Below are 57,671 nucleotides of genomic sequence, written 5' to 3' on the forward strand. Positions count from 1 at the left end.
CACATCCCCCGCGTTCTGCAGGATCTCAAACGTCGTACTCGCCGGCGTCACCGCACCATCAAGAACCCGCGACGGATAATTCAACCGCCCCACAGCATTCTTCGACTTACTGACAACCCACACACCACCATCGTTCAACTCCACCTCAGTGGTCTTGAACCCCGGATACAACACAGCACCCGTCACCAACACCACCACCGCAACACCCAACGCCCCACCAGACACCAGCCGTCGCGAACGGGTCCGTTGTCCGGTTGTTTTTGTGCCTTGTGCGCGCGCAAGTCTGCGAAGCTTCACGGTTTTGTTCCCCCAGGTAAGACTCCGGCAGGGCCGGTTTCCGGCCAGCTAACGCCGGGCATTCACGACTATATCGGCATTCGCTATCAAATGGATAAAGTCGTTGCGTTCAGTGGCGGTCAGTCCAGGATTAGGCCCTTGCCCAAGCCGCGGGAAAGGCGGACGGGGTGGATTTCCCCAAAGCCGCGGACATTTTCGGCCGGCTGTGGGAGCAGGACAAAGCGTTCGTCCTGGTCCAGGGCGGAAGCCGTCATGGAATCCACCAGCACGGTGCCCGGATCCGCCAGCGTGGTAAGCCGTGCGGCGAGATTGACCGTGGGCCCATAGATGTCTCCGAGCCGCGACAGGATCCGGCCCCAGACCATCGCCACGCGGGCCTCCGGCAGGATCTCGTCCTCGGTGAAAGCCTGTGCCAGGGCGAGCGAGATTTCTGCTCCGGCAGCGGGTGTCTCGGCAATATAGAGGACTTCGTCACCGACTGTCTTGACGAGGCGGCCGCCGCCCACGGAGATGATCTCGGCGCATTTGTTTTCGAAGCGCTGGACCAGGCGCGCGAGGGTCTTTTCGTTCATCCGCCGCGACAGGCTGGTGTAGGAGACAAGGTCAGCGAATCCGACCGCGCGCGCCAACGGCAGCGGAGCGTCGTCCTCGTCGCCTTCGCGGCCCTCTTCGCTGGCCTGCAGGCCGGCCTCGGCACGGACGGCGAGTCGCTGGACGCCGGCGTTGAGCTGCCGTCGCCAGCTGTAGACCAGCATCTCCTCAAGGGCGTCCACCAGGGCCGGGAGTTCGTTCACCAGTCTTTTGCGGGCCAGTGCGTCAGTGACGCCCTGCTCGTGGACCATGTCCTCAACGAGGGCCTCGATCTGCCAGACCACCATGCGGTCCGTCATCTGGCCGATGGCCCGGGTCACGGAGATCGCCGCCTCTTCGGTCAGCTTTCCGGTCCGGACAAGGTCCACCACCGTGGACAGGGCGGCCTGGTCCCGTTCCGTGAACGCGACGTCCTCGTCGCCGAAATTCGGAAATCCGAGGGCGCGCCACAGCTTCCGCGCCGAGAGCAGCGAGAGCCCGGCTCCGGCGGCGACTTCGCGGCGCCGGAGTTTGCGTTCTCCGCCCAGGAGCCGGGCTTCGAGGGCTTTGGCGGCAAGCCGCTCCGCGGAGAGCGTTCCGGTGGGAGGGGGTGCGGTGGCAGGGTCCGAGGCGGGCACGGGGGCCGGCTGCTCCTGCTGCTCGTCATCGTTCATCTCTTCCACCTTCTCTCAGCTCCCATGGCAGCGTCCCGTGTTCATCATCCGCAGTCTCGCCTGCCCCGAATGCCACGTCCCCGGGCAACTCGTCGATCGCGTCCAGGATGAAGTCCCGGAACCGAACGGCTTCCGGTACATCAACAAATGTGACCGTCCCCTGGTACCCGGTTTCCAAGGATATATTCCCTGACCGCAATATGCGCTGCCCCATGGACTGGGTCAGCATCAGGTTGCGGACCGCTGCCAGGTTCACTTGCTGGTCCCGCCGCTTCAACATGCCGTATCTGGCAACTATCCTGCGGCTGGTCAGCGTGTAACGGGTACCCTGCCATTTCAGCAGGCGGGGGAGGCAGTACGCCAACCATATCCATGCGACGCCGAGGATGCATCCTGTGACCAGCCAGGGAGACCATTCCGATGAGAGGACGGGGAGCAGGCGCTCTGCTTCCCCGCGGAGGATCCACGCGCTGGCGAACGCCGCTGCCGCAGGGGCGGCGACAAAAGCTGCGGCTGGGGCGGTCAGCTTCCTCGGCTGAGGGCGTGTGGTGACAATCACCTGCTCGCCCGGCACGAGGTCTCTACGCATATCCGCTTTCGGCCCCGGCCTCCGTGTCCTGCCCGGGCGGGGTCCAGGGACGGAGGTGAACGACGTCGCCGGCGGTCACCACGTGTTCGCGTGCGGCACCGTCAACAACCAGCAGGGAACCGTATTCGTCCAGGCGGGTGGCGTGCCCGATGATTTCGTGGTCACCCGGCAACTGCGCCTTGACCTGCTTGCCAAGGGTCACCATGACGGCTTCCACCCGCTTGTGCAATGACGGCCCGCCGGCCATGCCGGCGGCGGGATCGCCGTCGGCATTGCAGAAACTGCGGTACAGCACGGCGAAATGGGAGAGATAACTCTTGAGCAGGACCGTCCGGTCCACCGTCCGGGGCTGTTCCAGCGCAACCGATGTGGCTGTGGGGACGGGAAGTTCGGCGGAACTAAGGCTGACGTTCAAACCGGTCCCGAGGATGACGGCTGGTACAGCACCCTCACCCATGGGGCCAAGCTGGGCGAGGATCCCGGCGATTTTCCGGCCGCGGACCAGGACATCGTTGGGCCACTTGAGCTCGGCAGGGATGCCCGCAGTCTCCAGCAGGGTCTCCCGCAGCGCGACGGCGGCCAGCAAGGACAGCCAGGAGTAGCTCTGGGTCGGAAGCGGGCGGCCCTCGGCGTTGGCCGGCTTCAGCACGATCGAGACAGACACCGAACTCAAGGGAGGAGCCTCCCACCGCCGGTCAAGGCGGCCGCGCGCAGCCGTCTGGTACTCGGCCGTCAGAACGGAAAGATCCGGCCAGGACTTTGGCTCGTCAGTGACCGAGCGCAGGAGGTCGGCGTTGGTGGAGCCGGTGGAGTCCACCACCACGAGCTTGGCGATGCCAGTGGCGGACAGGAAATCCTGGTCGGCCAGTGCTCCGCGGTTCAACGGGGTGCCCGGGGCGTGTGCGTCATCCATGCTTGAATCCTATCGACTTGACCACCCACGGGCTCCCGCGGACGTCAGGTTCAGAGGAAGATGTCAGGAACCAGTTCGCCTTCCGCCGCACCCAGGCTGTAGGGCCGGAAGTCGGTGACACCCGCCGCCGCAAGTACCTGCTCGTCCGTGTAGAAGTTGCCGGTGGACGGCCCGCCGGCTGCCAGGTGGCTGCCCGTCAGCACGGCGTGGGCGGCGTCGGCCATGATCGCGGGGCCGCGGGCGGCCTGGACCATGGTGGTGCCGCCGGGCATGTTGCGGATGGCCGCGGTGTCAATCAGGGTGCACGGCCACAGCGAGTTGACGCTGATGCCGTCCGCCTTGAGTTCTTCGGCCAGCCCCAGGGTGGTCAGGCTCATGCCGTACTTTGCCATGGTGTAGGCAAGGTGTTTCCCGGCCCATTTCGGGTCCAGGTTCAGGGGCGGGGAAAGGGTCAGGATCTGGCCCGCAGCAGATTTCCGCAGTGCCGGCAGTGCGAGCTTGGACAGCAGGAAGGTGCCCCGGACGTTGATGTCCTGCATGAGGTCGTAGCGTTTCATGTCCACGTCGTCGGTTCTGGACAGGTCAATGGCTGACGCGTTGTTGATGACGGCGTCGATACCGCCGAAGTGTTCCACCGCAGCGGCGACGGCGCCGGCGACGTCGTCGTCATTCCGCACGTCGCCCACCAGCGGCAGCGCGTGGCCGCCGGCGGCCTCGATCTGTTCCGCCGCGGTGTAGACGGTCCCGGCCAGCTTCGCATGGGGCTCCCCGGTCTTGGCCATAAGCACAATATTGGCGCCGTCACGCGCGGCCCGGGTGGCGATGGCCAGCCCGATCCCGCGGCTTCCGCCGGAGATCAGCAGGGTGCGGCCCTGCAGGGAACCGGCGGCCTGGTACGGCACTGCAGCGGCACCCGAAGCATCATTGCTCGAAGTCATGGCTCCACTGTAACCCAAGTATGCTACCGGTGAGTAACATACGAGTCGGCGTCACCCGACGGCAGAAAATTGTAGGTTTTCTACAGCGGCCCCGGCGAATAGCGTCACTAGACTAGCCTGCAGGGTCCTGATTTTGTGCGGAAGCTACTTAAAGCGCCGCCGCAGAACAGGGCCAGCCACCATCAGCTACAGAGCCGGAGACACTTCATGAGCCACGATCTGACAACGACAGCGGGAAAGATCGCCGATTTCCGCGACCGCCAGGCCCGTGCAGAACAGCCCTCCGGCCCCGAAGCCATCGAAAAGCAGCATGCCCGCGGCAAGAACACCGCCCGCGAACGGATCGAACTGCTCGTCGACGAGGGATCCTTCGTCGAGTTCGACGCACTGGCCGTGCACCGCTCAACCGCCTTTGGCATGGAAAAGAAGAAGCCGCTGGGCGACGGCCTGGTCTCCGGCTACGGCACCGTGGACGGCCGCCCCGTGGCCGTCTATAGCCAGGACTTCTCCGTCTACGGCGGGTCGCTCAGCCAGGTCAACGGCGAGAAGATCGTCAAGGTCCAGGAGTTCGCGCTGCGCAACGGCTGCCCGGTCGTAGGAATCCTCGACGGCGGCGGCGCCCGCATCCAGGAAGGCGTCGCTTCGCTGGCCATGTTCGCGGACATCTTCCGCAACAACGTCCACGCTTCCGGTGTCGTCCCGCAGATCTCCCTCATCATGGGCCCGTCGGCCGGCGGTGCGGCCTACTCCCCTGCCCTGACCGACTATGTGGTCATGGTCGACAAGACGTCGCACATGTTCATCACCGGCCCGGACGTCATCAAGACGGTTACCGGCGAGGACGTTGACATGGAGACCCTGGGCGGCGCCCGCCAGCACAACGCCACCACGGGCACATCCACTTACCTGGCCTCCGACGAAGCCGATGCCATCGAATTCGTCCGCGAACTCCTGGACTTCCTCCCCTCCAACAACCTCTCGGAAGCTCCCGTGCTGGAACACCAGCAGGAGCTGGACATCGACGAAGACGACCTCGCCCTGGACGCGCTCATCCCCGATTCCGCGAACCAGCCCTACGACATGCGCACCGTGATCGAACAGATCGTGGACGACGCACACTTCCTCGAGATGCAGGCGCTTTACGCACCCAACGTGATGATCGGCTACGGCAGGGTGGAAGGGCACACCGTGGGGATCGTGGCCAACCAGCCGTTGCAGTTCGCCGGCACGCTGGACATCGCGGCCTCTGAGAAGGCCGCCCGCTTTGTCCGCCACTGCGACGCCTTCAACATCCCCATCATCACCCTCGTCGACGTTCCGGGCTTCCTGCCCGGTAAAGACCAGGAATTCCAGGGCATCATCCGCCGCGGCGCCAAGCTCCTGTACGCCTACGCCGAAGCCACCGTCCCGAAGCTGACCGTCATTACCCGCAAGGCATATGGCGGCGCCTACATCGTGATGGGTTCCAAGAAGCTCGGGGCGGACCTGAACCTGGCATGGCCCACAGCCCAGATCGGCGTCATGGGCGCCCAGGGAGCCGTCAATATCCTTTACCGCCGCGACCTCGCGTCCGTGGCGGAGTCCGGCGGGGATGTTGAGGCCCGGAGGGCCGAAGTCATCAAGCAGTACGAGGAAGAACTCCTCAACCCCTACCAGGCAGCAGAACTTGGGTATGTGGACGCGGTCATCGCACCGTCCGAAACCCGGCCGCAGATCATCAGGGGCCTGCGGGCGCTCCGCGACAAACGCGCCAGCCTGCCCACCAAGAAGCACGGGAACATCCCGCTGTGATCCCCAACCGCCCCCTAACCTCGCAGGCTCGGCCAGGGAACCCTGCGGTCGTGGGCCCAGACGAACTGATTGACGCCCCCGAGCCCCTGCTCTCCGTGGTCAAGGGCCAACCGTCGGCTGAGGAGCTGGCCGCGCTGACCGCCGTCGTGCTTTCCCTCGGAGGCCAGGAGGCCGCCGAAGACCGGAAGCCTACCGTCCGGCACTGGGTGCGCCGCCAGCAGCTGCGGATGGCACCCACCCCCGGCCCGGGAGCCTGGAAGCGCAGCCGCGGCTAACATTCCATAACCGGAAATGCCCGGTTAGTCTCGTGGGGTGACTACCGAAACTGCTCCCGCCGCCCGTCCGCGCACCGCCATCGACGCTGTGGCGGACGAATACACCGACACGCTCATCCGGCTCAACCCGTCCTTCGCCACCACGCTCGGCCTGCCGGGCCACGAGACGGAATACCAGGACTACTCCCCCGCCGGCATCGCAGAGTTCGCCGCCGAAGCGGGGAAAACGCTCGAGGCCCTGGAGGGACTGGAACCCCAGGACGACGTGGACGCCGTCACCCTGGACGCGATGCGCGAGCGGCTGGGCCTGCAGCTGGAAATCCACGAGTCCGGCTGGGACGAAGCCGACCTGAACAACATCGCCTCCCCGGCACAGGACATCCGTGCCATCTTCGACCTGATGCCCACCGCCACCGGCCAGGACTGGGAACACATAGCAGGCCGGGCCCTGAACGTTCCTGGTGCCGTCGACGGCTACATTGCTTCCCTCCGCCAGGCCCGTGGCGCCGGGCGGGTTTCGGCGCGCCGCCAGGTCAGCATCGTTATTGAGCAGGCCACCAAGTACGCCGCGGAGGACGGTTTCTTCGCCAAGTTGGCCGCCGGCGCCAGGACCGCTGACGGTCCGCTGGAGGGGGCCGTGCAGGAAAAGCTCGACGCCGGTGCTGCCGCCGCCCGGTCGGCCTACACCCGCCTCGCCGACTTCCTCCGAACGGAACTACTGCCTGCGGCCCCGGAGAAGGACGCAGTGGGAAGGGAACGCTACGCGCTCGCCTCGCGCTCGTTCCTCGGCGCTACCGTTGACCTGGAAGAGACCTACGCCTGGGGCGTGCAGGAACTGGACCGCCTGATTGCCGAGCAGGAAAAGGTGGCAGAAACCATCAAGGCCGGCGCCGGCATCGCAGAAGCCAAAGAGATCCTCAACAACGATCCCGCGCGGCAGATCAAAGGCACCGACGCCCTCAAAGCCTGGATGCAGGAACTCTCGGACAAGGCCATTGCCGACCTCGCCGGCGTGCACTTCGACATCCCTGACGTGATGAAAAAACTCGAGTGCCTGATCGCCCCGACCGACGAGGGCGGCATCTACTACACGGGACCGTCCGATGACTTCAGCCGCCCCGGCCGGATGTGGTGGTCGGTCCCGGCCGGTGAGGACACCTTCACCACCTGGGCCGAAACCACCACCGTTTTCCACGAAGGCGTCCCCGGACACCACCTTCAGGTGGCCACGGCCACGTACCGCCGGGAACTCCTGAACAACTGGCGCCGCAACGTCTGCTGGACCTCAGGCCACGGGGAAGGCTGGGCACTCTACGCGGAGAAGCTCATGCAGGAACTCGGCTACCTCTCCGATCCCGGCGACCACATGGGCATGCTGGACATGCAGCGGATGCGCGCCGCCCGGGTGGTCTTCGATATCGGCGTCCACCTGGAACTCGCTATCCCGGAACGGTGGGGCACCGGGACCTGGACCCCGGAGAAGGGCTACGACTTCCTAAAGGAAAACCTGCCCATCAGCGAGGGACAGCTCAAGTTCGAGTTCACCCGCTACCTCGGCTGGCCCGGCCAGGCACCCTCCTACAAGGTGGGGCAGCGGCTCTGGGAGCAGATCCGGGCCGAGCTGGAAGCCCGTCCGGACTTTGACCTGAAGGCCTTCCACACGAAGGCCCTCAACGTCGGATCCGTTGGCCTCGATACCCTCAGGCGCGCGCTGCTTTCGTAGCTCCGTGCCTTGCGGCCCGGAGGGCCACATCCTCGGCGTGCTGCTCCGCGGTGCACCGAATGGGCCCACGCCGGCAGGGTTCCCTGGCCGAGCTTGCGAGGTTAGGGAGCCGGTGGGGAGCACGCTGCCGGATGTCCCCCTCCGGGCCGGTGATTGAGCCTGTCGAAATCCCGGTCTCGACAGGCTTGACCACCGTACGGGCGAGACTTTCACCACACGCGGGGCGGGAATAACTTCACAATTACCTGAGGTGACGCCGGATTTCAGGGCATTCTTCGATACCCGGGAACATGTTGCGCGTAACATTTCTCAACATCCGTTCGCCGTGATATGTGCATGCCGCCTAGCGTGTTCGGGTGAGCACTCAAACCCGCACCCCCGAATCCGCAGGAAAGACCGGCTTCCAGCTGCCCAAATGGGCTGGCTCGTTCGGCTTCCAGATCATCGCCGCCCTCATCGTGGGCCTGGGCCTCGGCCTGCTGGCCAAGTACACCGGCAGCACGAAGGCCGCCCCCAATGGCCTGGGCGCCACGCTGCAGACCATCGGTTCCAGCTATGTCTCCCTCCTGCAGACCGCGGTGGTGCCGCTGATCTTCACCGCCGTGGTGAGCTCGATCTCCAACCTCCGCCAGGTCTCCAACGCCGCCAAGCTGGCGTGGAACACGCTGCTGTGGTTCGCCATCACGTCCCTGGTGGCAGTGCTGATCGGCATCGGACTGGGTGTCCTGCTTCAGCCGGGCGCAAACACGGGCATCACCGAGGAAGCCAAGTACAGCGGAAAATCCGGTGACTGGTGGTCCTTCCTGGTAGGCCTCTTCCCCAAGAACTTCCTGGGCCTGGGCGCCAGCTCCACGGTGACTGAAAGCGCCAACGCTGCCACGACCGTCAGCACCTCGGTCAGCTTCAACGTGCTGCAGATCCTGGTGATCGCCATCGCCGTCGGCGTTGCCGCCCTGAAGGTCGGCAAAGCAGCCGAGCCGTTCCTGAACCTCAACGCCTCAGCCCTCGCCGTCATCCAGAAGGTGCTGTGGTGGATCATCCGCATCGCCCCGCTGGGCACCGTGGGCCTCATCGGCAACGCTGTGGCCGTCTACGGCTGGGACACCATCGGCTCGCTCGGCAAGTTCACCTTCGCCATCTACGTTGGCCTGGCCCTTGTCCTCTTTGTGGTCTACCCGGTGCTGGTCCGCACGCACGGCCTGTCCGTCAAGCAGTATTTCTCCGGAGTATGGCCCGCCGTGCAGCTGGCCTTTGTGTCCCGTTCCTCGGTTGGTACGCTGCCGCTGACCCAGCGGGTAACCGAACGCAGCCTGGGCGTACCCCGCGCCTACGCCTCCTTCGCCGTGCCCCTGGGCGCCACCACCAAGATGGACGGCTGCGCCGCCATCTACCCGGCCATCTCCGCCATCTTCGTGGCCCAGTTCTTCGGCATCCAGCTGGACTTCAGCCAGTACCTGCTGATCGCCCTGGTCTCCGTGCTTGGTTCGGCCGCGACCGCCGGCACCACCGGCGCCGTGGTGATGCTCACGCTGACGCTCTCCACGCTGGGACTGCCGCTGGCCGGCGTCGGACTCCTCCTCGCCATCGACCCGATCCTGGACATGGGCCGCACCGCGGTCAACGTCGCGGGCCAGGCCCTGGTCCCCACTATCGTCGCCAAGCGGCAGGGCATCCTGGACGAAGCCCTGTACAACGCGCCGCGCAACGGGACCCCGTTCGTGGATGACGACGCCGAGGCCACCGCAGATCCGTCCGCGTCCGACGCCAAAGCTGCTTCCGGTGCAAACGACCGCGAACTGGCCGACGCCAAGGCATAGGGCCTCGCCCGCCAACGGCTGAAGTGGAGATCCCCGGGTGAATCCCGGGGACCTCCACTCGTTAAGGCAGGATGCGCGACCGAAGTGCTGCTGTGCCGGCCTTAGCGGCCGCCTCCTCCGATCACACCGTTCTCGACGGCCTTGGTCACGGCGTCTGCCTCTGCCTGCGTCAGTTTGCCGTCGGTAACGGCTTTGTCCAGCCTGGTCTTGAGCGAAGCAGCCCGCTCCGCCTGGGCCTCACTGCGGAGTTCCTCAAGGGCTGCCGTGACCTTTGACTCCTCGATCCCGAGGGATTCCGCCAGGGCCTTGGCGAGTGCGGCGTCCCGGGCTGCCGGGTCGGGCCTGGTACCGTCGGCCGGCGGCGAGGCGGGCTTGTTGGCTTCGCGGAACGCCTTGAGTGCCTCGGTTACCTTGGCTTCCTCGACGCCGAGTTTTTCCGCGAGCGCCGAGGCCTGCGCTACGCCGCGCTCACCCCCGTGTCCGCCGTGCCTGCCTTTGCCTTCCGTGGCAGCGGTGCCGTCCGTCGAGGCACTGGAGCTGGCACCCGGCGTGGGGGTGGGCGTCGTGGTTGCCGACGCCATACCGGCGACACCTATCCCGGCGCCAACGGCCAGGGCCGTGGCCGAAAGGCCAAGGGCTATTCTCTTCCTGCGTGACATCTTCTGTCTCCTGGGTCTGCCGTCCGGTGACGGCGGCTGATGGTGTGTCTCTGTCGAGATACTCCAAGTGTCCGGCGCCAGGTTCTGGCTCAGCTGTCGGAAACCTTTCAATCTCCTGTGAAAGATCCCCGCCGCCTGTGCGCAATTGAGTAGGCTCGGCAGCATGCTGATTGTGACAACCAATGACATTCCGGGCCACCGGATCGATGCCGTGTTCGGCGAGGTGATGGGCCTGACGGTCCGCTCCCGGGACATCGGCTCACAGATGCTGGCCGGCTTCCGGTCCCTCGGCGGAGGGGAACTGCCCGAAATGACCCGGGCCCTGTACGAAAGCCGCCAGGAGGTCATGGCGCGGATGGTGGCCGAGGCCCAGCAGCGCGGAGCCAACGCCATCGTGGCCATGCGCTTTGACACCTCCGAGATGGGCACCAACTGGACCGAAGTCTGCGCGTACGGAACCGCCGTCTTTGCCATTCCGCTCGCCGAAGGCCAGCCGGGCGCCACCGGACAGTCCATCCAGCTCACTAAGGCCGGATAGCCCGCAACGGAGAACATTCAGTAGAACTTGCGCAGAGTGCAAACTTGCACTTAGTGTAATCATGTGAGCATTCCCCACGTGACCGATGATTCGACGGCGGCCGCGCCCTCCCGCCGTGAACTGAACAAGGCGGCCACCCGGCAGGCTATTTCCGACGCCGCGCTGAAACTGCTCCGAGGCAAGGGGCCGGGCAACTTCACCGTTGAGGACATCGCGGCCGCTGCCGGAATATCGCGCCGCACCTTCTTCAACTACTTCAGCAGCACGGAGGCGGCCCTGGCCTCCGTGACCAACGGCTTCCTGGACCATGCGCTCCAGCAATTCCGGCTACGTCCCGCCGAGGAGCCCATTCTCGAGTCCGCCCGTGCTGCCCTCATGGAACTGGCCGACCCCATGACGGTTGCCCCGATGGCGGAGCTGTTTACCCTGACACAGCAGAACTCATCGCTGGTCCGCTCCGAGCTTGAGGCCTGGGACCACTGCACCGAGCAGATCATCTTGGCAGCGAAGGAACGGGTCGCCAAAACGCCCGGGGCGGCCATCGACGAGCTCTACCTCCGGGCCCTCGCCGGCTCCGTCATTTCCTGCGGCAAGGCCGCCATGGACGTGTGGTTCGCCCAATGCGGCGCCGATCTGTCCCCTGCCTCCCTTTCCGTTCTCCGACAACTCCTCATCGATGCCATCGGCCACCTTGGCGCCGGCTTCGACAGCCCTGCACGTCCGTCTTCCCCCACCCTCCTCAAAGATCGGTTCTGACATGGCCCTGTTGCTCTACCGGCTCGGCAAGTTTTCCTACCGTCACCGCTGGCTGGTCATCTCGCTGTGGCTCGCGGTCCTGGTGGCCGTCGGCGGGTCCGCCGCCGCCTTCCACGGCACTCTGTCCAATAACTTCCAGATCCCGGGCACCGAGACCCAGCGGATCGCCGACAAGCTGCGGCAGGACCTGCCGTCCGCATCAGGCGGCTCGGCCAGCATTGTGTTCGAGGCACCCGCGGGCGGCTTCACGGCGGAGAGCCGCGCAGCGGTGACGGATGCGCTGAAGAAGCTGGAAGCCCTGCCGGATGTGAAGGCCACGGTGGACCCCTTCGCTACCCAGGACCAGGTGGACCAGGCAGCGGACGCGATCGCCGACGGTGAGCAGCAGATCGCAGCGGGCCATGCCAAGCTGGACTCTTCCCGCAGCCAGCTGGAAGCAGGGAAGGCCCAACTCGCCGCCGCGGAACAGCAGCTCACCGCGGCCGGGGCGCCTGCCGCCGTGATCGAGGCCCAGCTGGGACAGCAGAAGGCAGCCATGGCACAGGGCCAGGCCCAGCTCGACGCCGGCACCCAGGAACTTGAGGCCGCCAAGGCCAAGCTGGACCTTGGCAAACGCCAGGCGGAGGCATCCGGGGGGCTCCGCTTTGTTTCCTCTGACGGCCGGGCCGCAGTGGCCCAGGTACAGTTCAACACCTCCATCAACGGCCTCACCCCGGACGTGCGACAGCAAGTCCAGGACATCGCCCACGGAACCTCCGCCGCCGGCGTCACGGCACTGGCCAGCAAGGAAATCACCGAGGACATCTCGGAACTCTTCGGCGCATCCGAAATCATCGGCGTCGGTGTCGCCGCGTTGGTCCTAATCCTGATGCTGGGCACGCTCATCGCCGCCGGACTTCCGCTGCTGATGGCCATCATCGGCGTCGGTGTCGGCGTCGGCATCACGTTTGCCCTGTCCGGACTGTTTGAGATGAGCTCCATCTCACCCATGCTCGCGCTGATGCTGGGCCTGGCCGTCGGCATCGACTACTCCCTGTTCATCGTCAACCGCCACCGGACCCAGCTCCGCTCCGGAATGGATCCCGAAGAATCAGTGGCACGCGCCACCGGAACGTCCGGCAATGCAGTCCTCTTCGCCGGCCTTACGGTGATCATCGCCCTGGCCGCCCTGGTGGTTCCCGGGCTTCCCTTCCTGAGCGTGATGGGCCTCGCAGCGGCAGGAACCGTTGCCGTGGCTGTCCTGGTGGCGCTCACCCTGACCCCGGCCATGCTGTCCCTGATCGGCCGCCGCATCATCTCCAAGCGGGCCTGGGCAAAAGTTCAGGCCCACAACGCCGAGGCCGGCCACGAACTTGCCGACAAGGCCAGGGACGAAGAAAAGAGCACCCGCGGCTGGGGCGGCCTGGTCACCAGGCACCCGGTCGTCGCCCTCGCGGCCGGGGTGCTCCTGCTGGGGACCCTTGCGCTGCCCGCCACGCAGCTGCAGCTGGCACTGCCGGACGGCGGCTCCGAGCCGGTCGACTCCGAGGCCTACCAGGCCTACGACCTGACGGCACGCAGCTTCGGCGAAGGTGTCACCGGACCCATCGTGGTGGTCGGCGAATTCCCGGCGGGCCTGGACGAATCCGAAGCCCGGTCGCTGCAGTACGACGTCGCTGACCTGATCCGCGGCGTGGACAACGTCGTGGCCGCCGTCCCGGTGGCGCTCAGCGAGGACCGCCGGACAGCCGTCTTCCAGGTCATTCCGGAAGAGGGTCCTGCCAAGGCCGGCACCGTTCAGGTTGTCAGCGAACTGAGGGAACGCGGCGCGGAGATCAAGTCCGAAACCGGCGTCACCATCGGCCTCACGGGGCAGACCGCCGGCAACATCGACGTCTCCACCAAACTCGGCGAAGCCCTGCCGCCATACCTGGCGATCGTCGTCGGTCTTTCCCTGATGCTCCTGCTGCTGGTATTCCGCTCCATCGTGGTTCCGCTGCTGGCGACCGGCGGCTTCCTGCTCTCCCTGGCCGCCGCCTTCGGCCTGGTGGTGGCGGTGTACCAGTGGGGCTGGCTGGGAAGCGTGTTCGACGTCGCGAATCCGGGTGCGGTGCTCAGCTTCCTGCCGATCATCCTTATTGGCGTGCTCTTCGGCCTGGCCATGGACTACCAGGTGTTCATCGCCTCCGGCATGCGCGAGGCCTACATGCATGGCTCCTCAGCCAAGCATGCCGTCCGGATCGGTTTCAGCCACGCCGCTGCCGTCGTGACCGCCGCCGCCATCATCATGGTCAGCGTCTTCGCCGGCTTCATCTTCAGCCACCTGACCATGGTCCGGCCGCTGGGTTTCGCGATGGCCTTCGGTGTGCTGCTGGACGCCTTTGTGGTCCGCATGACCATCGTGCCCGCCGTGATGTACCTGCTCGGTGAGAAAACCTGGTGGCTGCCCCGGTGGCTGGACAGGATCCTGCCGGACGTGGATGTGGAAGGGGCCAAACTCGAACGGCTGCCGAGCGGCCGGGACAGGGTCGGCGAGCCCGTCCACTAGGCTGAAACGGTGACCAGCCTCATCCTTGCCTCCCAGTCCCCCGCCCGCACCAAACTCCTGGCCGAGGCCGGCATCCGGCATACGGTGCTGGTGTCCGACGTGGATGAGGACGCGGTCCAGGCCCGCTACGGGGTCACGGATCCGCACGATACCGCCCTGCTGCTGGCGCGGGCCAAGGCCGAGGCCGTGGCGGCGCTGCCGGAAGCCGAAGGGACGCTGGTCCTGGGCTGCGACTCCGTCTTTGAGTTCGACGGCGAGGCGCACGGCAAGCCGTACACGGCCGGCGTCGCCCGCGAACGGATGCTTCGGATGAGCGGGAACAGCGGCGTCCTGCACACCGGGCACTGGCTGGTGGACTGCCGGGACACCACTCCCGACGACGGGGCAACAGTTCCCGGCTCGGGCGCCACCCTCGGCGCGGTCGCCTCAGCCGAAGTCCATTTTATGGAGATGGAACCGGAGGAGATCGACGCCTACATCGCCACCGGGGAGCCGCTGCACTGTGCCGGATCGTTCACCATCGACGGGCTCGGCGGGGCGTTCATCCGGAAGGTGGACGGGGACCCGCACGCCGTCGTGGGACTGTCCGTGTCCACCCTGCGGGGACTCCTGGCGCAGGCCAACGTGCGCATCACCGAGCTGTGGCCGACAGACTAAAGGGAACCAATTTGGCGGGCATTTGTAGCATCCCTACAAAGCTATGCCGGTTTACACGCGGATTCCGCAAGTAATATCGGCGGAACCCTCAAAATCGCGCTAGGCTCCCTGAAGGAAAGAAGGAGACGCCTTGTCAGCAAATTTGGAGCAGTCCGCAAGTCCCGTGCAGTCGAACCTCACCAAGGTGCTGATCGCCAACCGTGGCGAAATCGCCGTGCGGATCATCCGCGCCGCACGTGATGAAGGCATCGGCTCCGTGGCTGTTTACGCCGATCCGGACCGTGACGCGCTGCACGTGCGGCTCGCCGACGAGGCCTACTCCCTCGGTGGAAACACCGCCGCCGAGTCCTACCTGGTCATGGACAAGATCCTCGACGCCGCCCGCCAGTCCGGTGCCGACGCCATCCACCCCGGCTACGGCTTCCTGGCCGAAAACGCCGAGTTCGCGGCCAAGGTCATCGCCGCCGGCATCACCTGGATTGGCCCGTCCCCCGAGGCAATCTCCGCCCTGGGCGACAAGGTCCAGGCCCGCCACATCGCGGAAAAGGTCGGCGCTCCCCAGGTGCCCGGCACCGCAGATCCGGTGGAGTCCGCCGAGGAGATCCTCGATTTCGTGGACAAGTTTGGCCTTCCCGTTGCAATCAAGGCCGCTTTCGGCGGCGGCGGACGCGGCATCAAGGTGGCCCGCACCCGGGAAGAAATCCCCGAGCTGTTTGAATCCGCCGTGCGTGAGGCCGTCGCCGCCTTCGGCCGCGGCGAGTGCTTCATCGAGCGGTTCCTGGACGCCCCGCGCCACGTGGAGACCCAGTGCCTGGCCGACGCCCACGGCAACGTTGTGGTGGTGTCCACGCGCGACTGCTCGTTGCAGCGCCGCAACCAGAAACTCGTTGAAGAGGCGCCCGCGCCGTTCCTCACCGAGGAGCAGAACCGCCAGCTCTACGAATCATCCAAGGCGATCCTGAAGGAAGCCGGCTACCTCGGCGCCGGGACCTGCGAGTTCCTGGTCGGCCAGGACGGCACCATCTCCTTCCTTGAGGTCAACACCCGCCTCCAGGTGGAGCACTGCGTCTCCGAGGAAGTCACCGGAATCGACCTCGTCCGCGAACAGTTCCGGCTGGCCCGCGGCGAGGAATTGGGCTACGGCGACCCCGAGGTCCGCGGCCACTCCATCGAATTCCGGATCACCGGCGAGGACCCGGGCCGCAACTTCATGCCGGCGCCTGGCACCATCACCACCCTGAAGAACCCCACGGGACCGGGCGTCCGGGTTGACTCCGGCGTGGAGCAGGGCGACATCATCAGCGGCAACTTCGACTCGATGCTCTCCAAGCTGATCGTCACCGGAGCCACCCGCGCCCAGGCCCTGCAGCGCTCCCGCCGGGCCCTGGAGGAAATGGTGGTGGAGGGCATCCCCACCGTTATCCCCTTCGACCTCGCAGTGGTCAGCAACCCGGACTTCGCTCCGGCGGAAGGCCCGTTCAAGGTCCACACCCGCTGGATCGAAACGGACTTCGTCAGCGACATCCCGGCCTGGACTCCCACCGGCGCCGAAGCCCAGGCTGACGACGCCGGCGAACGCCAGCGCGTGGTGGTTGAAGTAGGTGGCAAGCGCCTCGAAGTGGTGCTCCCTGCGTCCCTGGGCTCCTTGGGGTCCGGATCAGGTTCCGCCGCCGCGAAGCCGGCGAAGTCCAAGAAGCGTTCCCGTTCAGGCGGTGCCGCCGCGGGCGCCACCGGCAACGCCCTCACCTCCCCCATGCAGGGGACCATCGTCAAGGTGGCAGTCAGCAACGGCGATGTCGTGGCGGAGGGCGACCTGATCGTTGTGCTCGAGGCGATGAAGATGGAGCAGCCCCTGACCGCGCACCGCTCCGGAACCATCACCGGGCTGAACGCCCAGGCCGGCGAGACGGTGTCGGCCGGTGCCGTCATCGCCACGATCGAAGACTAGTCAGCGCCGGAGGCACCCATGCTCGCACCCAGTTTTGAAGAAGAAGTGGACCGCTACCACCTGGCCGTTCCGGAAATCACCCGCGGAAATGCGGGGCCCGTCAAGGAGCTCTATTCCCGGCTCGACGACGTCACCCTGGCCAACCCGTTCGGCGGCATCGCCCGCGGCTGGGCCCAGGTGGAGGCCCGGCTGGACCAGGCCTCCCGGCAATTCCAGGACGGGGAGATGCTGGGGTTCGACACCATCACCTCCTACACCGCGCGTGACACGGCCTTCCTGGTGGAGACCGAACACTTCCGCGCCCGACTGGACGGCGCGGGCCTCGCGGAAGAGTTTGCGCTGCGCGTGACCAGCATCTTCCGCCGCGAAGAGGGCTACTGGAAGCTGGTCCACCGGCACGCCGACCCCGCCGCCCGGCCGCAGTCGCGGCGGTCCCTGGCCCAGTCCCCCGACCGGACGCCGGAAAGCTGATCGCCCTCTGGCGTCCGGCAGGTGGCACGGGCACACTTAGCGTGTGAAGCCTTTCCTGCTGCTTGCCTCCCGGGCTGAAGACGCCGCTGCCGACGAAGAATATGCGGCCTACCTGAGGTACGGCGGCCTGGCGCCCGGGCAGCTGCGGCGGATCCGGCTGGAGGCGGCGCCCCTGCCGGAGCTGGACCTGGCCGAGTATTCGGCGGTGATCGTCGGCGGGAGCCCGTTCACGTCCAGCGATCCGAGCGACCGCAAAAGCGCCACCCAGCACCGGGTGGAGCGGGAGCTGGCAGGATTGCTGGACCGGATCGTGGATCAGGATTTCCCGTTCCTTGGCGCCTGCTACGGCGTCGGGACGCTGGGAAGACACCAGGGCGCCGTGATCGACAGGACGTTCGGCGAACCCCTCGGCGCGGTGGAAATAGAACTCACCGATGCCGGGCTGGCTGACCCGCTCCTGCGCGGAATGCCCGCCCGGTTTACTGCCTTTACCGGGCACAAGGAGGCCTGCTCCGCGCTGCCCGCCCATGCCGTTCTGCTCGCTTCCTCCCAGGCCTGCCCGGTGCACATGTTCCGGATCAAGGAGAACCTGTACGCCACGCAGTTCCATCCCGAACTGGACGCCGAGGGACTGGTCACCAGGATCGATATCTACCGCCATGCCGGGTACTTCCCGCCCGAGTCGGCTGAGGAGCTGATGGCGGACGCCCGCCGTTACACTGCGACCGAGCCCATGAACATCCTGAAAAACTTCGTGGCACGCTACGCCACCTGAGCTCGCCAGCCAGGTTACCGCCGTCGTTCCTGCCCTATGCTCCCGGGTCCAGGATGCAGAAATGCCCGGCGCGCTCCCCTCAACAGCAGGGAGCACGCCGGGCATTTCCGGCAGTAAGCAGGCTGGAACGTCAGGCCACGTTGTTCTCGTAGTCCAGGTCCCGGGTCTCCCGGCTCACGAACAGGGCAATGAGGGTCAGTACCGCCATGGCCGTGAGGTAGACACCCACCAGCACGGGGCTGCCGTCAGCCGTTTCCCACAGCGCGACGGCGATGAACGGTGCCACAGCTGCGCCCAGGATGCTGGAGACGTTGTAGCTGACTGCGGACCCGGTGTACCGCACGTTGGTGGGGAACAGTTCCGGCAACAGCGCGCCCATGGGACCGAACGTCAGCCCCATCAGCGAGAAGCCGATGATCAGCAGCGCCATGGTGCCCACGAAGCCGCCGCTGAACAGCGGGACGAACAGCAGGCCGAAGACGAAGATGCCGCCGGTGACGGTCAGCAGCATCTTGCGGCGGCCGTACTTCTCCGCCAGCGGTCCGGAGACCAGGGTGAAGATGCCGAAGAAGACGACGCCGGCGATCAGCATCCAGAGGAAGTCGTTTCGGGTGTAGCCCAGGCCGGGGACAAACGCAGCCGCGGCGGCTTCCGTCATCGGCTTTCCGGCCTTCTCGGCGGCGGCCTTGGCGGCGTCCAGGCTGGAGGCGCGGGTGCCGTAGGTCAGCGTGAACGTGGTCATCAGGTAGAAGAGCACGTAGGTGGCGAGCATGATGAACGTGCCCAGGATCAGCGGACGCCAGCTGGTCTTGAAGACGCGGCCGATCGGCAGCTTGGCCACCTCGTTCGATTCGAGCACCTTGGTGAAGGCGGGGGTTTCGATCAGCTTGAGCCGGACGTAAAGGCCAATGATGACCATCACTGCGCTCAGCAGGAACGGTACGCGCCAGCCCCAGGCCAGGAAGTCGGCCGGCGTCAGGGCGTAGCTGAAGACCAGGAAGATCACGTTGGCGATGATGAAGCCGATGGGCGCGCCCAGCTGCGGGAACGTGCCGTAGATGGCCCGCTTGTTGGCGGGGGCATTTTCGGTGGCGAGGAGGGCAGCGCCGCTCCATTCGCCGCCAAGGGCCAAGCCCTGGGCGAAGCGCATGACCACCAGGAGTGCCGGGGCCCAGAACTGCCAGCCCGGGACCAGTGCCGTGGGCAGGCAGCCGATCAGGAAGGTGGCGATACCCATCGTCAGCAGCGACGCCACCAGGGTGCCCTTGCGGCCGAATTTGTCGCCGAAGTGGCCAAAGACAACCGATCCCAGCGGGCGGGCGATAAAGGCCACCCCGAACACGGCGAACGAGCTCAGGAGCTGGGTGGTTTCGTTCTGGTTGGGGAAGAACAGCGAGGGGAAGACCAGCACCGCTGCCGTGGCGTAAACGTAGAAGTCGTAGAACTCCACGGTGGTGCCGATCAGGCTGGCCACAATCACGCGGCCGCGGGAGTTAACCGCCCTGGCGGGTCCGGGACCGGTCGAGGTTTCAGTTGATGACATGTAGGAACACTTTCGTCAGAACCCGCCGGACGTGGGGGCAGAGGCCCGGCGTGCAGTAGTTAGAGTTCAATATTAGTTCCCGCCGTCCAGTCAATGGACAAAAGGTCCATTATGCGGACACCTGTGATTTGTCTCATTTTCCGGTCCTCACGCCGTCAAAAGTGGCCCGATAGGCAAATGTCACAGCGCGTTAACAAACGGCGACCGTCCACGAAACGCACCTTCTCTACCTTGGAAGAACAACATCCCCCAAGAGGAGGTACACCGTGACTGTTGATCGCAGCGCAGATGCCGGCACCGGCAATTCCGTAGATTTAGACACCGACCCGTTGCACGAAGGCGTGTCCTCATCCGCCAGCACACAGCCCGGCTCCACGCGTACAACTGACGCCCCCGCCCTTGAATTCCGCCCCGGCCGCTGGATCGCCAACTGGAACGCTGAGAACAAGGAACAGTGGGAGTCCGCCGGCCGCGCCATCGCCCGCCGCAACCTGAACTGGTCCATCTTCGCTGAATTCCTCGGCTTCGTGGTCTGGCAGCTCTGGTCCATCGTAGTGGTCCAGCTCCCCGCTGCAGGCTTCACGTTCTCGACGTCGGAAATCTTCTGGCTGATCTCGATGCCCAGCCTTGTTGGCGCCACGCTCCGCATTCCCTACACCTTTATGGTTCCCCGCTTCGGCGGCCGGAACTGGACCATCGTGTCCGCGCTCCTCCTGCTGATTCCCGCCATCGGCCTGGGACTCTGCGTCTCCAACCCCGAAACCCCGTTCGGCGTCATGCTGTTCGTGGCGGCCCTCGCAGGCTTCGGCGGCGGCAACTTCGCCAGCTCCATGGCCAACATCACCTTCTTCTACCCGGCCCGCGAAAAGGGCTGGGCCCTGGGCCTGAACGCCGCCGGCGGCAACATGGGTGCCGCCGTCGCACAGCTCGCCGTCCCGATCGTGATCACCCTGCTGGCTGTCGGCAGCGCCAACCTGCCGATGGCAGGCTGGATGTGGGTCCCGTTCATCCTGATCGCCGCCTTCGGCGCCTGGAAGTACATGGACAACCTCACCAGCGCCAAGGGCGACGTGGCCGGCTCGGTCGCAGCCCTCAAGGAACCGCACCTGTGGATCATGGCGCTGCTTTACATCGGCACCTTCGGTTCGTTCATCGGCTTCGCCGGCGTGTTCCCGAAGCTCATCAAGGACTACTTCCCCGCTTTCTCCTCCATCGGAGTCGGCACGGTGGCACTCTCGCTGGCCTTCCTCGGCCCGCTCGTCGGTTCACTCGCCCGCCCCTACGGCGGACGTATGGCTGACCGCATGGGCGGCGCCCGCATGACCGTGGCAGCCTTTGCCTCCATGGCCGTCATCACCCTCACCATGATCTGGACGCTGCCGCTGAAGAACTTCTGGCTCTTCCTGGTCCTCTTCCTGATGCTCTTCACCGCCAGCGGCTTCGGCAACGGCGCAACGTACCGGATGATCCCCATCATCTTCGCCACGTCCAGCCGGGCAGCGAAGTCCGGAGCCAGCACGGTCCAGACCCAGCGGCTCGCGTCCTCGGCCCTCGGACTCATCTCGGCCATCGGAGCCTACGGCGGCTTCGTTATCCCGCAGGTCCTGAACGCCTCCAACACCGCCAGCGGATCCTACACACCCGCCTTCTACGGTTTCGTCGGAGCCTACGTGGTGATGCTGATCGTCTGCTGGGCCTTCTACATCCGCAACGCCAACCGAAATGCGATGGGACACGTCTAACATGACCAAAAGCGCCGACACGCACTGCCCTTACTGCGCCCTGCAGTGCGCCATGACGCTCAAGTCTCCAGCGGAACTGACCCCGGCTTCCGAGCCGGGGTCAGTCCCCGTGCCCGCCGATGCCGCTGAACTGGCCTCCGCCACAGGTCCCGTCCTGGAAGTCAGCGGCAGGGATTTCCCCACCAACCGCGGGGGCCTGTGCCGGAAGGGCTGGACCTCAGCAACCCTCCTGAACCACCCCGGACGCGTCACCGAGCCGCTCCTCAAGGGCGACGACGGGATCCACCGTCCCATCGGCTGGGACCAGGCTCTCGCCCTTGTCACCAAAGCCGTGAAGGACACCCGCGCCCGGTACGGGAAGGACGCCGTCGGCGTTTTCGGCGGCGGCGGCCTCACCAACGAAAAGGCCTACATGCTGGGCAAGTTCGCCCGCCTGGCCCTCGGCACCTCCCGCATCGACTACAACGGCCGTTTCTGCATGTCATCCGCGGCGGCCGCCGGCATGCGTGCCTTCGGCGTCGACCGCGGGCTCCCCTTCCCGCTCGAAGCCCTGGACAGTGCCAGCACCATCATGATGCTGGGCTCCAACGTTGCCGAAACAATGCCACCGTTCGTCCAGCACCTCAAGGGCGCCCGCGACGCCGGCGGCCTGATCATCGTTGATCCCCGCCGTTCCGCGACCGCCAACTTCACCTCCGACGGCGGCGGCATCCACCTGCAGCCGCTGCCGGGCACGGACCTGACCCTCCTGCTGGGCCTCTCGCACGTGGTCATCCACGAGGGCCTGGCCGACGCCGCCTTCATCGCGGAGCGCACGTCCGGCTACAACGCCGTGGTCCGCAGCGTGAACTCCTTCTGGCCCGAACGCGTCCAGTCGATCACGGGTGTCCCGGCGGAGCTCATCCGCGAAACCGCCCGCAGGCTCGCCGACGGCGCACGCAAGGGCGGCAGCTACATCCTCACCGGCCGCGGCGTGGAACAGCACGTTGACGGCACGGACACCGCCACCGCCGCGATCAACCTGAGCCTGCTCCTGGGCCTGCCCGGCTCGCTCCGCAGCGGCTACGGCACGCTCACCGGCCAGGGCAACGGCCAGGGCGGCCGTGAACACGGCCAGAAGGCCGACCAGCTCCCCGGCTACCGCAAGATCACCGACCCCGCCGCCCGCGCCCACATGGCCGGCGTCTGGGGCGTCCCGGAGGAAACCATTCCCGGGCCCGGCCTCCCCGCGGTCCAGCTCCTCAAGTCACTCGGACAGCCCGACGGCGTCCGCTGCCTCTTTGTCCACGCCTCCAACATCGCGGTGGCATCCCCCGATGCCAACTCCGTCATCGCCGGGCTCCGCAGCCTGGACTTCCTGGTGGTCTGCGACTTCTTTATGTCCGAGACGGCAGCCGAGGCCGACCTCATCCTGCCGGTCCTCCAGTGGGCGGAAGAGGAGGGCACCCTGACCAACCTGGAAGGACGCGTGCTGCGCCGCCGGCGTGCCCTGCAGCCGCCTGCCGGCGCCCGCAGCGAACTGTGGATCATGGCCCGCCTGGCCGAGGCCCTTGAGGCACCCTCCACCTACAGCGAAGACCCGGAAACGGTGTTCGAGGAACTCCGGCTCGCCTCCGCCGGCGGCCTGGCCGACTACTCCGGCATCGACTACGCCATGCTGGACCGCGGCGAAGCCGCCTACTGGCCGTTCCCCGCGGGCAGCACCGGCACGCCGCGGCTGTTCCTGGACGCCTTCGCCCACGCCGACGGCAAGGCGGTCATGACCCCGGTGACTCCGCGCCGCCGTCGTACGCCCGAGGCCAATCCGGACCCGGCAGCAAAAACCATGACCCTCATCACCGGCCGCCTCCTGGAGCACTACCAGTCCGGCGCACAGACCCGGCGGGTGTCCGAGCTGCTGGCCAGCCAGCCGGAGGCGAAAGTCCAGATCCATCCGGCCGCCGCAATGTCCATGGGCATCGCCGAGGGGGCCCTCGTGTCGGTGGCCAACGAACGCGGACAGGTAGTCTGCCGGGCCGAGCTCAGCACGGCGATCCGCCAGGAAACGGTGTTCCTGCCGTTCCACTTCCCCGAACTCGAAAGCGCCAACCGTCTGACGGAAGCCGCCACGGACCCCATCTCCGGGATGCCCGAATTCAAGTTCAACAAGGTCTGGGTCCGGCTGGCCGCCGACCAGGCCCCGAACCAGCCCCAGACCAGTGTTCTTCAGACGACGGAGGCCTCATGAGTGAGCAGATTGTCATTGTCGGTTTTGGCCCCGTGGCCGCGCGCCTGATCGATGAACTGATGCCCGCGGTCCGCGGCGGACACGTCAGCCTGACGGTGGTGGGCGAGGAATCCGAAGCCGCGTACAACCGCGTGCTTGTTGCCGACCTGGGCGTGGGACGCACCACGGCAGATGCTCTTGCCCTGTCCGACGCCGAGGCCCTGGCCGCCGAGGGCGTGGACGTCCGCCTCGGCGTGAGGGTCCGCCGCGTCGACCGTGCCCGCCAGCAGGTGGTCCTTACCGACGGCACGTCCGCCCACTACGAGCGCCTGGTTTTCGCCACCGGCTCGCGTCCGGTCATTCCCAACCTCACCGGCATCAACCCCGACCCAACCTCCCCCGTGCTCCCTGCCGGCGTCACCGCCCTCCGCGACCTGCGGGACGCCGAGGTGCTCCGACAGGCGGTCGACGGCGGGAAGCGCGTGGTGGTGCTGGGCGGCGGCGTGCTGGGCCTCGAAACAGCCCTGGCCGCGGCCGAGGAAGGCGCCACCGTGACGGTGGTGCACAACGGCCCGCACCCCCTGGGCCGCAACATCGATCGCGGCGGCGGTGCGGTCCTCGCGGCCAGCCTGCGCCAGTGCGGTGTCCGGATGGCCGGCAACGCCCGCTCCACCGGAGTGGAGCACAACGCGCCCGACGGCGGTTTCTCGGCACTGCTGCTCGACGACGGTTCAGCGATCGACGGCGACCTCCTGGTCATCTCGTGCGGCGTGCGGCCACGGACGGAGCTTGCCGAAGGCTGCGGGCTTTCCACCGGCACCGGAATCCTGGTGGACCACCGGCTCCGTGCGCACCACGAACCGCACATCTTCGCGATCGGCGACTGCGCCGAGGTCCGCTGCCCGGATCCCGCCTGCGCCGAGTGCCGCACGGCGACGGGCCCGTCCGGCCTGGTGGGCCCGGGCTGGCGGCAGGCTGAATGGCTGGCCGAATACCTCACCCTGCTTGCAACCGGCACGCAGGAGGCAGCCGATACCCTGCAGGAGCTGCCCCCGGAACAGGCCGGGATCGTTGTGCTGAAGGCGCGCGGCATGAACATGGCGGTGGCCGGCGATAACGGCGCCGATCCCTGGGACGAGGATGCCCTCACCGCGGGAGCCGTGAACGGCCGCCCCCGCCTGCAGATCGCCCAGTGGGCGGATCCGGAACACGGCCGCTACGTCAAGATGACCACCCGCGGCGGAGTCCTGGAAGGACTGGTGGCGGTGGGCATGCCGCGGACCGCCGCCGAGCTGGTAGGGCTGTTCGAGCGCGGAGCGGAGTTGCCGGCCGACCGTTCGCTGCTGCTCCGCCTCGACGGCCCTGACCAGCTGGCAGCGTCCGGCCCGGCTGACCCGGCGGGCACTGTGTGCCGCTGCGCCGGCGTCAGCGGCACCAAGATCCAGAATGCAGTGGAGGACGGCTGCTCCACGGTGGCCGAAGTCTCCAAGGCAACCCGTGCCGGGACCGGCTGCGGCGGCTGCCACGAGGACATCAAGGGGCTCATCGAAAAACACTTCCAGGCGGCTGCAGCCGCCTGACATTTCCGACCGGTGATTGAGCCCCTGCACGCGTGTTTGAGCCCGCGGGGAGTCCCGGCCTTGGCGCCTGGCCGGTGGCTTTCCGCAGGCCATTTGCGCGGGATGTTCCCAAGGCGGTGCGCTGTCAGTAGACTCACCGCACGGGCCTTCGGCCCGTAGGTAGCAGACCTGCGCTGGGCAGTGTCACGGTTTGCACCAATTTGCAGCGTCTGCCACCTGGAAGAGTGATCACTTCGAGGGATTGAGGTAACGCGATGCACAAGAAATCACTGTTGGGTGCGGCTGTCTGTACGTTGGCGCTGATGGGCATGGCCTCGGCGCCGGCGTCGGCTGCGGGGCAGGTGGAACGGGGCCCGGACCATGCCAATTCGATCTGCTCGTTCTCCGGGCAGAACGATGGTTACATTCCCGGGTCAACTGATCCTGAGCACTTCCGTGTCCAGTCCTACGGCCAGATCATCAGGAACGCCGGTATTGGACCTGCGCAAATGAAAGCGGCCGGAGAAGCACCGGGGATCCTCTGCAACGGCCACAAGTTCCCTTACCCTGAGGCCTTCCCACCGCCTGCTCCGTGACGTGAAGTTGTTGGCCCCCGGTCTCGGGGCCAACCCAACCCGTTTAGGTTTAGACCGGGGCTTTGGGGATCATGATCCACAGCGCGATGTAGACCAGCTCGCCGATCCCCACCAGGCCAAAGATCACAAAGCCGAGTCTGACCAGGAACTTCGGCAGGCCGAACCTTGCTGCCAGGGCGGCGCAGACCCCGCCGATGATTTTCCCGCTGCGCGGACGCTCCAGAGCTGATGTCATGCCGCCACGCTACCCCAGAATGCTCCCCAACCGCTCCCTCACCTCGCAAGGCCCCACCGGCTCCCAGCCTTCGCAAGCTCAGGCCGGGGCCCCGCCGGCGTGGGCCCAAGCTCAATCGCCGCGCTGGCTACATGTGGACGTGCAGGCGCCGGGCCGCTTCGGAGATGGATCCGCTCAGTGACGGGTACACGGTAAACGTGCTGGCGACGTCGTCGACGTGGAGCTTCTGCTTCACGGCGATGGAGATGGCGAAGATCAGCTCGGACGCATTCGGCCCCACCACCACACCGCCGATGACGGTCCCGGAACCTTTGCGCGCGAAGATCTTGACGAAGCCGTCCTTGTGGTTGCGCATCTTGGCGCGGGCGTTGCTCTTGAGCGACAGCTTCACCACGTCGCCCTGATACTTGCCGGACTGGATCTCGGCCTCGGAAACACCCACCGACGCAATCTCCGGCGACGTGAAGATGTTGGACGCCACCTGGTGCAGCTTGATCGGCGTCACGCCGTCGCCCAGGAAGTGTGCGATCGCGATCCTGCCCTGCATGGCTGCAACGGATGCCAAGGCGAGCACCCCGGTGCAGTCGCCGGCGGCGTAGATGTTCGGCGCGGTGGTGCGTGAGACGCCGTCAACCTTGATGTGGCCGCTCTCGGTGAGGGCCACGCCAGCCTCCTCCAGGCCGATTCCTGCGGTGTTGGGGATGGACCCGACGCAGACGAGGCAGTGGCTGCCGGTGACCTTCGAGCCGTCGCCCAGGGTGACCACTACGCCGTCGTCGGTCCGTTCCACGGTCTCGGCGCGGGCGCGGGACAGGACCCGGACGCCTCGGCGTTCGAAGACTTCCTCCAGCACCTCTGCGGCGTCGGTGTCCGAACCGGGGAGCACCCGGTCACGACTGGAAATGAGCGTGACCTTGGAGCCCAGGCCGTTGTAGGCGGACGCGAATTCGGCACCGGTCACACCGGAGCCCACCACGATGAGCTCCTCGGGGAGCTCATCGAGGTTGTAGATCTGGGCCCAGTTCAGGATGCGTTCGCCGTCCGGCCTCGCGGTGGGCAGTTCGCGCGGGTGCGCGCCCACGGCCAGCAGGATGGTGTCCGCCTCGACAGTTTCCGTGCCGTCCGCGGTCAGGACTTCGATGGTGTGGCTGTCAACGAGCCTGCCCGAGCCCAGCAGGATGCGGACGTTCTGGTGTTCGAGCCCGGTGGAGATGTCCTGGGACTGCTGGCGGGCGAGGCCCAGCAGGCGGTCGTTGATGTGCTTGAGGTCCGCGCGCATGGCAGGCACGAAGTCTCCGCCGTCGACGTCGAACTTCACTCCCAGCTCCCCCGCCTCGCCGACGCGGGTCATCAGGTCCGCCGTCGCGATCAGGGTCTTGGAAGGCACGACGTCGGTGAGCACGGCAGAGCCACCCAGGCCGGCGCGTTCGATGATGGTGACCTGCGCCCCCAGCGAGGCAGCGACCATGGCGGCTTCGTATCCGCCCGGGCCACCTCCGAGGATTGCGATCCGGGGTGAGCTGAAATCAGGATGCGTAGTCACAAACAACCATTCTCCCGCATGGGGCGCCGCACCACCAATAAACAGCCGTGGCCATGGTGCCGGTCACCAGCACCCGTGACGCTGTGCACAGGAGCAACGGCACGATAACTTGTACCAGTGAGTAATACAGACTTCCTGAACACTGACCCCTTTGCCGCCGCCCGCGCCGCCGCCGACTACATCGCCGGGGAAACAGGCGTGGACCGCCACGACGTCGCCCTTGTCCTGGGCTCGGGGTGGGGCCAGGCCGCCGACCTGATCGGCGACACCACCGCCACCCTGTCCGCGGACGAGGTTCCCGGGTTCCATGCCCCGGCGGTGGAAGGCCACGTGGGTACCATCCGCTCGGTACTCACCAAGGAAGGCAAACGGGCGCTGGTGCTCGGCGCGCGCACACACTTCTATGAGGGCAAAGGCGTTCGAGCCGTCGTCCACGGCGTCCGCACGGCAGCCGCCGCCGGCTGCACGACCCTGGTCCTCACCAACGGCTGCGGCGGCCTCAACGAAGCCTGGGCACCGGGCACTCCTGTGCTCATCAAAGATCACATAAACCTCACCGCCGCCTCCCCGCTGGAGGGTGCCACCTTTGTTGACCTGACAGATCTTTACTCATCCCGCATCCGCGGGCTGGCCCGTGAGGTCGATTCTTCCCTGGAAGAGGGTGTCTACGCGCAGTTCACAGGGCCGCACTACGAAACCCCGGCCGAGGTCCAGTACGCCAAACGGATCGGCGCGGACCTGGTGGGCATGTCCACCGCGCTGGAGGCCATCGCCGGCCGCCACGCGGGCATGGAAGTATTCGGCATCTCACTGGTCACCAACCTCGCGGCAGGCATCAGCCCCGCCCCGCTGAGCCACCAGGAAGTCCTCGAGTCCGGTCAGGCCGCGGGACCGCGCATCTCCAAACTCCTCGCGGAGATCATCGGCAGGCTGTAAGCAGCCGGCCGGTCAGGTCCGGGTCCCCATCAGCCGGCTGACCGTGTCCTCGCGGGCCTCAGGGAACCGGCGTTCGATGGATTCTGCGATCCCGGCAATGGTCTGCCGGGAAAGCTCGGTACGCCAGGTGACTTCGGCGTGCCGCATGGTCTGCGAAATCAGGCAGCTCCGCGCGTAGTCGGCGTCCATCTCACCGCCGGGCGCGTCCTTCAGGATGCCCTTGCACCTGAAAGCGTCCTCGTTTCCCTCGATGGCGAGATAGACGTCCAGCACCGAGATCCGGTCCGACCGGCGCGCGAGCCGGAAGCCGCCCCTCGGGCCGGACACGGACGTCAGGATGCCGGCGCGGACCAGTGCCTGGAGCTGCTTGTTAAGGTAGGCGGCGGGCAGTTTGTAGAACTCAGCCAGCCGCGCACTGCTGACGGCCTCCCCCAGCGGGGTCCAGGACATGTTGACGCAGCTGTGCAACGCCCACTCAACACCCTGCCCCATCTTCATATTCGAGACAGTACTTGTCCAGAAAATTTACTTCAAGGATTTCCGGGGTTTTCCGGGGCCGTCCGTGCGGACAAAGCGGGTGTTCGGGAAGTCTTCGGCGAGCAATGACGATAGCGTTATGCCCATGACGTCCACCGATGCCGAGTCCATCCTCTTCAGCCAAGCCCGCGACTGGGCGGCCCAGGATCCGGATTCCGCGACTTCCGCAGCCCTGTCTGAACTGGTCCGGCAGGCGGAAAGCGGAGTCGGCGCGGCGCGGCAGGAACTCGCTGACAGCTTCAACGGCACCCTGCAGTTCGGCACCGCAGGCCTGCGCGCGGCACTCGGCCCGGGGCCGAACCGGATGAACCGCGTGGTGGTCCGCCGTGCCGCGGCAGGCCTGGCGGCCTTCCTCAGCAACGCCGTGGGTGAGGTTTCACCGGGAACCCGGCCGCGCGCCGTCGTCGGCTACGACGCCCGGCACAACTCCGATATCTTCGCCGTGGAAACAGCGGCGATCTTCACCGCCGCCGGTTTTGAGACCTTCCTGATGCCCTCCGCACTGCCGACGCCGCTGCTGGCATACGCTGTGCGGGCATTGGACTGCGACGGCGGCGTGATGGTCACCGCCAGCCACAACCCGCCCCAGGACAACGGCTACAAGGTTTACCTCGGCCGCCACGCCGTGGAGGAAAGCGGGCGGGGTGCCCAGATTGTGGCACCCTACGACGCCGGAATCGCGGAGCGGATGGACGCCGTCGGACCGTTGGACTCCATCGCCCTGGCCCCGGACGGCTGGACCGTGCTGGACCCGTCCATCGCCGCTGACTACCAGCGCGCGACGGCGGCACTCGCCGATCCCGCACGCTTTCCGTCCCGTGACCTGCGGATTGTCCTGACGCCGATGCACGGCGTCGGCGGCGAAACAGCCGTGGCCGTCCTGAACGAGGCGGGCTTCTCCGACGTCACCCTGGTGGCCGAACAGGCTGCGCCCGACCCCGAGTTCCCCACGGTGAGTTTCCCGAACCCGGAGGAGCCCGGCGCCCTGGACCTGGCGCTGGAGACAGCAGTCCGGGTGGATGCCGATATTGTCCTGGCCAACGATCCCGACGCTGACCGCGCGGCGGTCGCTGCCAAGGATCCGTCCACGGACGCCTGGCGCATGCTCCGCGGGGATGAGGTGGGGGCGCTCCTGGGCGCACATATTGTGGCCCGGCTTGCGGCCGGCGGTGAGGAAAAGCCCGACGGCGTCCTCGCCAATTCGGTGGTTTCCTCACGCCTGCTGTCCCGCATCGCCGCCGCGGCCGGGTACGCGCACGAGGAAACACTGACGGGATTCAAGTGGATTTCCCGTGTTCCGGGGCTGCTGTACGGCTACGAGGAAGCCTTGGGTTATTGTGTTGCCCCCGACCTGGTCCGGGACAAGGACGGCATCTCTGCCGCCGTGCTGATCGCGGAGCTCGCCGCCACGGCCAAAGCGGGCGGCAAGACCATCTTCGACACCCTGGACGAGATTTATCTGCAGCACGGCCTGCACGCGAGCGACCAGCTGAGCATCAGGGTGGCAGATCTCGGGCTGCTGGATGCCATGATGAACCGGCTCCGGGTCAGCCCGCCGGATTCCTTCGGTTCCTCAGCGGTGGAGACCTTCGTGGACCTCGCCGAGGGCAGTGAACACCTGCCGCCCACGGACGGCCTGCTCTACCTGACGAGGGACCAGACCAGGGTGATCATCCGTCCCAGCGGCACCGAGCCGAAGCTCAAGTGCTACCTCGAAGTGATCAAGGGAGTGGAGTCGGCCGCGGAACTCCCCGAGGCACGCCAAGCCGCACGCGCCGCCCTGGACCAGGTGCTCGGCGACGTGCGGGAGGCCCTCGGCCTCTAGCGGCTGCTAGAGCTCGATTTCGATGAAGCCGTCGGTGATGCGGGTGTTGAACGTGTCCAGCCGCAGCTCAGCCACTCCAAAGCACTCGCCTGTTTCGAGGTCGTAGACCTCTTTGTGCAGGGGTGAGGCGATCGTGGGGCGGGTGCCGCGTGAGCCGAGGATGCCGCGGGCCATGACGTGGGCGCCGGTGGCGGGGTCCTCGTGGGCTACCGCAAAAATTTCGCTGGGGCCGGTGCGGAAGAGGGCTACCTGGCGGCCCGCGATGAGGGCTGCCTCGCCCCAGGACAGTTCCAGTTCCTCCACGGCGCAGACGCGGTGCCAGCCGGTGGCGGTGTCAGTGTCTGTGGCGAGTGCCCCAAGTTCCAGTGTTGCCGTCATGTCGGCTCCTCTCCCTGTGCTTGCTTGGCCACCTGTATGGCCGTACTAACAAGTTAGGCCTCGGGTGTTTCACGGGCATGCGCTGAATGTGTCCGGCGCGTAAAAGAGAACTCACTCGGTCGGAAATGCGTTCGTGATGCAGAAGTTAAGTTCACGAAACAAATGGGAAACTGAAGCGAAACTGCGGGTACCTAGTCTGGATGGACAAGCTGCAGAGCACCGTCTGCGGCCCATGCGAAAGGCCCACAGTGACCGAACAGACTTCAAGCACAGAGACTCCGCGCCGCATCGTCGTCGCCGGCGGCGGCCCGGCGGCCCACCGTTTTGCGGACGCAATGCATGCCCGCGGCCTCGAAGGCTGGCATGTCACGGTCCTCACTGAGGAAGCCCACCTCCCCTACGACCGCGTGGCGCTGAGCAAGGCCCTGACCGTCATGGACTACGACCTCACCCTGGGCGAGGCGAGCATGTGGGACCACGAAGCCCTGTCCCTGAAGACCGGCGAGCGCGTCATCAAGATCAACGCCGAGGCCAAGTCCGTGGAGACCGCGGCCGGCAACACCTTTGAATACGACCACCTGGTGGTCGCCACCGGTTCGAATGCCGCCCGCCTGCCGATCCCCGGCGCCGAGCACACCCACGTTTACCGCACGCTCGAAGACGTCTGGGCCATCAACAAGGCCATCGCCGAACTCACGGAGAAGCTCGGCCGCCAGGTCAACGCGGTCACCATCGGCGGCGGCCTCCTCGGGCTCGAGTCCGCGGCCGGCACGGAGCAGCTTGGCGCCAACCCGATCGTCATCGACGGTTCGCAGTGGCTGATGGCCACCCAGCTCGATGAAGGCGCTGGCCAGGCCATGGGCCGGCTCATCAAGGCCAAGGGCTTCGAAGTCCACGGCGGCGTCTTCCCCTCGGAAGTACTGTCCGACGACGACGGCCAGGTCACCGGCGTCCTGATGGCTGACGGCCGCATCATCGAAGCTGACCTGGTGATCGTCGCGATCGGTGTCCGGCCCCGTGACGAGCTCTTCCGCGCTGCAGAGGGCGAAGAGCAGATCTTCTCGCTGGGCCAGCGCGGCGGCGTGGTCATCAACGACTACTGCGCCACTGAAGTCGACGGAATCTGGGCCATCGGTGAAGTGGCCAACTTCGGCGGCATGTGCCTTGGCCTGGTGGCCCCCGCCAACACCATGGCGGAGATCGTCGCTGACCGCCTCCACGGCGGACAGGCCACCTTCCCGGGCTTCGACACCGCCACCAAGCTCAAGCTGTCCGGCGTCGACGTTGCCAGCTTCGGTGACGCCTTCGCCAAGACCGAGCACGCCCTCGAAATCGTCTACGCCGACCCGGCCCGCGGCGTCTACCAGAAGATCGTCACCACCGACGATGCCAAGACCCTCCTGGGCGGCATCTTCGTGGGCGACGCCACCCCCTACACCAGCCTGCGCCCGCTCCTGGGCCGTGAGCTCAGCGCCGAGCCCGGGGCCTACCTCACGGCGGCCGGCGGCGGCGACGCCCCGGACACCGAGCTCCCGGACGACGCCATCCTGTGTTCCTGCAACAACGTGTCCGCCGGAACCATCCGCGACACCGTCAACGGCTGCGGCGCCTGCGACGGCAACGCCCCCGTGCAGGAACTTGGCGAGCTCAAGGGCTGCACCCGCGCCGGCACCAGCTGCGGCTCCTGCGTCCCGATGCTCAAGAAGCTGCTCGAAACCGAACTCACCAAGTCCGGTGTCGAGGTCTCCAAGGCGCTCTGCGAGCACATCGAGCTGTCCCGCCAGGACCTGTTCGACGCCATCCGCGTCCTGGGCCTGACCTCCTTCGAAGAGATCATGGCCAAGTACGGCACCGGTGCCGGCTGCGACATCTGCAAGCCGACCATTGCCAACATCCTGGCCAGCCAGAACAGCGCCTACGTCCTGGACGCCGGCCGCGGCACCCTGCAGGACACCAACGACCGTGCCCTCGCCAACATGCAGAAGGACGGCACCTACTCGGTGGTCCCCCGCATCGCCGGCGGCGAAATTACCCCGAAGAAGCTCGGCGTCATCGCCGCCGTGGCCGAAAAGTACAACCTGTACACCAAGATCACCGGCGGCCAGCGCATCGACATGTTCGGTGCCCGGCTCGAGGAGCTCCCGGAAATCTGGAAGGAACTGGTGGACGCCGGCTTCGAATCCGGCCAGGCCTACGGCAAGAGCCTGCGCACGGTGAAGTCCTGCGTCGGTTCCACCTGGTGCCGCTTCGGTGTCCAGGACTCGGTGGCCATGGCCATCCAGCTCGAGCTCCGCTACCGCGGCCTCCGCAGCCCGCACAAGCTCAAGATGGGTGTCTCCGGCTGTGCCCGCGAATGCGCCGAAGCCCGTGGCAAGGATGTTGGTGTGATCGCCACCGCCGACGGCTGGAACCTGTACGTCGGCGGCAACGGCGGTGCCACCCCGGCCCACGCCCAGCTCCTGGCCAAGGACCTCGACGACGAGACGCTGATCAAGTACATCGACCGCTACTTCATGTACTACATCCGCACCGCAGACCGCCTGCAGCGCACCGCGCGCTGGCAGGAAGAGCTCGACGGCGGCATCAAGCACGTTGAGGACGTGGTGGTCAAGGACACCCTGGGCATCGCCGAGGACCTCGAGGCTGCCATGGCCAAGCACGTCGACACCTACGTCGACGAGTGGGCCGACACCCTCAAGGACCCCGAGCGCCTGCGCCGGTTCCGCTCCTTCGTCAACGCGCCCGACCAGAAGGACGACTCCATCACGTTTGTTTCGGACGAGCGTGGCCAGATGCGCCCCGCAACCCCGGAGGAAAAAGGCAAGGTCCTGATCGGCGCTTCCATCCCCATGAGGCCCCGCGACGAGAACGAGGTATAGGCATGCAGCTCAGCATTGATCTCACCGGCCGCGAGGTCCTGGTCACCGGCTCGGACCACGCCGCACGCCAGGCGGTCCGCCGCTACGAGGCCGCCGGCGCCGTCGTCTACCGCCTCAGCACCCCCCAGGGTGCCGGGCATGACGGCCCGCTGCCCGAGCGTCCCTTCCTGGTCGCGGCAGTCGACGACGGCCAGCCCGGCTGGGAGTCACTGCTGGACCGGTGCCGTGCAACCGGCATCCCGGTGGCAGTCGAACCGGCCGCCGGCCCCGTAGGCCATGTCACCCTGGTGGGTGGCGGACCCGGAACCACCGAGCTGCTGACGGTCGCCGCCATGAAGGCCCTCCGCGACGCGGACGTGGTGTTCTATGACCGGCTGGCTCCCTACCAGGAACTGCCGTCCATGACCTCGGCCGAACTGGTGGACGTCGGCAAGAAGCCGGGCCACCACAAAGTGGGCCAGTCCGACATCGAAAAGCTGATGGTGGAAAGCGCCCTCGCCGGAAACAATGTGGTCCGGCTCAAGGGCGGCGATCCTTACGTCTTCGGCCGCGGCGGCGAAGAAGTGGCCGCCTGCGTGGCCGCCGGCGTCAAGGTCCGCGTCATCTCGGGTGTCACCAGCGCCATCTCCGTCCCTGCCGCTGCCGGTATCCCGGTGACGCACCGCGAAGTCAGCCATATGTTCACCGTGGTCTCCGGCCACGCGCCGCTGACCGAGAAGGAACACAAGCACCTCGCCGGACTTGGCGGCACCATTGTGGTCCTGATGGGCATCGGTACCCTGCACCAGCTCGCCGCCGGGCTCCGGAAGGCCGGGATGCGTCCCGACATGCCCATGGCCGTCGTCGAACGCGGCTACCGCCCCGGGCAGCGGACCACCATCGCGGACCTGGGCACCATCACCTCCGCCGCTGCCGGCTGCAGCAACCCCGCCGTCCTCGTCATCGGCGAGGTGGTTTGCGTGGCTGAAGCCAACCGTGGGCATGCTGAGGCCGCCGCCGACCTGGACAGGCTGGCGGCCTCGCTGCTCGGTTCATGAAAGGATTGAACCCCATGAACGCACTGGCACCCGCAGAACCCCAGGCTGAAGAGACCTCCGGGCGGGAATCGGCTGATTCCCCCCTGGAGGGTTTCCGCATTGGAGTGACCTCGCACCGGCGCTCCCAGGACCTTATCGAGGCCCTCGAACGCCGCGGCGCGGAAGTGTTGCACGCACCGGCCCTCAAGATTGCCCCGGTGCAGGAGGACATCCGCCTCATTGAGGACACCAAGGCCATCATCGCCGCACGCCCGGACCTCTGCATCGCCACCACCGCCTACGGCATGCGCCGCTGGTGCGAGGCTGCCGACTCGTTCGGCATCGGCGAGGCCCTGCTGGAAACCCTGGCAGCCTGCCGGATGTTCGTCCGGGGGCCCAAGGCCCGCGGCGCCGTCCGCGCGGCGGGGCTGGCCGACGTCGGAATCAGCAGCGACGAAACCACCGCGACGCTGGTGGACATGCTGCTGGCCGAAGGCGTGCGCGGCAAGACCGTGGCCGTCCAGCTGCACGGCTACACGGATGTCCGGCAGCTCGAGAGGCTTCGTATGTCCGGCGCCACCGTCCTGACGGTGACGCCCTACCGCTGGGTCAAGCCCGACGGTGAGGACAAGCTCCCCCGGCTGATCGAGGCTGCGTGCAGCGGAAACCTGGACGTCCTGACCTTCACCAGCGCACCTGCTGTGGACGCGATGTGGAGCACCGCACACGAAATGGGTGTCTACAAGCAGCTGATCGAAAGCCTGAAGACCAACGTCACGACGGCAGTGGTTGGCCCGGTCACCGCGCAGCCCCTGCTCGACGCCGGCATCACCCCGCTCATCCCGGAGCGGTTCCGGATGGGTGCCCTCATCAGGCTGGTCTGCGAGCACCTCGCCCTTAACCATGTGCGCCGGCTGGACACGAGGTCGGGCAATATCGAGCTGCGCGGCCGTAGCCTGCGGATCGACGGGCAACAGGTCGAACTGGCCCCCGCGCCGCTGCTGCTGCTCCGCGCCCTGCTGGGTGCCGGCGGGGCCGTGCTGTCACGGGAATCGCTGTCGGAGCTGCTCGAACTCAGGGGGTCGGTCCACGCACTGGACATGACCGTCAGCCGGCTGCGCTCCTCGCTGCCGGACGGCCGCCTGGTGGAGACGGTGGTCAAGAGGGGGTACCGGATCCGCGTCTAGGGGCGTGGGTTCCGGCCCCTTTGTGTCATTGCGGACCGCAGTGAGAGGTGCGTCACGGGTTCTGTTACCGGCCGGTAAACGTTGGCGAACAAAGGGCGTTTTCCCAGCAACAGCGGGGAAACACGCCGGAAAAGCCGTCCGCCTACGCTGGGATTCATCACGAATTCCCGGCCGCTCCTGCGGCCGCCAGCGAAAGGGCCAGCACATGTCCGCTCCGGCACCGTCCACCTCATCCACTCCGGCACCGCGCATCGTCATCGCCGGTGCCGGGCCGGCCGCGCAGGCACTGGTCCGCCAGCTGGACGGTGCCAGGTTCCGCGGAACCATCACAGTGCTCAGCAACCGGGACGACGCTCCGGCGGAGCTCCTCGAACTGGCCGAACTGCCCCAGGTATCGGTCCGCTTCGGCCAGCCCGCCAGCTTTATTGACGCGGACAGCCGCACTGTCACCACGGCCGATGGCATGGAATTCAGCTACGACGAACTGGTCATCGCCACCGGCTCAGCGCCCGCAGCGTCACCGGTGGCGGGCGCCGGCCGCTGCCTGAGCTACTCAACCATCGATGATGCCGCCCGGATCGGCGACGCCGTGAAGGAAGTGACCCGGTCATTGGGCAGGCGGCCGCTGGGGATCCTGGTGGGAACCGGAGCCGCAGCGGGACAGGCTGAGGCAGTGCTGCGCGCCCGCGGTGTCAGGCCCATCCGCACCACGGTCCGGCCCACCGCCGTGGTGCACTCCATCGCCGGCGCCGGGCTGACCGCGGCCGGGATCGTCTTCGAGGACGGCAGCAGCATGAACGGTGACCTGGTGGTCCTGGCGGAAGAACGGGTCTCCCGTGACGGCCTCGCCGCCAGTGCCGGACTCGCCACCGCCCCCAACGGCGGGATCGCCATCACCAAGGACTACCGCACGTCGGTCCCGGGGGTCTGGGCCATCGGTGACGCCGCAGCGTTCGACGGCGTCCGGCTGGGCCTGCTGGTTGCTGCCGCGTCCGCCGCCGGCGCCTGCGCCACGCAGCTCATGACGGCTGTGGCGACAGAACAACGCGTTCCGGTGGCCGCCTGACCCCTGTGGCAAGATGGTCACCTGAAGAGCCACACCGTGGCAATTGCGGCCCACAAGGCCCCCGGAAAGGACCATCATGATGAGCAACGAAGCCACTCCCGCCGCGCAGCCGTCCACCGGCACGCAGCAGGCGGCGGGCAACATCGCTTCCTTCATTGACCACACCCTGCTCAAGCCCGAGGCCAGCGAGGCGGACATCCTCAAGGTCTGCGCCGAAGCAGCCGAATACCGGTTCAAATCCGTCTGCGTCAACCCCGTCTGGGTGAAGACGGTCAAAAAAGCGCTCAAGGGATCCGGCGTCCTGACCTGCTCGGTGGTCGGTTTCCCGCTGGGAGCCACGCCCACCCACGTCAAGACGTTCGAGGCCCGCGGAGCGGTCCTGGACGGTGCCGACGAGGTCGACATGGTCATCAACATCGCCGCAGCCCGCGCCGGCGACAAGGGCGCCCTGGTTGAGGACATCACGGCCGTCGCGGAGGCGGTGCACGCCAGCGGCGCCATCCTGAAAGTCATCATCGAGACGGCGCTCCTGGACGACGCCCAGAAGATCCTCGCCTGCGAGGCCGCAGTGGAAGCCGGGGCGGACTTCGTGAAGACCTCCACCGGCTTCAATGGCGGCGGCGCCACGGCAGAGGATATCGCGCTGATGCGCCGGACCGTAGGCCCTGATCTGGGCGTCAAGGCATCCGGCGGCGTACGGTCCCTGGCCGACGCGCAGGCTATGATTGCTGCAGGTGCAACACGTATTGGTGCCAGCTCCGGAATTGCGATCGTCAAGGGTGAACAGGGTTCATCCGGATACTGATCCGGATCCGGAAGCCGCCACAATTTTGAGCCCCGCGGGGCCGAGGAGGAATGAATGTCCAGCAAGACCACAGCGTCCGGCGTCACCACTGTCCAGACGCCGGAAAACGAGAACAGCCTCGTCACCAGCATCGTCCTGTTTGCTGTCATGATGGCACTCTTCCTTGGCGCCATCTACTCGCTGTCGTTCCTGACGCTCGGCAACCCGTGGCCGATGGCCGTCTGCCTGGGCCTCTTCGCCCTGGCGTTCTGGATCCCGCAGACCATCACCGGCCGTTCCGACTCCGCCGGCGAACACTAAGCACCCGCTCAAACGCAAAGGCTGGGGCCCCGGATTTTTCCGGGGCCCCAGCCATTTAAGCGGATCCGAGTCAGGCCGCCCCGAAGAGCCGGCTGAACAGGCCCGTTCCCAGTGACATGGCAGCCGGGAAGTGCGACTTCGCCAAAGCCCAGGCAGCTACGCACATGCCCACCATGGCGTACGCGCTCACCGGGATGAGCACCAGCCACTCCCGCCGGGAGCCGGCACGGCCCAGCAACGGCAGTGAAAAGGCTCCGTTGGCTCTCCAGACATCGTTGATCACGGGCATCTTCCGCAGGAACCTGGGCGGTCTGATGACGATCGGCCACAGCAGCGGGACGCCTCCGGTGGTGATCATGTCGCCCACGATGTGGACCACCACCCCTGTCAGCATCGACACAGGCAACCAGGTCCACTGCTCCGGGGCGAACCACGTCACCAGGCCGGCCATGGTCAGGGCGAACACCCAGTTGCTGATGAAGCCGGACTTGGGGAACAGCTTCAGCGCCTTGGCCGCGATGTTGATCATGAACATGCACAGCAGGCCGGCACCGACGGACAGCAGGCCCCAGTCGGTCTGCAGCTGGAACTGCGCGGCCACCATGGCCAGCAGCACAAAGAACGCCGCGCCCAGCACCGAATGCGTGCCCTGCCGGTGCCCGCCGCTGGCGTTCTCAATCCCCACCGCAATCACGTTGGACAGCGGCGGCAGGGAATTGGCCACCGTGCTGTGGCGGTGGTCCCAGTCGCACACCAGCGCCGTTCCCGCCGTCGCCATGCCGCCGATCAGGATGCCTGTGGCGTCCAGCGGATACCAGCCCAGGGTGTACGGCCCGGTCGAGGCAATAGCTACCCACGCCGCGGCTCCCGACGCGGCGTGATGTCCTCCCATCAAGGTCTATCCCACCGCCAGCGGTGCGTCGGAGAAAATGTTCCGGATAACGCCGTTGGCCCATTCCAGGATTTCGGCGTCCTGCAGGTCCCGGCCACCGATCCTGGCGGTCTTCGGCTTCGGAATGAGGACGGCATCCAGGGCAGGCTTGGGCTGCGATCCTGGGTACATCCGCGTCAGCCGCATGACCTTGGACTCCGGCAGCTGCGCCGGCGAGAACTTAATGAAGTTCCCCTGCAGCGCGACGTCGGAGAGCCCGGCCTCGCGGGCGCCCACCCGGAAGCGGGCCACGGCGATCAGGTTCTGGACCGGCAGCGGGGGTTCCCCGTAGCGGTCCACCAGTTCCGCCAGGACTTCTTCGATGGCTTCGTTCGTCAGCGCCGAAGCCAGCTTGCGGTAGGCCTCCAGGCGCAGCCGCTCCCCCGGTACGTAGTCGTGCGGCAGGTGGGCGTTCACCGGCAGCTCGATCTTCATCTCGGCGGCCTTTTCCTCGGCGTCGCCGCGGTAGTCTGCCACGGCCTCGCCCACCAGGCGGATGTACAGGTCGAAGCCCACGCCCTGGATGTGGCCGGACTGTTCCCCGCCCAGCAGGTTGCCGGCGCCGCGGATTTCGAGGTCCTTCATGGCAAGCTGCATGCCGGCACCGAGCTCGTTGTGCGTGGCCACGGCCTTGAGCCGCTCCAGCGCCACCTCGCCCAGCGGCTTCTCCGACGGGTACAGGAAATAGGCGTACGCACGCTCGCGGCCGCGGCCCACCCGGCCACGGAGCTGGTGAAGCTGGGACAGGCCGTATTTATCGGCGCCGTCCACAATCAGGGTGTTCGCGTTGGAGATGTCCAGGCCGGTTTCGATGATGGTGGTGCACACCAGCACGTCGAACCGCTTTTCCCAGAAGTCCACAATGATCTGTTCCAGCCGGCTCTCGGACATCTGCCCGTGCGCCACCTCGACCCGCGCTTCCGGCACAAGTTCCCGGACCTTCGCGGCCGTCCGCTCAATCGTAGACACCCGGTTGTGCACGAGGAACACCTGGCCTTCGCGCATCAGCTCACGGCGGATGGCCGCCGAGGTCTGCTTGTCCGTGTACGGGCCCACGTAGGTGAGCACCGGGTGGCGTTCCTCCGGCGGCGTGGCCAGCGTGGAGGTTTCCCGGATGCCGGTCAGCGACATCTCCAGGGTCCGCGGAATCGGGGTGGCGCTCATGGCCAGCACGTCCACGTTGGTGCGCATCTTCTTCAGCGCTTCCTTGTGCTCCACACCGAAACGCTGTTCCTCGTCCACGATCACCAGGCCCAGGTCCTTGAACGCGAAGTCCTTGGACAGCAGCCGGTGCGTGCCGATGACAACGTCCACGGACCCGCTCTTGACGCCCTCCACGGTCTCCTTGGTTTCCTTGGTCCCCTGGAAGCGCGACAGGGCCTTGACCCGCAGGGGGAAACCGGAGAACCGCTCGGTGAACGTTTCGTAGTGCTGCTGGGCCAGCAGGGTGGTGGGCACCAGGATCGCCACCTGCTTCCCGTCCTGGACCGCCTTGAACGCGGCCCGCACGGCGATCTCGGTCTTGCCGTAGCCCACGTCGCCGGACACCAGGCGGTCCATGGGGATCTCCCGCTCCATGTCCGCCTTGACCTCGTTGATGGTGGTCAGCTGGTCCGGCGTCTCCACGTACGGGAAGGCCTCTTCCAGCTCACGCTGCCACGGGGTATCCGGCCCGAAGGCGTGGCCCTTTGAGGCCATCCGTGCGGAGTAGAGCCGGATGAGTTCGCCGGCGATCTCCTTGACGGCCTTGCGTGCCTTGGACTTGGTGCTGGCCCAGTCGGAGCCGCCCATCTTGCTGAGCACGGGGGTGTCGCCGCCGACGTAGCGGGTCACCTGGTCCAGCTGGTCGGTGGGGACAAACAGCCGGTCCCCGGGAGCGCCGCGCTTGGACGGGGCGTATTCCAGGACCAGATATTCGCGGACGCCGTCCCCGCCGCCGGCCACTTTCCGCTGGATGAGTTCAATGAAGCGACCAATGCCGTGCTGTTCGTGCACCACGGAATCGCCGGTGACCAGTTGCAACGGGTCCACGGCGTTCCGCCGCTTGGATGGCATGCGCCGCATGTCCTTCGTGGACCCGGCGGAGGTCCGGCCCAGGAGGTCGGCTTCGGTCAGCAGGCCCAGTTTGAGGCTGTCCAGGACAAAACCGCGTCCGACGGCGGCAGTGGTCACCTCGATGATGCCCGCCTGGGGTTCCTGGTCCAGGGTGTCCACCCTGGCGCAGGGGATGTCGGCGTCGTGGAACAGTTCCGCCAGGCGCTGCGCCGGTCCCGGCCCTTCGGTGGCCACCACGATGCGCCACTGGTTCCGGACGTGCGAGCCGATGAAGTCCATCATTTCGGCCACATCGCCCTGGTAGCCGCGCGGTTCCCGGGCGTGCAGGTTCAGGACGTCGATCTCCGGAAGCAGTTCCTCGTCGGTGGCCAGGGACGTAATGGACCACCAGGAGACGCTGTGCTCCAGCGCGGAGCTGCGGGTCTCGGCCAGCGAGCGGAAGCTGGCGGAGTGCAGCGCGGCCGACGCCTGCGAGGTCAGATCCAGGGGCGCGGTGCCGCCGTCGGACGCCGTGGACCATGCCGCTTCAAGGAATTCCTCGTTCGTGGCGGCGAGGTCGTGGGCGCGGGTGCGGACCTTTTCCGGTTCGATGACCACGGAGATGGAGCCGGCGGGCAGCTGGTCCACGAACGGGACCATCGCGTCCACGAGTACCGGAGCCAGGGATTCCATGCCTTCGACGGCGATGCCGCCGGCGATCTTCTCCAGCATGTCCGCGGCGGCGGGCAGCTGCGGTTTCAGGGTGGCCGCCCGTGACATCACCGAGGGCGTGATCAGGATTTCGCGGCAGGGCGGGGCATGCAGGACGGTGGGGTGGTGCAGGCCGGGTGAGGACAGCGAGCGCTGGTCTGCGACGGCGAACCATCGCATCTGGTCCACTTCGTCGCCGAAGAATTCCACCCGGATGGGGTGGTCCTCCGTCGGCGGGAAGACGTCGATGATTCCGCCGCGGACGGCAAACTCGCCACGGTGGGTCACCATGTCCACCCTCGCGTAGGCGGCGTCGGCGAGGCGCCGCACCACGTCGGAGAACGGAATGTCCTGGCCCACCGTCAGGGTGACCGGGACCAGTTCACCCAATCCGGCCACGATGGGCTGGACCACGGCGCGCACCGGCGCCACCACCACGCGCAGCGGGCCCGCCGTCGACTTTTCGGGGTGCGCCAGCCTGCGCAGGACTGACAGCCTGCGGCCCACGGTGTCCGACCGCGGCGAGAGGCGCTCGTGCGGCAGGGTTTCCCAGCTGGGGAACTCGGCCACCGCGTCGGCGGGGAGGTAGGCGCGCAGGGCTGCCGTCAGGTCCTCTGCTTCGCGCCCCGTCGCGGTGACTGCCAGCACCACTGCCGGGATCCCGCCGTCGGGCGTTCCTTCCTCAGCGCCGGCGGCGGCCAGGCCGTCCGCCATCTCTGCCAGCAGGACCGCACGCAGGCCTGCCGGCGCGCTGATCTGGTAGTCCTGGCCGCGGACGTCGAATCCCCTGGCCGCCTCTGCCTGGACCCGGGCGAAGGTCTGGTCCCCGGCCAGGACACGGCGCAGTCCGTCAAGCGACGGGCCGGGATGGGAGGTACCGGTGCGGGAGGCGCTCGGGCTCATGGCAGAAACTCCTGTGGTGTTCAACGGATCGCAGGCAACACGAAAGCCCGAAATTCGCTTCGAATCCCGGGTAATCCCAGCCTACCCCCGCGGCACGGGAGATTAGGCTTTCAGGACCAGGGCCGTCCGAACACCCCGCCGCTCCGAATCGCAGTATGACAAGAAGGAGTCAACATGACCGGCACAACCGAGACACCCCAGCCCGGCGCAGCCAAAACTGTCCTGGTGACAGGCGCCACCGGATACATCGGCGGCCGCCTGGTGCCGCGGCTCCTGGAGGCTGGCCACACCGTGAAGGTCCTGGTCCGGACACCCGCCAAGATCGCCGGTGTGCCGTGGCTCGGGGACGTCGAAGTGGTCCAGAGCAGCCTCGACGACGGCGACGCGCTGGGGGCTGCGCTGGCCGGCGTTGACGTGCTGTACTACCTGGTCCATTCCATGGCTGCCGGGGCCGGCTTCGAGTCCAAGGAAAAAGCCATGGCCGAAACCGCCGCCCGGGCGGCCGCAGGCGCAGGGGTTCACCGGATCGTTTACCTGGGCGGCCTGCACCCGTCCAACGTGGAGCTGTCCACCCACATGCGCTCCCGGGAGGCCGTGGGAAAGGTGTTCCTGGACAGCCCCGTGGACGCCGTGGTCTTCCAGGCCGGAGTGGTGATCGGTTCCGGATCCGCCTCGTTCGAAATGATCCGGCACCTGTCCGAAGCCCTCCCGCTGATGCCGGCACCGAGCTGGGTCCGCAACAGGATCGAAGCCATCGCCGTCCGGGACGTGCTGCATTACCTGGTGGGCGCCGCCAACCTGCAGGGGCCCATCAACCGCACCTTCGACATCGGCTGCCGGCAGGTGCTCAGCTACGCGGGCATGATGAAGGAGTACGCCGCCGAAGCCGGCCTGCCGCACCGCCTGGTGCTCGCCCTGCCCATCCCGGCTCCAAAGCTCGCCGGCATGTGGGTGGCCCTCACCACTCCCATTCCGTTGTCTATGTCGCTGCCGCTCGTCCAGTCCCTGCAGCACGACGCCGTGTCCCGGGAACACGACATCGATTCCGTCATTCCCGCCCCTGAGGGCGGCCTGACTCCGTACCGGCGGGCGGTGGCCCTGGCCCTGGGCAAGGAGCGTGACGGCCAGGTGGAGACCACCTGGGCGAACGCCGGAGCCGACGCCGATCCCCTGCCCAGTGATCCGGACTGGGCGGGCCACACAGTCTTCGTGGACGAACGGACCTTCCACGGGGACGTCGACCCCGCCCACGTGTGGACCATCATCGAAGGCATCGGAGGCCGGAACGGCTGGTATTCGCTGCCGATGGCATGGCAGGTACGGGGCTGGCTGGACAAGCTCACCGGCGGCGCCGGGCTCCTGCGGGGACGACGGCACCCCGGCAACCTGGCCTCCGGCGAAGTGGTGGACTGGTGGCGCGTGGAACGGATTGAGCGCGGAAAACTGCTGCGCCTTCGCGCCGAGATGCGCGCCCCCGGACGCGCCTGGCTGGAGCTGTCCGTCGAGCCGGACGGCACGGGCAGCCGCTACCGGCAGCGGGCCATTTTCTTCCCCAAGGGCCTCAGCGGAAGGCTCTACTGGCTGGCCGTTTTGCCCTTCCACAGCCTCATATTTCCGGCGATGTCGCGCAATATCACAGCCGCCGCCCAGAAACTTGCCAGTGCGGAAGAGGCGCCGCGGACCCCGTAGGATGTGGGGAGCAAAAAGCGTTCTGACCCCACATCCCTGGAGGACCCATGGCACTGAGTGCAACCACCACCCTTCCGCACGCCGTCGACACCGTCGCTGCAGTTTTCATCAACGAGGACTTCCAGCGGCACACCAGTGAATTCGTTGGCGGCACCCTGGAGTCGTTCGCGGTGGACGGCGATACCGCCGGCGCCTTCAGCACCACGTCGGTCCGCACCCTGCCCACCACCCGGCTGCCGGAGATTGCCCGCAAGTTCGTGGGTGACAAGCTCACGGTCACGCAGGTGGAAAACTGGGACGCCCCTGCCGCCGACGGCTCGCGCCAGAGCAACATCACGCTGAAGATCGCCGGCGCTCCCCTCGACGTGACGGCAGTCCAGCGGCTCGTTGCAGAGGGCGGCAGCACCCGCGTGGAGCTGGAAGGAAACGTCACATCCTCCGTCCCGTTCCTGGGCGGCAAGATCGCCGACGCAGCCGAGCCCATGGTGGCCAAGGCCCTGAACATCCAGTCACAGCAGGCCCAGGCCTGGCTGGAAAGCCACTAAGGCAATGCAACTCCCCGTGTTTGCGGCCATTCTGCTGGTCATCGCCGGCGTCTGGTCCCTCGCGGTTTGGCCGCAGTTCCTGCGCCGGGTGATGAAGGATCCCCGGGCGCGGGACGCTGCAGGCAAGGCCACGAAGTTCCTGACGGTCCACCTCGTGCTCGTTAGCATCTCCATGGTGCTGGGAGCTGCCACTGCCGTGATCGGGGTTATGGCACTGCTCGGCTAGACTGGTCGGAGGTGCGCCGGGAAGTCTGGTCGGCAACACATTTGTCGACCCCTTGACCAGGAGCCAGCCATGGCAAAGCGCCCTTCCCGACCAGCCCTCGCCGCGAGGGTCCTCAGCCGCTCGAGCTATCCCGAATACCTGCGGATCTCCGAAATCCTCAGGCTGGAGACAGTCGGCGGAGCCCTCCTCCTGGTGGCCACGGCCGCGGCCCTCATCTGGGCCAACTCGCCGGCGGCTGACGGGTACTTCGCGCTGAGGGACCTCAAGATCGGCTACGAGCCCTGGCACCTGCAGCTCTCCCTGGGGCATTGGGCGTCGGACGGGCTCCTGGCCATCTTCTTTTTCATTGCCGGCCTGGAACTCAAACGGGAGTTTGTCTCCGGTGAACTGCGCAAGGTGTCCAAAGCAGTGGTCCCCGTGGCGGCGGCCGTGGGCGGCGTCGCAGTTCCCGCCGTGGTCTACACGCTGCTGAACCTGGGCCAGGGTGCGGAAAGCCTGCGTGGCTGGGCGATTCCCACCGCCACGGATATTGCGTTCGCCCTGGCGGTGCTGGCAGTGATCAACACCCACCTGCCGGCCGCCCTCCGGACGTTCCTGCTGACGTTGGCGGTGGTGGATGACCTGCTGGCGATCGGCATCATCGCCTTCTTCTACTCGTCCGGATTGCAGCCCATGCTGTTGCTGGCCGCTTTGGTCCCGCTGGGCCTGTTCACGCTGCTCGTCCAGAACAGGGTCCGCAGCTGGTACTTGCTCCTCCCCCTTGCAGCGGCCACATGGGCGCTCGTCCACGCTTCAGGCATCCACGCCACCGTGGCCGGGGTGTTGCTTGGCTTCGCGGTCCCCGTCCTGGCATCGCGGAAACGCGGCGAAACCGGACCCGGAATGGCTGAATCCCTGGAACACCGCCTCCGCCCGCTCTCGGCAGGTTTTGCCGTTCCCGTCTTTGCGTTCTTCTCGGCCGGAGTGGCCCTTGGCGGGTTCGTCGGTTTCCGGTCGGCGTTGGCGGACCCAGTGGCCCTGGGAATCGTCGCGGCGCTGGTGGTCGGAAAGACCGTGGGCGTCTTTGGCACAACGTTCCTGGTGACCAAAACAACGCGGGCAAAGCTCGACGAAGGCCTCGCCTGGATCGACGTGGCAGGCCTGGCGCTGTTGGCCGGGGTGGGGTTCACGGTGTCGCTGCTGATCGCCGAGCTGAGTTTCGGTGCCGGCTCCGCGCATGATGACCACGCGAAGGTGGCCATCCTGACCGGTTCACTGGTTGCGGCGCTGCTCGCCACAGTGGTCCTCCGGCTGCGTAACCGGCACTACCGCACCGTGGAGGAAGCGGAACAGCGCGACGCTGACGGCGACGGCGTCCCGGACCTTTTCGAGCGCACATCCTGACAGCCGCAGGCCGGGACCGGCCCTCCCGGTCTTAGGCTGCCTGGTTGAGGGCGTCCTCGGCTGCTACCCAGGAAATCATGGCGCACTTGACCCGCGCGGCGTAACGGGCGACTCCCTCGAACGCAGCGGCGTCGCCCAGGATTTCAGGATCGGCATGGATTTTGCCGCGGGACCGCAGGACTTCGCGGAAGTTGTCGATGATCGCGTGGAGTTCAGCTACGGACAGCCCTTCGGCCAGCTCGCTCAGGACTGAGGCTGAGGCCATGGAGATGGAACACCCTTCCCCGTCCCAGGAAATCTGTGCGACCTTGCCGTCCTCCACCGCCACGCGAAGGGTGACTTCGTCGCCGCAGACAGGATTGAGCTGGTGCGACTGCCCGGTGGACGCCCCTTCGGGCGCAGCTACGCCGGCCAGGCCGCTGCCGTACCGGACTTTGGAATGGTCGAGGATGATTTGCTGGTACAGCTGGTCCAGGCTCATGTCGTATACCTTTGGTGTTTGCGCTAGACGCGGAAGTAGGACCGGACTCCGGCTACGGATTCCAGGAACGCGTCGACGTCGTCGGTGGTGTTGTACAGGTAGGCGCTGGCCCGTGTGGTGGCGGTCAGTCCCAGGCGGCGGTGCAGCGGCTGGGCGCAATGGTGCCCCACCCGGACAGCGATGCCCTGCGAATCGAGGAACTGGCCGACGTCGTGGGCGTGCACGCCGTCAACGGCGAAGGCCGCGAGGCCGATCCTTTCCAGCCCTGCGGCGGGGCCAAGGACCCGTATCCCGGGAATGCTTTCCAGCCCGGCAACCATGCGCTGTCCGAGTTCCGACTCCCAGCGGTGGACCCGCTCAAGGCCCGTTTCGGTGAGGTAGTTCGCCGCGGCCGCCAGGGCAACCGCCTGGGAGATCCGCTGCGTGCCGGCTTCAAACCGCTGCGGAGCCGGCAGGTACTCTGCCCGCTCCATGGTGACGGTGGTGATCATGGAGCCACCGGTGAGGAACGGCGGCAGGATGTCCAGGATCTCCTGTTTGCCGTACAGGACGCCGATTCCGGTGGGTGCAAGCATCTTGTGGCCGGAGAAGACCGCGAAATCCACGTCCAGCGCTTTGACGTCCAAGGGCAGATGCGGGGCGGACTGGCACGCGTCCAGGACCACCAGGGCTCCGGCCTTCCGGCCCAGCTCCACCAGTTCCTGAACGGGGTTGATGGTGCCCAGTACGTTCGACGCGTGGGTAAAGGCGAGGACCTTGGTCCGCTTTCCCAGGATCTCGGCCGCCTGGTCCATCCGCAGGCTGCCTGCGTCGTCGATGGGGATGTAGCGGAGCGTGGCGCCGGTCCGGAAGGCAAGTTCCTGCCAGGGGATCAGGTTGGCGTGGTGCTCCATTTCGGTGACCACGATCTGGTCGCCCGGGCCCACTGCGAGATCCTTGAGCCCGGCATCGCCGCGGCCCTGTGCAGCCCACAGCGCAGCGTTGGAGAGCGCGTAGCTGACCAGGTTGAGGCCTTCGGTGGCGTTGGAAGTCCATACCGTTTCGGAGTAGTCAGCTCCGATGAAGTCGGCCACGGTCTGGCGGGCGTCTTCGAAGACTTCGGTGGCTTCCACGGCAAGAAAGTGTGCGCCGCGGTGCACCGCGGCGTTCCGCTGCTCATAGAATTCCTGCTCCGCCTCGATGACGCTGACGGGGTTCTGCGAGGTGGCTCCGGAATCGAGGTAGACCAGCGGACGGCCGTTGACCAGCTGGCCAAGGACCGGGAAGTCGTTCCGTATCCGCAGCACTTCGGCGTTGTCCATGGCCGGCAAAGCCCGTTCCAGCGTGGCTGGGGTTGTTACTACGGCCAACACTCACTCCTTGAGATGTCAATGGATGACACTCAATTGTCCCACAGCACGGCTGTGGCGGCGCCCCTGGGGGCAGCCGCCACAGTCGTTCCGGGCTTCAGCCGGAGAGTGGAGGGCCGGCGACGGCTGGGGGGAGAGCCTCGGTCTCAGAAGACTCTGACGTCGCCGGCCCCGTCTCGGTCCGGCCCCTGCGGGCCGGAAGTTGTAGTGCGAAGAGGCCGTATTTTGGTCTGTCCGCAGGGTCTGCGGCCTTCTTTCGGACCGCTTCTTCCTGCTTGTACTAGTTAATCGCGCCGGGCCGCCCGGAACACGAGTAGGGGGTACTCGACTTTCCGGTGCCGTGGGTACGGGTTACGCGCTGCTGATACGCGTATTTGGGAGCTAACCACCTAGGTGCACCCGGGGGCACTGGAAAATCCCGGCGGCGGCCCCTGCGAGGTGGCTTACCGGACGGGATTTTCTCTTAGCAGGTGCCTATTTTGGCAGGGCCGATGCCAGCTCGTCGCGGCTGCGGACGCCCAGTTTGACGTAGGTGCGGTACAGGTGCCCCTCCACGGTGCGAACTGAGACCATCAGGCGTTGGGCGATCTCCCGGTCGGTGAGGCCCTGGACGGCCAGTTCCACGATGTCCTGCTCGCGGCGGGTCAGATGCACAGCGGGCGCCGCGGCGATGAAGTGTCCCTCGCGGAACCGTTCGCCCAGCTCATGGTCGCATTTCTCGCGCAGTGCTATTGCCTGCCGGGACCGCCGCCGCTCACCGGACTCTTCCAGGAGCGTGCTCGCCCTGGCGTAAGCCTCCCTGGCAAGGTTGACGAATCCGGCCGCCTCGAGGTTCGCGGCTGTGTCCATCAGCGCATCGGCGTCCGCGGTTTCCCAGTCCCCCGCCAGAGTCAGCATGGCTGCAGCCCAACGGCCCTCGACGTTACCGGCGAGCGCCCGCACCAGCGGGATGACGGAGTGGTCGCCAAGGTCCCAGCAGATGGCCAGGAACTCGAGGTGCATCCCTTCCCGGACTAAGATTTCGGTGGTGGTGGCAAGGGTATGGATGGATGCCAGGCCCTTACCGTCACGGGCCACGTACTCCGCGGCCGCGGCCGCGTAGGCCTTGGCCAGGAGCTCGTTCGCGGGTGCGCCAGGGGTTGAGTCCTTGTAATCCAGCTCCAGCCGCCTGGCCTGGGCGGCGTCGCCGAGCCTTGCCGCGACGTAGAAGCCCAGCGATGAACCAAACCGGAACAGTTGGAGGGGATCGTTGAGCCTGAGGGCCTCGACGGCCGGCAGGAGCATCTGGTACGCGCGCTCAATCCGGCCCTGCCGCAGCAGCGAGTAACCCCTGAGGAGCTGGAGACCGCCCCCGAAGCATGCGGCTCCGGCGGCCTGCTCCATCGCGTAATTGGCCATCTCCCGCTCAGCGGATTCCCATTCGCCCAAGGCCAGGTAGTCCGTGACGAGGCGTCCCAGGACAAATTCGTTGAAAAAGAACACACCGTCCCGAAGCAACGGAAGTTCGGAGGCAGCCAGGAGCGCGGCGTCCAGGCCCTGGACCCCGCATCCCGCCGCCGAGAGCGCATGGGAGGACAGCGCCAGTCCGACGGCACGGAGGGCGTCATCCACCGGTTCCCCGAGGTTGCGGCTCCTGATGTCCTGGACGTCCGCGGCCAGGGACTCATAGTCGCCGGCCTCACCCAGTTCCAAGAGGTCAAGCATCTGGTCCTGCCAGGGCCTGGACGCCTGCATTGCAGGGGAATCACCGGGCGTGCCGGATCCGGCGTCGTCCGGGTCCGCAGGGGACCCGGTCAGGTCTTCGAGGCGTCCGGCCTGGCGCAGGAGCTCCCGGGATTCGGCGGCGATTGCGTCCATTGACTGTCCCAGGGCCTGATGCGCCGCCGTACGCAGCAGCAGGACGTGGGCTGCCTCGGCACTGTCTTCCAGCTCCAGCCAGCACCCGTCCAGGATCCGGGCCGCTTCGGAATAGTGGGCCTCGTTGAACAGCGCCCGTGCCTGGATGGCGCGGGCGTGGGGTGCGAGGATCGGATCCTGCACCCTTGCGGCCATCATCCGGGCGCTGGCGTTCCGGTATCCGGTGATGGCAGTTGCTGCTGCCTCAAGCAGTTCATCGTCAGCCACCCGCAGTCCACATTCCAGCGCCCATTCGGCCGAACGCAGCCGGCCATCCGCGCTTGACGGTGGCGCCTCCTGCTGGGCGCGGAGCTTTTCAAGGAGCTGCAGACTCCGTGAGACGGACACGTTTTTCCTCACGGCATCACCGATGACGCCGTTCCACATCCTCAGCACAGCAGGGCTGCCGGAACCCTCCACCACCGTTTGCTGGTCCAGCAGGGAACGGACAAGTTCCGCCCCGCAGATATCCTCGATCACTTTGCGGCTCACGGGCTCGGCCAGGGCAACCAGCTTCAGGGCTTCCTGCTCTTCTGGCCGGCGCCGGAGGAGGTCCTTGGACACCACGGCCGTCAATTTGGCGCCGTCGGAAGGAAGCGGCCCGAGCAGCATCCAGATGCCGTTCCGCTTGGCGAGGATCCCCTGCTCCGCGGCGTCGTGCAGCAGGGCATCGAGGATCCTGGGGTTTCCCCCTGAGGCGCTCCAGATCGAGTCCACAGTCCCGGCAGGGACGGTGCCGTCCAGGACATGGGCAAGGACTTCTTCGATCTGCTCCCGATTAAGCGGCCGCAGGTCCACCCGGTCCGCCAGGCCGTCGTACCAGAGCTGGTCGAGCGGCTGCGGCAACCCGGGGCGGGGCCTGCCGGCCGCCACCACGCTCGCCCAGCCGGCCGAGATCATGTCCGCGACAATGCCTGCACTGGCATCATCAAGGTGATGGGCGTCGTCGACCACCAGCAGCAGCGGCGTGTCCTTGCCGTCCTTGAGCTTCTCGAAATACGTCCACACGGACCTGAGGACGGCTACCGGGGAGACCGAGTCCTCGGCCGTCAGCTCCGCCGTGTAGGGAGTCAGGACACCAAAGGGGACTCCGGCCAGGGATGAGCTGCCATGGATGCGCAGGACGATCATCTCCGGGGACAGTCGCTCGGTGATGGCTTCGGCCAGCGCTGACTTTCCGATGCCGGGTCCGGCCATCAGGAAGACGGCCTGGCTGGTCCGGCTGCGGATGATGTTGCAGATCCGGTCCAGCGGCTCGCGGCGCCCAGTAAGGAAGCGATAGGCCGAGCCGGGCCTTGGTGCGTGGCCGTTAGACGAGTCCAGTCAGATCACCCCTGGAAGTTACACCGAGTTTGGTGAAGACCTGGTACAGGTGGCCTTCAACGGTACGGACCGAGACGCCCATCTCAAGCGCGATGTCCCGGTTTGACGCTCCCCTGCCGGCCAGCCGTGCAATCTGCCGCTCCCTGCTGGTCAGCAGGGGGCTGCCGCTGCTCGGCACAATCGGAAGATTGGCGACAGTGGCAGCCAGTATATCCAGCCGCGCCTGCGCAGTCCTGGCCGACACGGAGTCACCGGCCTGCCGGGCGTAGTCCACGGCAAGCGCCATGCACCGGGCTTCGACCGCGTCCAGTTCCAGCGTGGCCGCCAGCTCGCCGCCGGCGAGAAGCGTCTTGGCGTCCTTGGTCCTGCTGCCCACCGCTATCAGGCGGGCGATCTCCGCCAGTGGACCCTGCCGCTGCCCCGCAACCTGTTCCAGGAGCCTGAAGTCGGCTTCGGTGCCATTGACGGTGGCTCCCAGGAGGCTGATACCGGCGACTGTGAACCGTCCCGCGTCAATGTTGCGGCGCGCGGAGTCCTTGAGCCGGGACACGGCGTCATTCTCTCCCAGCCACCGGCCGGCCATGTCGGCGCAAAATTCAATGATGGAGCCGGTCAGGAAGTCGCAGGGGCCCGCGGAGCGCTGGACCTTCTCCAGGTACCTGCGGGACTGGCCGGCGTTCCCGATCTGGGCGTAGGCCAGCGCGGTTGCGGCGTAGGCCGAACGCAGGGAGCTCTGCACGGGCCGGAGCTCCAGCTGGGCCGCGGCGGACAGCAGCGGGTCAAGGGCTGCGGCTCCCCTGCCGGAGTATACGTAAGCGATGCCAGCGGCCAGCTCAGTGGCGGCGCTCCGGTACGGGAGCCGGTGAGCGTCCCGCGACTCCGGCGGGTCCAGGAGGTCGATGCAGCGGCGCCACTGCCCGGCCGTCAGCAGGACGGCATAGGCGCGGCTGGTGTATTCCTCGCGCAGGCCCACGATCTGGGCGGCATCCGAAATCTGCCCGCCGAGGGTCCGCATCAGGCTCAGCGCGTCCATTTCGCGGCCGGTCAGCGACAGCGCCGTCATCAGGATGATGGCAGCCTTCATCCTGAACGAGACGTCCGGGTTGCGGGCGGCATTGGAAGCAGCTTCGAGGGCGGGGATCATGGACGCGAAGTCGCCCACAAAGGCTTTGTATTCAAATTCACTGAGGCTGATGCGGTTGGCGGCCACAGCCAGCGGTGCAGGCCAGCCTTTCGCCAGCTCCGGGCCCACGCCCAGCCGCGTCCTGGCCTCCTCAAGCATCTCCGGGACCCTGGCCGTAAGTTCCGGCAGCCACACCATGACCGTGGACTTGGCGGCCACCACCTGGGCGTATTCATCGGCATCCAGGCCGTCCAGCTGCGGCCGCGTGATGTCATCGAGGGCGGCCATGGCCTGGATCGGCAGGTCCAGCAGGAGGTAAGCCGCGGCTTTTTGCCGCTGTCCAGAAACCCACTGGGGGTCGTTCCTCGTCAGCGTCTCGGCGTACGTGAGGGCGGAATGCGGATCAAACAGCTGGACGGACGCTTCCGCGGCGGCCAATGCCATGGCGGGGCTGAGTTCGGCCTCGCACTCACGCGTCCATGCCGCGAAAGCCATCAGCTCTTCAACGGTCATGGAGGCAGGATCAGGTTCCTTGCCGTCCAGGAGCTGGGCGCGGAGCTCCCGGCGCCGGGCGATACTCAGCCATGAGCGGACGACGTCGCCAAGGTACTTTTCCCGGAGCGAGACCCAGCGGCTGTCCGAGCCGTCGATATCAAGCAGGCCCGCGTCCTCCATGTCGGCGACAATCCCTGCACCGAAGATCGATGTGAGGCGGGACAGGTCCACGCTGCGGGCGCAGGAGAGCATTTCGATGACGTCCCGGGTCTCCGGGGTTTTCCTCGCCCACCGGGAACGTACGATGTCATCCAGGCTCGCCGCGCCGTCGAGCACCACCTTGTCACGCAGGGTCCATACGGAATCCGACAACACGAGGTTCCCGGACAGCTGCTGCTCCGTCACCAGGGCCTTCAACAGCAGCGGATTGCCGCCCACCATGCTGTGGTAGATGCTGACAAGGGACGCGGAAACGCGGTGCCCCAGCATGGTCAGCAGCACCTGGCGGGTCTGCAGTTCGTTCAGGTTGTCCAGCCTGACTTCGGTCAGGCGGCGCTCGGTGAGCAGCCAATGGAAGTCTGCGGGCAGGTCGCTGCTCCTGGGCGCGACGGCGACGATCCTGGCAGTGCCGGTCAGGAGGACGTTCAGGAGGACACCGGCGCTCATGTCGTCAATGCTGCCGGCGGTGTCCAGCGTAATGACGCACGGCCGGCCGGCAGCGTCACTCCTGATCAGGGACGTGATGCCCCGCAGGATGGCGGTGGGGGAACCCATGTACGCCTGGGGAAGCCGTGCCAGCAGGAAGGACAGGCAGCCGTACGGGGTCTTCGAGGCGGGGTGCCCGCTGCGCAGCTGGAGGGCCCAGACATCCGGGCCGAGTTCGGAAACGGCGGTCCGGGCCAGAGAGGACTTGCCCACTCCCCGGCCGCCGGTGATGATGACGCCCAGCGAGTCCTTGCTGGTCAGGGCTGCGCGCACGGCTTCGAGGTTGGCACTCCTGGCAGGTACCGACCATCGCTGGTGTTCGGTCTGAACAGCCGTGTCCGTTTGCAACTCAACGTCGTTGAGCGTTGACCCACGTCCCCAGCTGAGTGGCTCGATTGACATGAACTTATCCCCTAGATCCCGCTCTAGCGGGGATAAAGCCCCATCGCTCCCCCGCTTAGGAAGAAGACTACCCCGAGGTGCTGACTACTAGACAGCAAACTGGGGATTAAGTTTTTTTTGCTACAGCGGGGACTTCGCCGGGTGGAACTTCTGCTGCGCCGCCGTCAGTCCTTCCCTGACCAGCATGTCCACTGCATCTGCCGCTTCGTCCAGCAGGAAGGGCAGTTCTTTTCGTTCGGCTGTACCGAAATCGCGGAGCACATAATCGGCGGTGTCCATCCGGCCCGGGGGCCGCCCTACCCCCACGCGGACCCGGAGGTAATCCTTCGTGGAGAGGGCCTTGGACATGTCGCGCAACCCGTTGTGGCCGCCTTCTCCACCGCCGGACTTCAATTTGACTGTATTGAAGGGGATGTCGATCTCGTCGTGCACCGCCACCACGTGGTCCGGTTCAATGCCGTAGAAGTTTGCCAAGGCGGCGACGGGGCCGCCGGAGACATTCATGTAGCTCATGGGCTTGGCCAGCACAACGCGGGGGCCACCGATTCCCAGGCGGCCTTCGAGCACCTGGGCCCGGGCCTTATTCGTTTTGAAGCTGCCGCCGATCCGGCCGGCCAGTTCGTCCAGGACCATCTGGCCTACATTGTGCCTGTTGCCTTTGTATTCGGTCCCGGGATTCCCGAGGCCAACGATCAGCCACGTGTCAGTCATGCGTCAATCCTAAAGTGGGAAAACGGCAGTGGCCGGATCCCCGCGGGGATCCGGCCACCCAAAGTACGGTCCGAAATTACTCGGCTGCGGCCTCGGAAGATCCAGCGGCGCCCTCGGAGGCTTCTTCGTCAGAGACCTCGGTGGCCTCGGAGATGTTGACAACCAGCGCGTCGGCGTCGGCCAGCAGGACAGCGCCCTTCGGCAGGACGAGGTCGGAAGCGTGGATGTGCTCGCCGGCGCTGCGGCCTTCGATGCTCACCTCGACGGCGGTGGGCAGGTGGGTTGCCTCGGCTTCGAGGGAGATGACGGTGAGTTCCTGGTTGAAGACGTTGCCCGGAGCAAGTTCGCCAACAACGTGCACGGGGATGTCAACGGTGACCTTTTCGCCCTTGCGGACGGTCAACAGGTCGATGTGCTCGATGATCTGCTTGATGGGGTCGCGCTGGACGTCCTTGACGAGGGCCAGGTGGCCTTCGCCGTTGATGTCCAGGGACAGCAGGGCGTTGGCGGTGCGGACAGCCAGGGTGGTGGCCTTGGCCGGCAGGGTGATGTGGATCGGCTCTGCGCCGTGGCCGTAGATGACGGCGGGGATCTGGCCGGCCATGCGGGCGCGGCGGGCAAAGCCCTTGCCGAATTCGGTGCGGACTTCTGCTGCGAGCTTCTGCTCAGACATGTGTTTCTCCTTGAAGACTAAACGGTGTTCAGCAAGGGCGGAGGTCTGTTGCGACCTTCAACGCCGGGCGGCCCGTGGGCGGCCCTTCAAGAAGGGAGGTTCAGACCCAGTCGATAACGGAGACCTGCACGCCGGTTTCCCGGGATGCTCTCCCTCGCCAAGGTTTCGTTGAACAGCTTACCAGCGTCAGGGCCGGTAACTGAAAACGCGGCGGCCGGGCCGGCGGAAATCCGCAGGCCCAGCCGCCGCGCTCATGCTCAACCGCCAGGAATCAGGCGTTGCCGTCGAACAGGCTGGTGACCGATCCGTCGTCGAACACTTCGCGGATGGCGCGTGCGATCAGCGGTGCGATGGACAGCACAGTCAGCTGCGGGAAGCGCTTGTCGGCGGGGATGGGCAGGGTGTCCGTGACCACCACTTCGCGGGCACCTGACTCGGACAGCCTGCGGGCCGCAGGATCGGAGAAGACGGCGTGGGTCGCCGCGATGATGACATCCTTGGCGCCGGCGTTCTTGAGCACCTGGACTGCACCGGAAATGGTTCCGCCGGTGTCGATCATGTCGTCGATCAGGACGCAGGTGCGGCCCTCGATCTGGCCCACGACGGTCTTGGACACGGCCTGGTTCGGAACGGTCAGGTCGCGGCTCTTGTGCACGAACGCCAGCGGTGCGCCGCCGAGGCGTTCGGCCCACTGCTCGGCCACCCGGACGCGGCCGGTGTCCGGGGACACCACGGTGATGTTGTCCGCGGCGACCCGGGTGCGGATGTAGTCGGCCAGCAGCGGGATGGCCATGAGGTGGTCCACGGGGCCGTCGAAGAAGCCCTGGATCTGGGAGGTGTGCAGGTCAACGCTCATGATGCGGTCGGCACCGGCCGTTTTGTAGAGGTCGGCCACCAGGCGGGCGGAAATGGGCTCGCGGCCGCGGCCCTTCTTGTCCTGCCTGGAGTAGGGGTAGAAAGGCGAGACCACGGTGATGCGCTTGGCGGATGCCCGCTTCAGCGAATCGATCATGATCAGCTGTTCCATGAGGTGGTTGTTCAGCGGTGCCGGGTGCGCCTGGATGACGAAGGCGTCGGTGCCCCGGACGCTCTCGCCGGCGCGGACGTAGATTTCCCCGTTGGCGAAGTCGTACGCGTCGATGGGGAGCAGCTCTGTGCCCAGCTCCTTGGCGATCTCCCGGGCAAGCTCCGGGTGTGCCCGCCCGGCGGCCAGCACCAGCTTCTTCTCGCCGCGCGCCGTAATTTCGCTCATTATTGCTTGCCCTCTTCTGTAGGTGCCTGGGTACTTGAGGAATCTGCGGTGGCCGCCTGGGCCAGTTCGGCGGAGCGCGTGCCGGGCCGGTTGGCCAGGACCCAGCCTTCGGAGTTCCGCTGCTCGGCGAGTGACACCACCAGCGCACCCGCCGGGACGTCCTTGCGGATCACGGCGCCGGCGCCGCTGTAGGCGCCGTCGCCCACGGTGACGGGCGCGACAAACACAGTATTGGACCCTGTGCGGACGCCGGACCCGATGACTGTGCGGTGCTTCTTCTCGCCGTCGTAGTTGGCCGTGATGTTGCCGCACCCGATGTTGGTGTCCTCGCCGATTTCGGCGTCACCGGCGTAACCCAGGTGGGAGAGCTTGGAGCCGCGGCCGATCGTGACGTTCTTGGTTTCGTAGAACGCACCGATCTTGCCGGTCTCACCAAGGACGGTGCCGGGGCGGAGGTAGGTGAAAGGCCCGACGGCGGCGTCCGCACCGATGACGGCCCCCGAACCGTGCGTCCGGGTCACTTTCGCCCCCGCGCCGATGCGGACATCGGTCAGTGTGGTGTCCGGGC

48 protein-coding genes (1 of these 48 running past the window's edge) are annotated in these 57,671 nt (G+C 66.7%); 27 read left to right on the forward strand and 21 right to left on the reverse strand.

Going from position 1 to position 57,671, the window contains the following annotated elements:
- The 5 genes from ABV518_RS12575 to ABV518_RS12595 form a co-directional block, all read right to left on the reverse strand.
- A partial coding sequence (locus ABV518_RS12575; protein WP_367767423.1) for a hypothetical protein occupies positions 1-297 on the reverse strand: 297 nt, incomplete at its 3' end.
- Between the two features lie 119 nt (positions 298-416).
- Positions 417-1,541 carry an adenylate/guanylate cyclase domain-containing protein gene (locus ABV518_RS12580; protein ID WP_367767425.1) on the reverse strand — a complete coding sequence of 375 codons (1,125 nt, stop codon included), beginning with the start codon at positions 1,539-1,541 and terminating at the stop codon, positions 417-419.
- Positions 1,531-2,130: a PH domain-containing protein gene (locus ABV518_RS12585; protein WP_367767426.1), complete on the reverse strand. Its 600-nt coding sequence runs from the start codon at positions 2,128-2,130 to the stop codon at positions 1,531-1,533. Before ABV518_RS12585 ends, ABV518_RS12580 begins: the two co-directional genes overlap by 11 nt.
- Complete coding sequence (locus ABV518_RS12590; RefSeq protein ID WP_367767427.1) at positions 2,123-3,043, reverse strand: biotin--[acetyl-CoA-carboxylase] ligase; 921 nt, start codon at positions 3,041-3,043, stop codon at positions 2,123-2,125. The genes ABV518_RS12585 and ABV518_RS12590 overlap by 8 nt, the downstream gene beginning before the upstream one ends.
- Positions 3,044-3,093: 50 nt before the next feature.
- The gene (locus ABV518_RS12595; protein ID WP_367767428.1) at positions 3,094-3,981 is read right to left on the reverse strand and encodes an SDR family oxidoreductase; all 888 of its coding nucleotides are present in this window, start codon (positions 3,979-3,981) and stop codon (positions 3,094-3,096) included.
- A 207-nt stretch (positions 3,982-4,188) separates the two neighbouring features.
- Here ABV518_RS12595 and ABV518_RS12600 point away from each other — a divergent pair, with 207 nt between their 5' ends.
- From ABV518_RS12600 to ABV518_RS12615, 4 genes are all read left to right on the forward strand, one after another.
- The gene (locus ABV518_RS12600; RefSeq protein ID WP_367767429.1) at positions 4,189-5,772 is read left to right on the forward strand and encodes an acyl-CoA carboxylase subunit beta; all 1,584 of its coding nucleotides are present in this window, start codon (positions 4,189-4,191) and stop codon (positions 5,770-5,772) included.
- A 50-nt stretch (positions 5,773-5,822) separates the two neighbouring features.
- Positions 5,823-6,047, forward strand: coding sequence for an acyl-CoA carboxylase subunit epsilon (locus ABV518_RS12605; protein ID WP_367767431.1), 225 nt, complete (start codon positions 5,823-5,825; stop codon positions 6,045-6,047).
- A 37-nt stretch (positions 6,048-6,084) separates the two neighbouring features.
- A complete protein-coding gene (locus tag ABV518_RS12610; protein WP_367767433.1) occupies positions 6,085-7,770 on the forward strand; it encodes a DUF885 domain-containing protein in 1,686 nt (561 codons plus the stop codon).
- A 356-nt stretch (positions 7,771-8,126) separates the two neighbouring features.
- Positions 8,127-9,587 (forward strand): dicarboxylate/amino acid:cation symporter, encoded by a 1,461-nt coding sequence (locus ABV518_RS12615; protein ID WP_367767434.1) that lies wholly within the window; start codon positions 8,127-8,129, stop codon positions 9,585-9,587.
- 101 nt (positions 9,588-9,688) lie between these two features.
- On the opposite strand, the gene ABV518_RS12620 is transcribed toward ABV518_RS12615, so the two are convergent.
- Complete coding sequence (locus ABV518_RS12620; RefSeq protein ID WP_367767435.1) at positions 9,689-10,246, reverse strand: hypothetical protein; 558 nt, start codon at positions 10,244-10,246, stop codon at positions 9,689-9,691.
- Between the two features lie 163 nt (positions 10,247-10,409).
- Between ABV518_RS12620 and ABV518_RS12625 the strand changes: the two genes are divergently transcribed.
- The 7 genes from ABV518_RS12625 (at position 10,410) to ABV518_RS12655 (ending at position 17,918) form a co-directional block, all read left to right on the forward strand.
- Entirely contained in the window at positions 10,410-10,784 is a 375-nt protein-coding gene (locus ABV518_RS12625; RefSeq protein WP_310167449.1) for a YbjQ family protein, read from the forward strand.
- A 63-nt stretch (positions 10,785-10,847) separates the two neighbouring features.
- Complete coding sequence (locus tag ABV518_RS12630; RefSeq protein ID WP_367767436.1) at positions 10,848-11,540, forward strand: TetR/AcrR family transcriptional regulator; 693 nt, start codon at positions 10,848-10,850, stop codon at positions 11,538-11,540.
- 1 nt (position 11,541) lies between these two features.
- A complete protein-coding gene (locus tag ABV518_RS12635) occupies positions 11,542-14,067 on the forward strand; it encodes an MMPL family transporter (protein ID WP_367767437.1) in 2,526 nt (841 codons plus the stop codon).
- A 9-nt stretch (positions 14,068-14,076) separates the two neighbouring features.
- Positions 14,077-14,724 carry a nucleoside triphosphate pyrophosphatase gene (locus ABV518_RS12640; protein WP_367767438.1) on the forward strand — a complete coding sequence of 216 codons (648 nt, stop codon included), beginning with the start codon at positions 14,077-14,079 and terminating at the stop codon, positions 14,722-14,724.
- A 130-nt stretch (positions 14,725-14,854) separates the two neighbouring features.
- Entirely contained in the window at positions 14,855-16,672 is a 1,818-nt protein-coding gene (locus ABV518_RS12645) for a biotin carboxylase N-terminal domain-containing protein (protein WP_367767439.1), read from the forward strand.
- An 18-nt stretch (positions 16,673-16,690) separates the two neighbouring features.
- Complete coding sequence (locus ABV518_RS12650; protein WP_367767440.1) at positions 16,691-17,143, forward strand: nuclear transport factor 2 family protein; 453 nt, start codon at positions 16,691-16,693, stop codon at positions 17,141-17,143.
- Positions 17,144-17,186: 43 nt separating this feature from the next.
- Positions 17,187-17,918 (forward strand): glutamine amidotransferase, encoded by a 732-nt coding sequence (locus ABV518_RS12655; RefSeq protein WP_367767441.1) that lies wholly within the window; start codon positions 17,187-17,189, stop codon positions 17,916-17,918.
- A gap of 130 nt (positions 17,919-18,048) precedes the next feature.
- Here the strand turns inward: ABV518_RS12655 and ABV518_RS12660 are convergent, their stop codons facing one another.
- Positions 18,049-19,461 carry an MFS transporter gene (locus ABV518_RS12660; protein WP_367767442.1) on the reverse strand — a complete coding sequence of 471 codons (1,413 nt, stop codon included), beginning with the start codon at positions 19,459-19,461 and terminating at the stop codon, positions 18,049-18,051.
- Between the two features lie 266 nt (positions 19,462-19,727).
- Here ABV518_RS12660 and ABV518_RS12665 point away from each other — a divergent pair, with 266 nt between their 5' ends.
- The 4 genes from ABV518_RS12665 (at position 19,728) to ABV518_RS12680 (ending at position 25,564) form a co-directional block, all read left to right on the forward strand.
- A complete protein-coding gene (locus ABV518_RS12665; RefSeq protein ID WP_367767443.1) occupies positions 19,728-21,203 on the forward strand; it encodes an MFS transporter in 1,476 nt (491 codons plus the stop codon).
- A 1-nt stretch (position 21,204) separates the two neighbouring features.
- Complete coding sequence (locus tag ABV518_RS12670) at positions 21,205-23,430, forward strand: molybdopterin oxidoreductase family protein (protein WP_367767444.1); 2,226 nt, start codon at positions 21,205-21,207, stop codon at positions 23,428-23,430.
- Positions 23,427-24,989 (forward strand): FAD-dependent oxidoreductase, encoded by a 1,563-nt coding sequence (locus ABV518_RS12675; protein WP_367767445.1) that lies wholly within the window; start codon positions 23,427-23,429, stop codon positions 24,987-24,989. The genes ABV518_RS12670 and ABV518_RS12675 overlap by 4 nt, the downstream gene beginning before the upstream one ends.
- A 254-nt stretch (positions 24,990-25,243) precedes the next feature.
- The gene (locus tag ABV518_RS12680) at positions 25,244-25,564 is read left to right on the forward strand and encodes a hypothetical protein (protein ID WP_367767446.1); all 321 of its coding nucleotides are present in this window, start codon (positions 25,244-25,246) and stop codon (positions 25,562-25,564) included.
- A 49-nt stretch (positions 25,565-25,613) separates the two neighbouring features.
- Here the strand turns inward: ABV518_RS12680 and ABV518_RS12685 are convergent, their stop codons facing one another.
- A complete protein-coding gene (locus ABV518_RS12685) occupies positions 25,614-25,799 on the reverse strand; it encodes a PspC domain-containing protein (protein WP_367767447.1) in 186 nt (61 codons plus the stop codon).
- A 127-nt stretch (positions 25,800-25,926) separates the two neighbouring features.
- Complete coding sequence (locus tag ABV518_RS12690) at positions 25,927-27,342, reverse strand: NAD(P)H-quinone dehydrogenase (protein WP_367767448.1); 1,416 nt, start codon at positions 27,340-27,342, stop codon at positions 25,927-25,929.
- 117 nt (positions 27,343-27,459) lie between these two features.
- Here ABV518_RS12690 and ABV518_RS12695 point away from each other — a divergent pair, with 117 nt between their 5' ends.
- Positions 27,460-28,278: a purine-nucleoside phosphorylase gene (locus ABV518_RS12695; protein ID WP_367767449.1), complete on the forward strand. Its 819-nt coding sequence runs from the start codon at positions 27,460-27,462 to the stop codon at positions 28,276-28,278.
- 12 nt (positions 28,279-28,290) lie between these two features.
- Here ABV518_RS12695 and ABV518_RS12700 read toward each other — a convergent pair whose 3' ends face one another.
- On the reverse strand, positions 28,291-28,770 hold the full coding sequence (locus tag ABV518_RS12700) for an Rrf2 family transcriptional regulator (protein WP_367767450.1): 480 nt from the start codon (positions 28,768-28,770) through the stop codon (positions 28,291-28,293).
- A gap of 130 nt (positions 28,771-28,900) precedes the next feature.
- Between ABV518_RS12700 and ABV518_RS12705 the strand changes: the two genes are divergently transcribed.
- A complete protein-coding gene (locus ABV518_RS12705; RefSeq protein ID WP_367767451.1) occupies positions 28,901-30,640 on the forward strand; it encodes a phospho-sugar mutase in 1,740 nt (579 codons plus the stop codon).
- 6 nt (positions 30,641-30,646) lie between these two features.
- Here ABV518_RS12705 and nirD read toward each other — a convergent pair whose 3' ends face one another.
- A complete protein-coding gene (nirD, locus tag ABV518_RS12710) occupies positions 30,647-31,018 on the reverse strand; it encodes a nitrite reductase small subunit NirD (protein WP_367767453.1) in 372 nt (123 codons plus the stop codon).
- Between the two features lie 248 nt (positions 31,019-31,266).
- Here nirD and nirB point away from each other — a divergent pair, with 248 nt between their 5' ends.
- The 6 genes from nirB to ABV518_RS12740 all read left to right on the forward strand — a co-directional run bounded on the left by nirB (position 31,267) and on the right by ABV518_RS12740 (position 38,271).
- Complete coding sequence (gene nirB, locus ABV518_RS12715; protein ID WP_367767454.1) at positions 31,267-33,897, forward strand: nitrite reductase large subunit NirB; 2,631 nt, start codon at positions 31,267-31,269, stop codon at positions 33,895-33,897.
- Between the two features lie 2 nt (positions 33,898-33,899).
- Positions 33,900-34,934, forward strand: a complete 1,035-nt coding sequence (cobA, locus tag ABV518_RS12720) for a uroporphyrinogen-III C-methyltransferase (protein ID WP_367767455.1) — start codon at positions 33,900-33,902, stop codon at positions 34,932-34,934.
- 14 nt (positions 34,935-34,948) lie between these two features.
- Positions 34,949-36,100, forward strand: coding sequence for a uroporphyrinogen-III synthase (locus tag ABV518_RS12725; RefSeq protein WP_131132610.1), 1,152 nt, complete (start codon positions 34,949-34,951; stop codon positions 36,098-36,100).
- A gap of 205 nt (positions 36,101-36,305) precedes the next feature.
- A complete protein-coding gene (locus ABV518_RS12730; RefSeq protein ID WP_367767456.1) occupies positions 36,306-37,166 on the forward strand; it encodes an FAD-dependent oxidoreductase in 861 nt (286 codons plus the stop codon).
- 79 nt (positions 37,167-37,245) lie between these two features.
- Positions 37,246-37,971 (forward strand): deoxyribose-phosphate aldolase, encoded by a 726-nt coding sequence (deoC, locus tag ABV518_RS12735; protein WP_367767719.1) that lies wholly within the window; start codon positions 37,246-37,248, stop codon positions 37,969-37,971.
- A gap of 54 nt (positions 37,972-38,025) precedes the next feature.
- Complete coding sequence (locus ABV518_RS12740) at positions 38,026-38,271, forward strand: hypothetical protein (protein WP_131132612.1); 246 nt, start codon at positions 38,026-38,028, stop codon at positions 38,269-38,271.
- 70 nt (positions 38,272-38,341) lie between these two features.
- Here the strand turns inward: ABV518_RS12740 and ABV518_RS12745 are convergent, their stop codons facing one another.
- Positions 38,342-39,163, reverse strand: a complete 822-nt coding sequence (locus tag ABV518_RS12745; protein ID WP_367767457.1) for a metal-dependent hydrolase — start codon at positions 39,161-39,163, stop codon at positions 38,342-38,344.
- A 6-nt stretch (positions 39,164-39,169) separates the two neighbouring features.
- Positions 39,170-42,850 carry a transcription-repair coupling factor gene (mfd, locus tag ABV518_RS12750; protein ID WP_367767458.1) on the reverse strand — a complete coding sequence of 1,227 codons (3,681 nt, stop codon included), beginning with the start codon at positions 42,848-42,850 and terminating at the stop codon, positions 39,170-39,172.
- Positions 42,851-43,024: 174 nt separating this feature from the next.
- Between mfd and ABV518_RS12755 the strand changes: the two genes are divergently transcribed.
- The 4 genes from ABV518_RS12755 to nhaA all read left to right on the forward strand — a co-directional run bounded on the left by ABV518_RS12755 (position 43,025) and on the right by nhaA (position 46,693).
- The gene (locus ABV518_RS12755; protein WP_367767459.1) at positions 43,025-44,539 is read left to right on the forward strand and encodes an SDR family oxidoreductase; all 1,515 of its coding nucleotides are present in this window, start codon (positions 43,025-43,027) and stop codon (positions 44,537-44,539) included.
- Between the two features lie 47 nt (positions 44,540-44,586).
- Complete coding sequence (locus ABV518_RS12760; RefSeq protein WP_131132616.1) at positions 44,587-45,084, forward strand: DUF2505 domain-containing protein; 498 nt, start codon at positions 44,587-44,589, stop codon at positions 45,082-45,084.
- Positions 45,085-45,088: 4 nt separating this feature from the next.
- Positions 45,089-45,310: an SCO4848 family membrane protein gene (locus ABV518_RS12765; RefSeq protein ID WP_367767460.1), complete on the forward strand. Its 222-nt coding sequence runs from the start codon at positions 45,089-45,091 to the stop codon at positions 45,308-45,310.
- A gap of 69 nt (positions 45,311-45,379) precedes the next feature.
- Positions 45,380-46,693: a Na+/H+ antiporter NhaA gene (gene nhaA, locus ABV518_RS12770; RefSeq protein WP_367767461.1), complete on the forward strand. Its 1,314-nt coding sequence runs from the start codon at positions 45,380-45,382 to the stop codon at positions 46,691-46,693.
- 31 nt (positions 46,694-46,724) lie between these two features.
- On the opposite strand, the gene sufU is transcribed toward nhaA, so the two are convergent.
- From sufU to glmU, 8 genes are all read right to left on the reverse strand, one after another.
- Entirely contained in the window at positions 46,725-47,174 is a 450-nt protein-coding gene (sufU, locus tag ABV518_RS12775) for a Fe-S cluster assembly sulfur transfer protein SufU (protein WP_367767462.1), read from the reverse strand.
- A 23-nt stretch (positions 47,175-47,197) separates the two neighbouring features.
- On the reverse strand, positions 47,198-48,523 hold the full coding sequence (locus ABV518_RS12780) for a SufS family cysteine desulfurase (RefSeq protein WP_131132637.1): 1,326 nt from the start codon (positions 48,521-48,523) through the stop codon (positions 47,198-47,200).
- Positions 48,524-48,997: 474 nt separating this feature from the next.
- On the reverse strand, positions 48,998-51,742 hold the full coding sequence (locus ABV518_RS12785) for a LuxR C-terminal-related transcriptional regulator (RefSeq protein WP_367767721.1): 2,745 nt from the start codon (positions 51,740-51,742) through the stop codon (positions 48,998-49,000).
- Complete coding sequence (locus ABV518_RS12790; RefSeq protein WP_367767463.1) at positions 51,729-54,467, reverse strand: LuxR C-terminal-related transcriptional regulator; 2,739 nt, start codon at positions 54,465-54,467, stop codon at positions 51,729-51,731. The genes ABV518_RS12785 and ABV518_RS12790 overlap by 14 nt, the downstream gene beginning before the upstream one ends.
- Positions 54,468-54,587: 120 nt before the next feature.
- Complete coding sequence (pth, locus tag ABV518_RS12795; protein ID WP_367767464.1) at positions 54,588-55,178, reverse strand: aminoacyl-tRNA hydrolase; 591 nt, start codon at positions 55,176-55,178, stop codon at positions 54,588-54,590.
- Between the two features lie 76 nt (positions 55,179-55,254).
- Entirely contained in the window at positions 55,255-55,851 is a 597-nt protein-coding gene (locus ABV518_RS12800) for a 50S ribosomal protein L25/general stress protein Ctc (RefSeq protein WP_367767465.1), read from the reverse strand.
- A 271-nt stretch (positions 55,852-56,122) separates the two neighbouring features.
- Complete coding sequence (locus tag ABV518_RS12805; protein WP_131132642.1) at positions 56,123-57,103, reverse strand: ribose-phosphate diphosphokinase; 981 nt, start codon at positions 57,101-57,103, stop codon at positions 56,123-56,125.
- Positions 57,103-57,671, reverse strand: the final stretch of a protein-coding gene (glmU, locus tag ABV518_RS12810) for a bifunctional UDP-N-acetylglucosamine diphosphorylase/glucosamine-1-phosphate N-acetyltransferase GlmU (protein WP_367767466.1). It continues 913 nt past the right edge of the window; 569 of the gene's 1,482 nt are visible here — the last part of the coding sequence; its start codon lies off the right edge, out of view; the stop codon is at positions 57,103-57,105. The genes ABV518_RS12805 and glmU overlap by 1 nt, the downstream gene beginning before the upstream one ends.

This window comes from Arthrobacter sp. HS15c (assembly GCF_040812005.1).
Classification (GTDB): domain Bacteria; phylum Actinomycetota; class Actinomycetes; order Actinomycetales; family Micrococcaceae; genus Arthrobacter.

Coding starts and splice junctions, on each gene's coding strand:
- ABV518_RS12580 (WP_367767425.1), bottom strand. CDS start 1,541: ATGAACGATGACGAGCAGCAGGAGCAGCCGGCCCCCGTGCCCGCCTCG.
- ABV518_RS12585 (WP_367767426.1), bottom strand. CDS start 2,130: ATGCGTAGAGACCTCGTGCCGGGCGAGCAGGTGATTGTCACCACACGC.
- ABV518_RS12590 (WP_367767427.1), bottom strand. CDS start 3,043: ATGGATGACGCACACGCCCCGGGCACCCCGTTGAACCGCGGAGCACTG.
- ABV518_RS12595 (WP_367767428.1), bottom strand. CDS start 3,981: ATGACTTCGAGCAATGATGCTTCGGGTGCCGCTGCAGTGCCGTACCAG.
- ABV518_RS12600 (WP_367767429.1), top strand. CDS start 4,189: ATGAGCCACGATCTGACAACGACAGCGGGAAAGATCGCCGATTTCCGC.
- ABV518_RS12620 (WP_367767435.1), bottom strand. CDS start 10,246: ATGTCACGCAGGAAGAGAATAGCCCTTGGCCTTTCGGCCACGGCCCTG.
- ABV518_RS12625 (WP_310167449.1), top strand. CDS start 10,410: ATGCTGATTGTGACAACCAATGACATTCCGGGCCACCGGATCGATGCC.
- ABV518_RS12635 (WP_367767437.1), top strand. CDS start 11,542: ATGGCCCTGTTGCTCTACCGGCTCGGCAAGTTTTCCTACCGTCACCGC.
- ABV518_RS12650 (WP_367767440.1), top strand. CDS start 16,691: ATGCTCGCACCCAGTTTTGAAGAAGAAGTGGACCGCTACCACCTGGCC.
- ABV518_RS12660 (WP_367767442.1), bottom strand. CDS start 19,461: ATGTCATCAACTGAAACCTCGACCGGTCCCGGACCCGCCAGGGCGGTT.
- ABV518_RS12670 (WP_367767444.1), top strand. CDS start 21,205: ATGACCAAAAGCGCCGACACGCACTGCCCTTACTGCGCCCTGCAGTGC.
- ABV518_RS12675 (WP_367767445.1), top strand. CDS start 23,427: ATGAGTGAGCAGATTGTCATTGTCGGTTTTGGCCCCGTGGCCGCGCGC.
- ABV518_RS12680 (WP_367767446.1), top strand. CDS start 25,244: ATGCACAAGAAATCACTGTTGGGTGCGGCTGTCTGTACGTTGGCGCTG.
- ABV518_RS12685 (WP_367767447.1), bottom strand. CDS start 25,799: ATGACATCAGCTCTGGAGCGTCCGCGCAGCGGGAAAATCATCGGCGGG.
- ABV518_RS12700 (WP_367767450.1), bottom strand. CDS start 28,770: ATGGGGCAGGGTGTTGAGTGGGCGTTGCACAGCTGCGTCAACATGTCC.
- ABV518_RS12705 (WP_367767451.1), top strand. CDS start 28,901: ATGACGTCCACCGATGCCGAGTCCATCCTCTTCAGCCAAGCCCGCGAC.
- nirD (WP_367767453.1), bottom strand. CDS start 31,018: ATGACGGCAACACTGGAACTTGGGGCACTCGCCACAGACACTGACACC.
- cobA (WP_367767455.1), top strand. CDS start 33,900: ATGCAGCTCAGCATTGATCTCACCGGCCGCGAGGTCCTGGTCACCGGC.
- ABV518_RS12725 (WP_131132610.1), top strand. CDS start 34,949: ATGAACGCACTGGCACCCGCAGAACCCCAGGCTGAAGAGACCTCCGGG.
- ABV518_RS12730 (WP_367767456.1), top strand. CDS start 36,306: ATGTCCGCTCCGGCACCGTCCACCTCATCCACTCCGGCACCGCGCATC.
- deoC (WP_367767719.1), top strand. CDS start 37,246: ATGAGCAACGAAGCCACTCCCGCCGCGCAGCCGTCCACCGGCACGCAG.
- ABV518_RS12740 (WP_131132612.1), top strand. CDS start 38,026: ATGTCCAGCAAGACCACAGCGTCCGGCGTCACCACTGTCCAGACGCCG.
- ABV518_RS12745 (WP_367767457.1), bottom strand. CDS start 39,163: ATGGGAGGACATCACGCCGCGTCGGGAGCCGCGGCGTGGGTAGCTATT.
- mfd (WP_367767458.1), bottom strand. CDS start 42,850: ATGAGCCCGAGCGCCTCCCGCACCGGTACCTCCCATCCCGGCCCGTCG.
- ABV518_RS12755 (WP_367767459.1), top strand. CDS start 43,025: ATGACCGGCACAACCGAGACACCCCAGCCCGGCGCAGCCAAAACTGTC.
- ABV518_RS12760 (WP_131132616.1), top strand. CDS start 44,587: ATGGCACTGAGTGCAACCACCACCCTTCCGCACGCCGTCGACACCGTC.
- ABV518_RS12765 (WP_367767460.1), top strand. CDS start 45,089: ATGCAACTCCCCGTGTTTGCGGCCATTCTGCTGGTCATCGCCGGCGTC.
- nhaA (WP_367767461.1), top strand. CDS start 45,380: ATGGCAAAGCGCCCTTCCCGACCAGCCCTCGCCGCGAGGGTCCTCAGC.
- sufU (WP_367767462.1), bottom strand. CDS start 47,174: ATGAGCCTGGACCAGCTGTACCAGCAAATCATCCTCGACCATTCCAAA.
- ABV518_RS12790 (WP_367767463.1), bottom strand. CDS start 54,467: ATGTCAATCGAGCCACTCAGCTGGGGACGTGGGTCAACGCTCAACGAC.
- pth (WP_367767464.1), bottom strand. CDS start 55,178: ATGACTGACACGTGGCTGATCGTTGGCCTCGGGAATCCCGGGACCGAA.
- ABV518_RS12800 (WP_367767465.1), bottom strand. CDS start 55,851: ATGTCTGAGCAGAAGCTCGCAGCAGAAGTCCGCACCGAATTCGGCAAG.
- ABV518_RS12805 (WP_131132642.1), bottom strand. CDS start 57,103: ATGAGCGAAATTACGGCGCGCGGCGAGAAGAAGCTGGTGCTGGCCGCC.